The organism is Streptomyces sp. NPDC002623 (genome assembly GCF_053592635.1).
This window is the reverse complement of sequence record NZ_JBSFWB010000048.1, coordinates 1-57,671: the sequence shown is the minus strand read 5'-3', so window position 1 is coordinate 57,671 and position 57,671 is coordinate 1. Positions and strand designations below refer to the sequence as shown.

Genomic DNA, 57,671 nt, shown 5'->3' with positions numbered 1-57,671 from the left:
GGTCGCTACGACGTCGTCGCCCGGATCTCCGGCGGCGGTGTCTCGGGTCAGGCCGGTGCGCTCCGTCTCGGTGTCGCCCGTGCGCTGAACGAGGCCGACGTGGACAACAACCGCGGCGCGCTCAAGAAGGCCGGCTTCCTCACGCGTGACGACCGTGCGGTCGAGCGCAAGAAGGCCGGTCTCAAGAAGGCCCGCAAGGCCCCGCAGTACAGCAAGCGTTAAGCTTCGCTGCCTGCTTGTACGTATACCGGGTCGGGCCGGTTCGGCCCGACCCCACGTACTCCGAACGCCCCGGCGGCACGCCACAGTGTCGCCGGGGCGTTCGTTTTCTCGCAGTTCTGGGCGTATAACGGCACAAGGTGCTCAAAGGCTTGTGTGATCGGATGTTCAGGGCATGCAATGCCTGAATGCGGGAGGTCGGACTGTGGAGCCGCTGCAGACCGGTCGGCCATCCGGCGCGCCCCGCACGGCTTTTGAAACTGACGCTTCCTCAGGAGGACAAGTGGGACGACTCTTCGGCACGGACGGCGTGCGCGGTGTCGCCAACGCGGATCTGACGGCGGAGATGGCTCTTGGCCTGTCCGTCGCCGCGGCGCACGTGCTGGCCGAGGCGGGCACGTTCGAGGGGCACCGGCCGGTGGCCGTCGTCGGACGGGACCCGCGTGCGTCCGGGGAGTTCCTGGAGGCCGCCGTCGTGGCCGGCCTGGCGAGTGCGGGCGTCGACGTGCTGAAGGTCGGCGTGCTGCCGACACCCGCCGTCGCCTACCTCACCGGTGTGCTCGGCGCGGACCTCGGCGTGATGCTCTCCGCCAGCCACAACGCCATGCCCGACAACGGCGTCAAGTTCTTCGCCCGCGGCGGTCACAAGCTCGCCGACGATCTCGAGGACCGCATCGAGTCCGTCTACGAGGAGCACCGCACCGGAGCGCCCTGGGAGCGGCCGACCGGCAGCGGCGTCGGGCGGGTCCGCTCGTACGACGAAGGGTTCGACCGTTACGTCGCCCACCTCATCGCCGTCCTGCCGAACCGGCTGGACGGGCTGAAGGTCGTCCTCGACGAGGCGCACGGCGCCGCCGCGTGGGTGTCGCCCGAGGCGTTCACCCGGGCCGGCGCGGAGATCGTCACCATCGGGGCCGAGCCGGACGGGCTCAACATCAACGACGGCTGCGGGTCCACGCACCTCGGCAAGCTGAAGGACGCGGTCATCGAGCACGGGGCCGCCTTCGGCATCGCGCACGACGGCGACGCGGACCGGTGCCTCGCGGTGGACCACACCGGCGAGGAGATCGACGGCGACCAGATCCTCTCCGTGCTGGCCCTGGCCATGCGGGAGCGGGGCGTGCTGCGCTCGGACACCGTTGTCGCGACCGTCATGTCCAACCTCGGCTTCAAGCTGGCCATGGAGCGCGAGGGGATCCAGCTCGTGCAGGCCGCCGTCGGCGACCGGTATGTGCTGGAGGAGATGAAGGAGCACGGGTACGCACTGGGCGGCGAGCAGTCCGGGCACGTGATCATCCTCGATCACGCGACGACCGGTGACGGCACGCTGACGGGCCTGATGCTGGCGGCGCGCGTCGCCGAGACCGGGAAGTCGCTGCGGGAGCTGGCCTCGGTCATGGAGCGGCTGCCTCAGGTGCTGGTCAATGTGCCTGACGTCGACAGGTCCCGGGTCGGGGACTCCGCCGAGCTCGCCGTTGCCGTCGCCGAGGCGGAGCGGGAGCTGGGCGCAACCGGGCGGGTTCTGCTGAGGCCTTCCGGGACCGAGCCGTTGGTGCGGGTGATGGTCGAGGCTGCGGACATCGAGCAGGCGCGGTCTGTGGCGGGGCGGTTGGCGGATGTGGTGAAGTCCGCGTTGGGCTAGCCGCCCGGTGCGGGTGTGGGTGTGGGTGCGGGTGCGGGGGCCGGGTTCGGGGTGGGGGTTCTGTGGTTTGCGGGCTGCGGCTGCGTCGTGGCTTGTCGCGCAGTTCCCCGCGCCCCTAAGAGCGAAAAGCAAAAGGCCTTCGCTCACCGGGTGTTCATGTGCTGGCCCTTACAGCTTGCGTAGGCTCAGGCGTTGGACCTTGTGGTCCTGGCCCTTGCGGACCACCAGGGTGGCGCGGCCTCGGGTGGGGGCGATGTTCTCCACCAGGTTGGGCTTGTTGATGGTGCGCCACATCGTGCGGGCGTAGTCGAGGGCCTCCTCCTCCGAGACCTGGGTGTACTTGCGGAAGTACGAGGAGGGGTCCTGGAACGCCGTGTCGCGCAGTTTGCGGAAGCGGTTGAGGTACCAGCGCTCGATGTCCTCGACACGGGCGTCGACGTACACGCTGAAGTCGAAGTAGTCGGCGAGGCCGACGCGGGTGCGGCCGTCGTTGCCGGGCAGGGCGGGCTGCAGGACGTTGAGGCCCTCGACGATGAGGATGTCGGGGCGGCGGACGGTGAGCTTGCGGTCCGGCACGATGTCGTAGATCAGGTGGGAGTAGACGGGGGCGGTGACCTCGTCCTTCCCTGCCTTGATGTCGGCCACGAAGCGGGTCAGGGCGCGGCGGTCGTAGGACTCGGGGAAGCCCTTGCGGGACATCAGACCGCGGGCTTCCAGTTCTCTGGTGGGGAGCAGGAAGCCGTCCGTGGTGACCAGTTCCACGCGGGGGTGTTCCGGCCAGCGGGAGAGCAGGGCCTGCAGCAGGCGGGCGACCGTCGACTTGCCGACGGCCACGGAGCCGGCGACCCCTATGACGAACGGGGTGCCCGACTGGGAGCCCTGTTCGCCGAGGAAGGTGTTCAGGGCGCCGCGCAGGCCGTCCGTGGCGCCGATGTAGAGGTTGAGCAGCCGGGACAGCGGGAGATAGATGTCGCGCACCTCGTCGAGGTCGATGACGTCGCCCAGGCCGCGCAGCTTCTCGACCTCCTCGGCGGTCAGCGGCAGCGGCGTCTTCTCACGCAGCGCGCTCCACTCGGGGCGGGTGAGGTCGACGTAGGGAGTCGCCTCCGGCCTGTGCCGGTGGGCGCTCCGGGGCATCGAGGAGACCGGAGAGATCACAGTCCATTGTTAACGGAGTTTGAACGGGATGGCGGGTGGGGTCCGTCACGTCCGGGTAACTCCCGCAGAATTTCCGAAATCGGGCACGCGGAGGCTCTTTCGGGGTGGGGTTCGGTCGTAGGCTGCCGCGCATGTGCGGAATCGTGGGATACGTGGGGTCTCAGTCGGCGCTAGAGGTCGTCATGGCCGGGCTGAAACGGCTGGAGTACCGGGGGTACGACTCGGCGGGAGTCGCCGTTCTGGCGGACGGTGGGCTCGCCGCCGCCAGGAAGGCGGGCAAGCTCGTCAATCTGGAGAAGGAGCTCGGGGCGCGGCCGCTGCCGACCGGGCCGACGGGGATCGGGCACACCCGGTGGGCCACGCACGGCGGGCCGACCGATGCGAACGCCCATCCGCATCTCGACAACGCGGGGCGGGTCGCCGTCGTGCACAACGGGATCATCGAGAACTTCGCCGTGCTGCGGGCCGAACTGGCCGAGCGGGGGCACGAGCTGGGCTCCGAGACCGACACCGAGGTCGTCGCGCATCTGCTCGCCGAGGAGTTCTCCGCGACCTCCGATCTGGCGGAGTCGATGCGCCTGGTGTGCCGGCGGCTGGAGGGGGCGTTCACGCTGGTCGCGGTGCATGCCGACGAACCCGGTGTGGTGGTCGGCGCGCGGCGGAACTCGCCGCTCGTGGTGGGCGTTGGAGAGGGCGAGGCCTTTCTCGCCTCGGACGTCGCCGCGTTCATCGCCCACACGCGGTCGGCGATCGAGCTGGGCCAGGACCAGGTCGTCGAGCTGCGGCGGGACGGAGTGAGCGTCACCGGGTTCGACGGACTGCCGGCGGAGGTCCGGGAGTACCACGTCGACTGGGACGCGTCGGCTGCGGAAAAGGGGGGTTATGACTACTTCATGCTCAAGGAGATCGCCGAGCAGCCCAAGGCGGTCGCCGATACCCTGCTGGGCCGGATCGACGGCTCCGGTGCGCTGACCCTCGACGAGGTGCGGATCCCGGCCTCCGAGCTGCGGGAGGTCGACAAGGTCGTCATCGTCGCCTGCGGCACGGCCTTCCACGCCGGTCTGATCGCCAAGTACGCCATCGAGCACTGGACGCGGATCCCGTGCGAGGTGGAGCTGGCCAGTGAGTTCCGGTACCGGGATCCGATCCTGGGCCCACGCTCGCTCGTCATCGCCATCTCGCAGTCCGGCGAGACCATGGACACCCTGATGGCGCTGCGGCACGCCCGCGAGCAGGGCTCCAAGGTGCTGGCGATCTGCAACACCAACGGCTCGACCATCCCCCGTGAGTCGGACGCGGTGCTCTACACGCATGCCGGGCCGGAGGTGGCCGTCGCGTCCACCAAGGCGTTCCTGACGCAGCTGGTCGCCTGCTATCTGGTCGCGCTCTACCTCGGCCAGGTGCGCGGCACCAAGTGGGCGGACGAGATCCGGGCCGTGGTGCGGGACCTCGCGCGGATCTCCCATGAGGTCGAGCGGGTGCTGGAGACCATGGAGCCGGTGCGGGAGCTGGCACGTTCGCTCGCCGGGAAGGACACCGTGCTGTTCCTGGGGCGGCACGTGGGATACCCGGTCGCGCTGGAGGGTGCGCTCAAGCTGAAGGAGCTCGCCTATATGCATGCGGAGGGGTTCGCCGCCGGTGAGCTGAAGCACGGGCCGATCGCCCTCATCGAGGAGGATCTGCCGGTCGTGGTGGTGGTGCCCTCGCCCCGGGGGCGGTCCGTCCTCCACGACAAGATCGTGTCCAACATCCAGGAGATCCGGGCGCGGGGCGCGCGCACGATCGTCATCGCGGAGGAGGGGGACGAGGAGGTGGTGCCGTACGCCGACCATCTGATCCGGATTCCGGCGACTCCGACTCTGCTCCAGCCGCTGGTGGCGACGGTGCCCTTGCAGGTGTTCGCGTGCGAGCTCGCGACCGCGCGCGGCAACGAGGTGGATCAGCCGCGGAACCTGGCGAAGTCGGTGACCGTCGAGTAGCCGGTGACGGTCGAGTAGCCGGTGACGGGGGAGTAGCCGGTGACGGGGGAGTAGGCGGTGACGGTCGAGCGGGCGGGGTGCCGGTGGGCGTGGGTGCCCCGCCCGCTCGGTCAGGACCGGCGGCGTTGTCTGCGGGCCGTGTACAGCTTCCAGGTGGCGAAGGCCAGCGGGAGTTCCATGATCCAGACGCCCACCACCGCGTCCCACTCCGGGTTCGCGGCCGAGGCCTCCTCGGAGGTGATCACCGCGCAGAGCAGGCCCCAGGCCGCCGCGAGCAGGCCGACCAGCCAGAGGGCGGTGGTCCAGGCCCAGGCCGAGTGGGCGTTGCCGCCGCTCTTGCCGCCGGAGGCCGACCGCTTGCGGGGCTGGGGGATCTGCTCCGGGGCCCGGGCCGGCATCCGCACCACCGATGCCGCCGGGACGGCCGCGTCGAGAGCCGCGATGCGCTCCGGGGTCACCCCCCGGTACAGGGTCGGCTCCACGTTGACCGAGAAGCCGTCGTGGCCGGTGAGGCCGCGGGCGCCGTCGGGGCGGGCGGTCATCGCCGAGCAGGCGGTGTGGCGGACGGTGATCGGGCCCCTCGGGGTCAGCAGGCTCACGCCCTCCGTGCCGATGACCAGGGTGACGTCCTCGTCCTCCAGGGACTGGTGGCGGGTGCCGGTGACGGAGTCCGTCGAGAACTGCGGGGCGAGGGTGCAGCCCGCCCAGTCGACGCCCCGGCCCGGCACCTGGAGCAGCGCCCCGGCCCAGGTCTCCCGGGCGACCTCGCGCAGGTCGTCCACCGTCACCGCGTCCAGCTCGGCCCGGTGCTGCTCGGGGGCGAGGACGCGGTGCCCGAGCAGCAGGCTCAGCGCGTACGAGGGGAGCGCGGCCGCGGCGAGGTCGGGGGCGTCGTACATCTTGAGGATCTTGCCGCGGGCGGAGTCCAGCTCGGCCTGCTCGATGCGGCCCGCGCGCAGCCGGGCGAGGGTGTCGACGAAGCCGCCGACGACCGCGTCCTGCTTCTGCGGGAGGGCGTCGGCGTATGCGGTGAGGGTGGCGAAGTCGGCGTCGCGCGGGGAGTAGTCGGCCTCCGCGGAGTAGGAGTAGCCGCCCTCCTGGCGCAGGTCCTGGAAGAGGGCCCGGCCGAGGACGTCCGCGAAGACGCTGGCCGCGGTGGAGCGGCGGAGCACCGAGGTGAGGACCACGTGGCCGTCGTCGCCGCCGATGAAGGCGGGGGTGACCGGCAGGGCGCTGGTCGCGGCCGGCGCGGGGAGCCGGGAGCCCCGCGGGAGGGTGAGGTCCAGGCCTTCGGGGACGTGGTCGCTGGTGATCCACAGGACCGCGTTGTCCCTGGTGAAGCGGGTCCGGGCCCAGTCGCGGACCTGGTCCGGGGTCAGGCCCCAGGTGCCGAGCTCGTTGTAGCTGGTCAGGCCGTAGCCCTGGGCGCCGTACCGCCACAGCGGCAGCTGCTGCTGGGGGCCGCCGCCACGGCCGGCCGCCTCGGTGCGCAGGATCTCCTTCTCGGTCTCCAGCCGCTCCATCGGCAGGTCCCGCAGCCCCGCGCACACGCTGTTGAGGTACTCGACCACCTCCGCCTCGCTGCCGTGGACGTGGAAGAGGGTGTAGGCGTTCGCCGTCGCGCCGTTGTAGTGCAGGTCGGACAGGCCGAGGCGGTGCAGGGCGAGGTGCTCGACGAGGTGGGTGAGGCCGGCGGTGGCCAGGGTCTCGTCGGCGCGGCCCACCCGGAAGAAGAGACCGGCGGTGATCTCGTTGCCGCCGGACGCGGTGGCCGGGGCGTAGAGGGTGGGGATGCCGTCGGTGCTGGTGTGCGAGACCAGGCCGGTGAGGGCGGCGAGGGCGTCGGCGGTGCCGAGGGCGTCCGCGGCGCTGTCGTCGTCGTGCAGGTCGGTGGTCACAGCTGTCTGCCTCCCCGGCTCGCCAGCGCGGACTTGCGGAACTTGAGGAACGCCGACTTCTGGTCGGGCAGGTACTGCCAGGGGAACTCGGACGCCCGGTCGCCGAGGAAGGCGAAGTGCGGGGCCGCGTCCGCGAAGTGGCCGCCGACCGAGAAGGCGAACGCGAACGCGCTGTGCGCGCCGATCGAGTTCCAGTCGGGCCGGTGGGCCGGGTGCAGCACGGACACCTGGGCGGCGTGGCGCAGGTCGTCGCGGACCGGCACGCCCCGCAGATAGGCCGCGTCCTCGCCGCTGTCCAGGTCCAGCCAGTGCTCGATGTGGGCGAGGGCGACCATCGCGCCGGAGTTGGAGCCGTCGGGGGCGGCGGTCGCGCATTCGCGGGCGAAGCCGTGCGCCGCCTCCCAGGAACCGCTCCACTTCGGGCACAGCTGCTGGAGCAACTGCATCTGGGCGCGGTAGTGGTGCGGGTGGTGGGCGGCGAGCCGGTCGTAGCGGCGGCGCGCCTCGGCCTGGCCCAGCTGCAGACCGCGCGCGGTGAGCAGTCGGGCCGTCCAGGCGGGGGCGTACGCGGGCTGCTCGGCGCACACCTCGATCAGGATCTGCTCGGCCCGCCGCAGCCAGTCGTGGAACTGGCCGAACTGGTCCTGCGAGACGTACTTGGCGCGGGCGCCGCTGCGGATGTCCCAGCCGATGAAGACATACCGCTCGGCGAGCAGGGTGCGCGGCAGCGGGTCGCCGGGCAGTTCGGCGGCGGCCCGCTCCAGGAAGTTCTCGACGCCGGGAATGTCGGCGAGGAGGCCGGAGGCCGAGGCGAGCTGGTCGACCGAGCCGAGGCCCGCGAAGAAGGCCCGGACGGCGGGCCAGTCACCGGCCTGCGCGGCGGTGCGCAGCGGGATCAGCTCGGGTGTGTTGTCGTACGGGTCGAATGTCGGCCCCGAAGAGCCCGAGCCCCCGCCCGAGCTCATGGGTGTGCCGTTGGTCGTGCTGGTCATGCCTCCGCCCCCTGGCGTCACTGTCCGCGGCGCGCGGGCTGGCCCCCCAGGGCGCGCGGCGGTGAAAGCCTGCTTGATCAAGTCGCCGCAGGCTAGCAGCAGGCGGTGACAGGGCGGCCTTAGGGTGCTCGGCATGAGCATCATCGGGGTCGGTATCGACGTGGCTGAGATCGAGCGGTTCGCGGCGTCGCTGGAGCGGACGCCCGCAATGGCCGAGCGGCTGTTCCTGGAGAGCGAGCTGCTGCTGCCGAGCGGGGAGCGGCGGGGCGTCGCCTCGCTGGCGGCGCGGTTCGCGGCGAAGGAGGCCCTGGCCAAGGCACTGGGGGCGCCGCCCGGGCTGCTGTGGACGGATGCCGAGGTCTATGTCGAGGACAGCGGTCGGCCTCGGCTGCGGGTGCGCGGGAGTGTCGCCGCGCGGGCGGCCGAACTGGGCGTGCGGAGCTGGCATGTGTCGTTGAGTCATGACGCGGGGGTCGCTTCGGCGGTGGTGGTCGCCGAAGGCTGAGTGGGGGTGGCGGCAGGTTGAGTGGGGGTGGCGGCAGGTTGAGTGACGGCGGGCGAAGGCTGAGCGATGGCGGGCGCAGGCCGAGCGATGTTGGCCGAGGGTTTAGCGATGGTGGCCCGAGGCCGAGCGGTGGTGGCGGAAGGCCGAGCGGTGGTGGCGGAAGTTCGAGCGGTGGTGGCCCGAGGCCGAGCGGTGGTGGCGGAAGGCCGAGCGGTGGTGGCGGGAGTCTGAGCGGTGGTGGCCCGAGGCCGAGCGGTGGTGGCGGGAGTCTGAGCGGTGGTGGCGCAAGGCCGAGCGGTGGTGGCGGAAGTTCGAGCGGTGGTGGCGGAAGTTCGAGCGGTGGTGGCGCAAGGCCGAGCGGTGGTGGCGGGAGTCTGAGCGATGGTGGCCCGAGGCCGAGCGGCCGAGCGGTGGTGGTGGAAGGTTGAGTCGAGCGTGTGCGGTGGTGGGGGGAGCCGGGGGAGACTCGCCCCATGCGTACTGCCTACTGCGTAGAGACCGTCCGCCGTGCCGAGCGGGAGTTGATGGCCGGGCTTCCCGAAGGGGCCCTCATGCAGCGGGCCGCCGCCGGGCTCGCCGCCGCCTGCGCGGATCTGCTGGGGCGGGTGTACGGGCGGCGGATCGTGCTGCTGATCGGCAGCGGGGACAACGGGGGCGACGCCCTGTACGCCGGGGCCCGGCTCGCCCGGCGCGGGGCCGGCGTCACGGCGGTGCTGCTCGCGCCCGAACGGACGCATGCCGGCGGGCTGGCGGCCCTGCGACGGGCGGGCGGGCGCACGGTCGCCCCGGGCGCCGCCGCCGACGTCGTGCGGAGCGCCGACCTCGTGCTCGACGGGATCGTCGGGATCGGGGGCCGGGGCGGGCTGCGGCCGGACGCGGCCGCGCTGGCCGAGCTGGTCGCCGGGTCCCGGGCCGCCGTCGTCGCCGTCGATCTGCCCAGCGGCGTCGACGCCGATACGGGTGAAGTGCACGGGAGTGCGATCCGTGCCGACCTCACCGTCGCCTTCGGCACGCACAAGCCGGGGCTGCTGATCGATCCCGCGCGGGAGTACGCCGGGTCCGTGCGGCTCGTCGACATCGGGCTGGCGGACGTCCTGCCCGTCCGGCCCGAGTTGGAGGCCCTGCAGCACGCGGAGGTGGCCGGCCTGCTGCCGCTGCCGGGCGGGGAGAGCGACAAGTACCGGCGGGGCGTCGTCGGGATCGCCGCCGGGTCTGCCCGCTATCCGGGGGCCGCCGTGCTGGCCGTCGCCGGCGCGCTGCGCGGCGGCGCGGGGGCCGTGCGGTACGTCGGGCCGGCCGGGGACGCGGTCGTCGCGCGGTTCCCCGAGACGCTCGTCTCCGACCAGGGGCCCAAGCAGGCGGGGCGGGTGCAGGCGTGGGTCGTCGGGCCGGGCGCCGGGGACGACGCGGGGGCGGTGGCGGAGGTGTTGGCGGCTGCCGCCGAGGTACCGGTGCTGATCGACGCGGACGGGCTGCGGCTGGCGGACGTGGACGCGGTGCGGGGGCGTAGCGCGCCCACGCTGATGACGCCGCACGCGGGGGAGGCGGCCGCACTGCTGGGGGTGGCCCGGGAGGAGGTGGAGGGGGCCCGGCTGAGCAGTGTGCGGGAGTTGGCGGCGCGCTATCGGGCCGTCGTCCTGCTGAAGGGCTCCACGACGTTGGTCGCGGAGGCGGGGGGCGCCGGTGCGGTGCGGGTGAACGCGACGGGGACGCCCTGGCTGGCCACGGCCGGGAGCGGGGACGTGCTGTCCGGGCTTGCGGGGTCCTTGCTCGCGGCGGGGTTGAGCGCGTTGGACGCGGGCAGCGTGGGGGCGTATCTGCACGGGTTGGCGGGGCGGTTCGCGGCGGACGGGGCGCCGGCGGGGGCGCACGACGTCGCGGAGGCGTTGCCGGCGGCCTGGCGGGATGTGCGGGGGTAGCGGGCCTGGTCCGCGAACTCCCCTGGAGGGGGCCCGGAGGGGCTGAAGGTACAACACCTGCACGGGCTGAATACGGGGGCTGTCCGAGGCCTCTGAGACACTGGGCACGATGAGTGAGAACGCCAAGCCGCCCGCTGCCCCGATGCGTGCCCGCGCCGAGATCGACCTGGCCGCGCTGCGGGCCAACGTGCGCACGCTGCGCGCGAAGGCGCCGGGTGCGGCGTTCATGGCCGTGGTGAAGGCGGACGGCTACGGGCACGGGGCCGCCGCCTGCGCCCGCGCGGCCGTCGAGGCCGGCGCGACATGGGTGGGCACCGCCACGCCCGAGGAGGCGCTGGCCTTGCGGGCCGACGGCGGGCTGCCGGCGGACGTCAGGATCATGTGCTGGCTGTGGACTCCGGGCGGGCCCTGGCAGGAGGCGGTCGAGGCGGATCTCGACGTCTCCGTCAGCGGGCTCTGGGCCCTGCGGGAGGCCGTTGAAGGGGCGCGGGCCGCCGGGCGGGCGGCCAGGGTTCAGCTCAAGGCCGACACCGGGCTCGGACGGGGCGGGTGCCAGCCCGCCGACTGGGCCGAGCTGGTCGCGCAGGCGCTGTCGGCCGAGGGCGAGGGGACCGTTCGGATCACCGGGCTCTGGTCGCACTTCGCCTGTGCCGACGAGCCCGGGCATCCTTCCGTCGCGGCCCAACTCGGCCGCTTCCGGGAGATGGTGGCGCAGGCCGAGCGGCAGGGCGTCCGGCCCGAGGTGCGGCACATCGCCAACTCCCCGGCCACGCTCACGCTCCCGGAGAGCCACTTCGACCTCGTCCGGCCGGGCGTCGCCATGTACGGCGTCTCGCCCAGCCCCGAGCTGGGCTCCTCCGCCGACTTCGGGCTGCGTCCGGTGATGACCCTCGCGGCCTCGCTGGCCCTGGTGAAGCACGTCCCGGGCGGGCACGGCGTCAGCTACGGCCATCACTACGTCACCCCGGGCGAGACCACCCTGGGCCTGATCCCCCTGGGCTATGCGGACGGCGTTCCCCGGCACGCCTCCGGCACCGGCCCGGTGCTGGTCGGCGGCAAATGGCGGACGGCCGCCGGGCGCATCGCGATGGACCAGTTCGTCGTCGACCTCGGCGGCGACGAACCCGAGCCGGGCGCGGAGGCGATCCTCTTCGGACCCGGCGACCACGGCGAGCCGACGGCGGAGGACTGGGCGCAGGCGGCCGGAACCATCGGATACGAGATCGTCACGCGCATCGGAGTGCGGGTCCCCCGCGTCTATAGGAATGCGTCCCTGTGAAAGCGTCCTGTGAAAGCGTCCATGTGAATGTGTGACGTGCATGCGTGACGTGAATGTCTGACAGGACGCGGCATCGGCCGGAGAGGAGCGGTTCGTGAGCGAGAGCGGTGCGGAGGCAGTGGCGAGCGCCGCTTCGGCGGTCGCCGCCGTCTCCGCCACGGGGGCGGGCGGAGGCTGGCGCCGGGCGACCGGCATCGCCGGCGCCGCGATAGGCGTGATCGCCGCGGGCGCGGCGGCCGGCGTCGCCATCGAGCGGATGACCGTGGGGCGCGGCATGCGGGCCAAGGCCCGGCTCGCCCTCGACTCGGCCGGCCCGTACGGCGGGCTGCGCGGCACCCCGGGCAAGGCGTACGCCGACGACGGCACCGAGCTGTACTACGAGGTCGACGACGTCGAGCCGCAGGGCGGGTCGCCGGGTCGGCGCCGTCGGCTGTTCGGGCGCAAGGCCCCGCTGCCCGTCACCGTGGTCTTCAGCCACGGCTACTGCCTCAACCAGGACTCCTGGCACTTCCAGCGGGCGGCCCTGCGGGGCGTCGTGCGGGCCGTGTACTGGGACCAGCGCAGCCACGGCCGCTCCGGGCGCGGCATCGCCCAGGTGCAGGACGGCGTGCCGGTCAGCATCGACCAGCTGGGCCGCGACCTGAAGGCCGTCGTCGACGCGGCCGTGCCCGAGGGCCCGATCGTGCTGGTCGGGCACTCCATGGGCGGGATGACGGTGATGGCGCTGGCCGCGCTGTACCCGGAGCTGATCAGCGAGCGGGTCGTCGCCACCGCCTTCGTCGGCACCTCGTCCGGGCGGCTGGGCGAGGTCAACTTCGGGCTGCCGGTCGCGGGCGTGAACGCGGTGCGGCGGGTGCTGCCCGGGGTGCTGAAGGCGCTCGGACAGCAGGCGGCCCTGGTGGAGAAGGGGCGACGGGCCACCGCCGATCTCTTCGCCGGGATCATCAAGCGGTACTCGTTCGCGTCCCGGGACGTGGATCCGGCCGTGGCGCGGTTCGCCGAGCGGATGATCGAGGGCACGCCGATCGACGTGGTCGCCGAGTTCTACCCGGCCTTCACCGACCACGACAAGACCGAGGCGCTCGCCGGCTTCACGGACCTGCCGGTACTGGTGCTGGCCGGGATCGGGGACCTGGTCACGCCGAGCGAGCACAGCGAGGCGATCGCCGACCTGCTGCCGGACGCGGAACTGGTCCTCGTCCCCGACGCCGGGCACCTCGTGATGCTGGAGCACCCGGAAGTGGTCACCGACCGCCTCGCCGACCTGCTCACCCGCGCGGGCGCCGTGCCCGCAGGGGCTACCGTGAAGGGCTATGGAAGCACCAGCAGCAGCGCGCAACCCGGCTGACGTCGAGATCACCGTCACCTCCCCCGATCAGATGCGGGAGCTGGGCCGTCGCCTGGCCAAGCTGCTCCGCGCCGGCGATCTCGTGATGCTCAGCGGGGAGCTCGGCGCGGGCAAGACGACGCTCACCCGGGGGCTCGGCGAGGGCCTCGGGGTCCGGGGCGCGGTCACCTCGCCCACGTTCGTGATCGCCCGGGTGCACCCCTCCCTCGGGGACGGCCCGCCGCTCGTCCACGTCGACGCGTACCGCCTGGGCGGCGGGCTCGACGAGATGGAGGACCTCGACCTCGATGTGTCGCTGACCGACTCGGTGATCGTCGTGGAGTGGGGCGAGGGCAAGGTCGAGGAGCTGACCGAGGAGCGGCTCCAGGTCCGTATCCACCGGGCCGTCGGCGACACGACGGACGAGGTGCGGCATGTGACGGTGACGGGGCTCGGGGAGCGGTGGGCCGCGGCGGACCTCAGCGTGCTGTCGGCCTGAGCTTTCGCTGTGCCGTCGGCCTGAGGTCGTCGCTGTTCCGGCGTGATCCGACTTCGTGAATGTTCCGACATCCTGTCGGCAAAATGTTGCGCTTGGCGTCGGGTGCGTGGTCACATGGTATCAAGTTCGTACTTAGGTCTACCTAAGTTCGCCCGCCCCCGAACTTCAGGAGGCGTCCATGCCGGCCACAGAGCCCCAGCCCCCGTCTCAGGCCCAGCCGTCGCGGCCGTTCACGCTCGCCGGTCTGTCCATGCGCGACCTGCTGGCCTCGTGTGCGGCCGCGGAAGCCGTCTCGACACCGCCGCGGCTGCCCGATCCCGGGCTGACGAACGAACGGGTCGAACGGGTCGAACGGGTCGACCACCCCAGAGCGGCCTGATCCACCTACGGGATCACCGGATCGCGGGCTCACGGGATCACGATGATCCGCTGTCCGATCGTCGCGAAGTCCCACATCGCGTTGCCGTCCGCGACGGTCTCCCGGATGCCGCCCGTCTTCACCGTCGGGTCGGCCTCCGGCAGTGAGCCGTCCAGCGCCGCGCTGAAGCCGATCGTCACGCCGTCCACGGTGGTGAAGCGCACGACGTGCTCGATGGGGGTGCCGTCGGTGCCGGTGACCGCGCCCGAGCGCGAGGACACGTCGTAACTACCCGGCAGCGGGTCCACACTGCCGGGGGCGACCTTGAACGTGCGCTTGACCTCGTCGTTCGAGCCGACCAGCCACACCCGGTCGCCGCCCAGCGCGTACACGACCCGCTCGCCCACGCCGGAGTGGTCCGGCAGCGCCGCGGAGCGCTCCTTGTCCCGGTGCGCGCTCGCCGCCTTCGCGGGGGCGCCGCTGCGCAGCGGCTCGGCGGGGCCGGCGGGCGCGTTCGCCGACGCGTGGAAGGCGAGGAACCCGACCGTCGTCAGGGCTGCCGCGGTCAGCCCGGCCACGAAAGTGGCGCTGTTGCTCGGCATCGGCGAACCATCCCATCCGTCCTGTTGATCACGTTTCGCGGCGACGTTAGCAGTGTTCGCGCCTCCGACCGGGACGGCCGTGTCCGAGGCACGGGAGCCGTAGGCTGTTTGCGTGCTCTTGCTCGCTCTGGATACCGCCACCCCCGCCATCACCGTCGCGCTGCACGACGGCGACGGCGTCATCGCCTCCTCGAGTCAGGTGGACGCGCGCCGGCACGGCGAGCTGCTGCTGCCCGCCGTCGACCGGCTGCTCGCCGGGGCCGGGCTCCGGCTCGACGCCGTCACCGGGATCGTCGTCGGCGTCGGACCCGGCCCGTACACGGGGCTGAGAGTGGGGCTGATGACCGCCGACACCTTCGGGCTCGCACTGGGCGTCCCCGTGCACGGGCTGTGCACGCTCGACGGCCTCGCGTACGCGTCCGACCTCGAAGGACCCTTCGTCGTGGCGACCGACGCCCGCCGCAAGGAGGTCTACTGGGCGCGCTACGCCGACTCCCGGACCCGCCTCTCGGGCCCGGCCGTCGACCGGCCCGCCGACATCGCCGACGAGGTGGCCGGGCTGCCGGCCGTCGGCGCGGGCGCGCTGCTCTACCCGGAGACGTTCCCGAACGCGCACGAGCCCGAGCACGTCTCCGCGGCGGCGCTCGCGAGTCTGGCCGCGGAGCGGCTGGCCGCGGGCGAGGAGCTGCCGGCCCCCAGGCCGCTGTATCTGCGCCGGCCGGACGCCCAGGTGCCCAAGAACTACAAGGTGGTCACCCCCAAGTGACCGAAGTGACCGAACCCGTCAACCCCGTGCTGCGCGAGATGCGCTGGTGGCACATCGAGCCCGTGCTGGAGCTGGAGAAGGACCTCTTCCCCGAGGACGCCTGGTCGCGGGGCATGTTCTGGTCCGACCTGGCCCACGCCCGCGGCCCCGCGGCGACCCGGCGGTATCTGATCGCCGTCGACACGGCCGAGGACGACCGGATCGTCGGGTACGCGGGTCTGGCCGCCGCCGGTGACCTCGCCGACGTCCAGACCATCGCCGTCGCCCGCGACCACTGGGGCACCGGACTCGGCGGCCGTCTGCTGACGGAGCTGCTGCGCGCGGCGACCGCCTTCGAGTGCGCCGAGGTCATGCTGGAGTGCCGGATCGACAACGTCCGCGCCCAGAAGCTCTACGAGCGCTTCGGCTTCGAGGCCATCGGCTTCCGGCGCGGCTACTACCAGCCGGGGAACGTGGACGCCCTGGTCATGCGCCTCACCGACCCATCGAGACAGGTACCGACCCCGGTACAAGGGACACAGGAAACCGAGAACAATGGCTGACGAACCCCTGGTTCTGGGGATCGAGACCTCCTGCGACGAGACCGGCGTGGGCGTCGTGCGCGGCACGACCCTGCTGGCGGACGCGATCGCCTCCAGCGTCGACGAGCACGCCCGCTTCGGCGGGGTCGTGCCGGAGGTGGCCTCCCGGGCCCACCTGGAGGCCATGGTCCCGACCATCGACCGGGCGCTGAAGGAAGCGGGGGTGAGCGCGAGGGACCTCGACGGCATCGCGGTCACGGCCGGTCCGGGCCTGGCCGGCGCCCTTCTGGTCGGCGTCTCGGCGGCGAAGGCCTACGCCTACGCCCTGGGCAAGCCCCTCTACGGCGTCAACCACCTCGCCTCCCACATCTGCGTGGACCAGCTGGAGCACGGCGCGCTGCCCGAGCCCACGATGGCGCTGCTGGTGTCCGGCGGCCACTCGTCGCTCCTGCTGTCCAGCGACATCACCTCCGACGTCCGTCCGATGGGCGCGACCATCGACGACGCGGCGGGCGAGGCCTTCGACAAGATCGCCCGGGTGCTGAACCTGGGCTTCCCGGGCGGCCCGGTCATCGACCGCTACGCGCGCGAGGGCGACCCGAAGGCGATCGCGTTCCCGCGCGGCCTCACCGGCCCGCGCGACCCGGCGTACGACTTCTCCTTCTCCGGTCTGAAGACGTCGGTCGCCCGCTGGATCGAGGCGAAGCGGGCGGCGGGCGAGGACGTGCCGGTCCGGGACGTGGCGGCCTCCTTCCAGGAGGCGGTCGTGGACGTCCTGACCCGCAAGGCCGTCCGGGCCTGCAAGGACGAAGGCGTCGACCATCTGATGATCGGCGGCGGCGTGGCCGCCAACTCCCGGCTGCGGGTGCTGGCCCAGGAGCGCTGCGAGGCGGCCGGCATCCGGCTGCGCGTGCCGCGCCCCAAGCTGTGCACGGACAACGGCGCGATGGTGGCCGCCCTGGGCGCGGAGATGGTGGCCCGGGGGCGGGCCGCGTCGAGCTGGGACCTGTCGGCGGACTCGTCGCTCCCGGTGACGGACCCGCATGTCCCGGGCCGCACCCACGACACCCACACCCACGCCCACGATCATGTGCACGAGGTCGCCAAGGACAACCTGTACTCATGACCGTCGCGCTGATGTGGGAGGCCCGCGCGGTCGCCGGGCGGGGCGCGGAGCTGCTGGCATGGGCGCGGGCGCAGGAGCTCGCCGAGCGGCCCCTGCGCCGGGAGACCCTCCGGGCCCCGCAGGACCGGGTGCTGGTCATGACCTGGTGGGACGCCGCCTACGACGCCGTCCTGCCCGAACTTCCGGAGCCGGACGGGGAGCTGGTGATCCGGGCGGTGCACCGGTGGCGGTTCGAGTCGGTGCCGGAGTCCCCTTAGGGCTGGGGCGCCGCCAGGGCCCACGCCGACGTGAGCAGGGTGGCCGCGCACAGGCCGAAGGCCACCGCCGCGACCAGGCTTGCGCCGCTCACGGCGAGGCCCGTGACGACCCCGAGGGCGGTGCCGGTCGCGGCGGTCAGTGCGCCGCGCCACCAGGGGGCGCGGGCGGGGCGTACGACGATGTCGGCGGGGAGGACGAAGGCGTCCCGCAGGTCGGCGCGGACGGCCTCGTCGTCGAAGAGAGCGGTGAACTCGGTCGCGGGTCGTGGCCGGCCCAGCGGGACCAGCCGGGTGCCGTCGGGGAGGACGACGACGCAGGGGCGGCGGGGCGGGCCGTGCACGGTCACCGGGGCGTCGGCGGGGGTGTCGTCCAGGATCGGGTGCCACATGACCCGTTGCCGGCGCCGGGTGCCGTCGGGTGCCGTCAGTTCCAGCCAGGTCGTCCTCGTCGCCCGCTGTCGGCCGTAGCGGACACGCGCCGTCATCGGGCGGCCCGGGCGGCGGGCGGTGAGGCGGAAGCGCAGGCCCCGCCAGGCCCAGACGCCGAGGAGGGGGAGGGCCGCCGCCGTGCCCAGGACGATCGGGACGATCAGATCGTCCTCGGCCGCCGTCTCGTCCGGGTCGGCCGGGAAACCCTCGGGCGTCGGGTCGGCGGAGTCGTAGGCCACCGGGAAGCGGCCGCCCTTGCGGTAGCGGTCGGTGTCGTAGACGCCGAAGCGCTGCACGTGGGTGCGGCCCTCGGCGTCCGTCCAGCGCACCCGGATGTCGTCCTCGTCGCCGATGCCGTCCTCGACGACCACGCCGACGGCCGTCGCGGTGGCCCGGTCGCGGGCGTCGGCGTGGCGCTGGGCGTGCAGGCCGAGCCAGCCGGCGAAGAGGGCGTAGCCGGTGAGGGTGACGGCCACGCCCAGCAGGCCCACGCGCAGGGCGGGTCCGGGGCGTCTCATACGGCCCACTCCTTCGGTTCGGCGGACGTCCACAGGGCGAGCACCGGCGCCGGGTCCCCGCCGATCAGGGCCTCGCCGATCAGTTCGTGCAGGTCGACGACCCGCTCGCCGTCCGGCGCGGTGACGACCGTGCCGAGCCAGCGGCTGGTGTACGTCCAGCCCGTCGTGCACAGCACCTCCGCGAACGGCGCGCTCAGGGCGCCGGCCAGGACGCTGCGGGCGAACACCGGGCGGACGGCGGCGGGGGCCCGGCGCAGGGCGGGTTCCAGACGGCGGGCCAGCCTCGGCCAGCTGCCGTCGGCGAGGGCCTCCAGGGCCTGCGCCACCGCCTCGGTCGAGCTGTCCCGGCCGGTCGCGTGGAGGAGGGCGAGGCGGGTGTCGAAGCCGAGCTCGCGGAGCCGGTCGGCGGGCAGGTCGAGGATGCGCACCCGGTCCAGCTCGTCGCCCGGCTCCGGCTCCGGTTGCAGGTCCAGACCCGCGAGCTGCCGGTCGCACCACGCCGCGACGGCCGCCCCGGTCCGCAGGGCGAGGGGAGCGTCGCCGTACGGGGTCCCGGCGTGGGCCGGCAACGCGGTCAGCCGTCGGTCCAGGGGCGGGTGGTCGGCGGCGCCGTACGGGTCCATGGCGTCCTCCTCGGCCGCGGCGCGGGCGGCCCGGCGGGCGACGTGCGGGTCGCTCACGGCGGTGTCGAAGGCGTCGTAGAGGTCCACGGGCCAGGCGTCCTCCTCGGCGAGCGCCGCCACCCAGCGCTCGCCGAACGCCTCGAACACGGCGTGCAGCAGCCCGGCCCGGCGCAGCGCCTCGGCGGTGGCCTCGGTGCCCGCGATCCGCGCCGCGTCGGCGTCGGCGGCCGTCTCCTGGGCCCAGAGCCGGGGCTGCCCGGCGCGCAGCAGCGGTGCGGCCGGCGGCGCGAGGGGGCGGAAGCGGCCCTCCAGCCGCTCCGCGAGCACGGCGCGGCCGAACCGCAGCAGACGGTGGCGGCGGTCGCCCAGGTGCTTCTCGTGCGCCAGCTCGTGCGCGATGACGGAGGCCAGCTGGGCCTCGGTCAGGTTGCGCAGCAGCGGCAGGCCGAGGAGGAGCACGTGGGTGCGCACTCCGCTCACCCGGGTGCGGCCCAGGGACGCCTGGACGACCGGCACGATCCGCACGAGGAGCGGCTCGCGGAACCCGAGCCGCTCGGCGACGTCCCGCACCAGCTCGGCCAGCTCCGGTTCGTCCTCGGGGCGGACGGCCCGGCCGGGCAGCGGGTCGCGGGTCTCCAGGACGCTCCTGGAGACCCCGACGACGAGCAGGATCAGCGCCCCGGCCGCCTGCCAGTGCAGACCCCAGAGGTACAGCGCGAGGAGCAGGGCCGATCCGGTGACCGCCCTGGGCAGCCAGGCCAGCACCGGCATGGCGATGCCGAGCAGCCACTCACGGCCACGGCCGTCCTCGGCCGCGACTGTGCCCTCGGACGTGGCTGTGCCCTCGGATGCGGATATGGGGGTGTCCATGGCGGTCCCGTCATGTGCCTGGAGTGTCGGCGGATTGTGCCATGCGGGCACCCCCCGGCCGCACCTCAGTTACGCAAAACCTCCGTCTCGCAGCGCAGCCGCCGCCCCGCCCCCACCTCGCGCACCGGCCCCGTCAGCCGTACCCGGGCCACCTCCCGCACCTGGGCGCTGGAGGTGCCCAACCGCAGTTCCAGCACCCCGGGTTCGACGATCCGCCGGCCCTCGCGGTCGGTGAACGCGGACAGGTCGGCATGGAAGCGGAAGGTCACCCGCGCCGACTCGCCCGCCGCCAGCTCCAGCCGCCGGTAGCCGATCAGACGGACGTCGGGGCGGGTCACCGAGGCGACCGGGTCGTGCAGGTACAGCTGCACGACCTCCGCGCCCGCCCGGTCCCCGGTGTTGCGGACGGTGACGGACAGGTCGTGGGCGCCGTCCGTGCCGATCTCCGTCGCGGGGCCGTCCACCGCGGTCGGCCCGTCTTCCGTGGCCGGGCCGCCGGTGAAGTCCTCCCAGGCGAACTCCGTGTACGAGCGCCCGTGGCCGAAGGGGTACAGCGGGGTCGGGTCCAGGTTGCTGACCTCGCCGGCCAGGCCCAGGGGCGGCTGGAGGTAGGTCCAGGGCTGGCCGCCCGGCACGCGCGGCACGCTCACCGGGAGGCGGCCGGACGGGTTGACGCGGCCCGACAGCACTCCCGCGACCGCCGGACCGCCCTCCTCGCCCGGGAAGAACGCCTGGACGACCGCCCCCAGCCGCCCGTGCCAGCGGCCGAGCGCGTACGGACGGCCGGTGAGCAGGACGAGGACGACCGGGACGCCCGTCGCCACCAGCGTGTCCAGCAGCTCGCCCTGGACGCCCGGCAGGCTCAGGTCGGTCACATCGCAGCCCTCGCCCGAGGTGCCCCGGCCGAACAGGCCCGCCCGGTCGCCGAGCACGGCCACGCAGACGTCGGCCTCCGCGGTGCGCGCGACGGCCTCCGGGAAGCCGGACGGATCCGGGTCCGAGACCCCGCAGCCTTCCGTGAACGTCACCTTGGCGTCCGGGAGTTCGGCCCGCAGGGACTCCAGCAGGGTCGGGATGTCGATGCCCGTCTCCACCCCGGGGTGATGGGGCAGGACGTGCGAGGGGAAGGAGTAGCAGCCGAGCATCGCCAGCGCGTCCGCCGCCCGCGGCCCCACCACGGCGACCCGGGTGTCGGGGGCGAGCGGGAGCAGGCCGTCGGGGTTGTCCAGCAGGACCACCGACTCCTCGGCCAGCCGCCGGGCCAGGGCGCGGTTGGCCGCCGGGTCGAGGTCGATCGACTCGACCGACTCGGGGCTCGGCGGCCGCCAGTCCTCGTCCAGCAGGCCCAGCTCGCACTTCTGGAGCAGGACGCGCCGGGCGGCCCGGTCGACCAGCTCCTCGGCGACCTCGCCGGCCCGCACGGCCGCCACGAGCGTCTCGCCGTAGTACTTCACCGTGGGCAGCTCGACATCGATGCCGGCCGCCAGGGCGACGTGGGCCGTCTCCGCGGCGGTGCCCGCGACCCGGTGCAGGGTCTGCAGGAAGCCGATGCCGAAGTAGTCGGCGACGACCGTCCCCGTGAAGCCCCACTCCTCGCGCAGGAGGCGGGTCAGCAGCTCGGGGTCGGCGGAGGCCGGGACGCCGTCGCGTTCGGTGTAGGCGGCCATCACCGAGCGCGCGCCGCCTTCGCGCAGCGCCATCTCGAACGGCGGCAGCGTCACGTCCGCGAACTCCCGGGTGCCCGCGCGCACCGGGGCCAGGTTGCGGGCGCCCGCCGAGGAGGCGTACCCGGCGAAGTGCTTGAGCGTGGCGACGACCCCGGCCGACTCGAGGCCGCGCACGTAGGCCGTGCCGACCGTGCCGACCAGGTACGGGTCCTCGCCGATCGTCTCCTCGACCCGTCCCCAGCGCGGGTCGCGGACGACGTCCAGGACGGGGGCCAGGCCCTGGTGGACGCCGACCGCGCGCAGGTCGCGGCCGATCGCCCGGCCCACCTCCTCCACCAGCGGCGGGTCGAAGGCGGCGCCCCAGGCCAGCGGGACCGGGTAGGCGGTGGCCCGCCAGGCGGTGAAGCCGGCCAGGCACTCCTCGTGGGCGACCGCCGGGATGCCGAAACGGCCCGCCGCGACGATCCGCCGCTGGGCGAGGGCCAGGGCGCGCGCGCCGAGCGCCGGGTCCACGGGGGCGGTGCCGAAGGACCGGGTCAGCTGGCCGAGCCCCCGGGTGATCAGCTCGTTCCAGTCGTAGTCGGCGGTCATGTCGTGCTGGTGCGGGGCGACTCCGTCGCCGTCCGTCGCGGCGCCGACCCACACGCCGTACAGCTGGGCGGTCTTCTCCTCCAGGGTCATCCGGGGGAGGAGGTCGTCGACGCGGGCGGTGGCGGGCAGGGCGGGGTCACGCCAGGGGGCGGTGGTCATGAAACTCCTGTCAGAGGTCGGTGAGCCACCAGAGGGACAGGTCGTTGTGTGCGAATGTTTCGAGCTGTACTTCGAATGTTCCGGGAACCTATGGCGTCGTACTGGGTTCGTCAAGAGGTCGCGTGACGATACGATCGCCGCCATGACACCCTCGGAGCCCACAGAAACGCGGACAGAAGCGCGGCAGACGCAGACCGCGACCCTTGCGGAGATCGCCCGCGAGGCCGGCGTCTCGGCACCGACTGTTTCGAAGGTCCTCAACGGCCGCGCCGACGTCGCCCCCGCGACCCGCACCCGCGTCGAGGAACTGCTGCGCGCCCACGGCTACCGGCGCCGGCGCGCCGAGGCGACCCGCTCCCCGCTGATCGACCTGGTCTTCCACGAGCTGGACAGCGCCTGGGCGATGGAGGTCATCCGGGGTGTGGAGAACGTGGCGCGGGACGCCGGGCTGAGCGTGGTGCTGAGCGAGAGCGCGGGTCGGCTCACGCCCGGCCGGACCTGGGCCGACCAGGTCGCCGCCCGCCGCCCGCACGGTGTCGTCCTGGTGCTGTCCGGGCTCGACGAGTCCCAGCGGGCGCTGCTGACCAGCCGTTCCATCCCGTTCGTGGTGATGGACCCGGCCGGCGACCCGGGCGCCGACGTGCCGTCCATCGGGGCGACCAACTGGCAGGGCGGCCTCGCCGCGACCCGGCATCTGGTCGAGCTGGGGCACCGGCGGATCGGGGCGATCAGCGGGCCGCCGCAGATGATGTGCAGCCGTGCCCGGATGGACGGCTACCGGGCCGCGCTGGAGACGGCCGGGCTGCCGGTCGAACAGGGGCTGATCAAGACCGGCGACTTCCACCACGAAACCGGCTACCGGCTCGGCCGCGAGCTCCTCGACCGGCCCGACCGGCCCACCGCCGTCTTCGCCGGCAACGACCTCCAGGCGCTCGGTTTCTACGAGGCCGCCCGTGAGCTGGGGCTGCGCATCCCGGAGGACGTGAGCGTGGTCGGCTTCGACGACCTGCCGGTGGCCCGCTGGGTGGGCCCGCCGCTGACCTCCGTACGCCAGCCGCTCACCGAGATGGCGGAGGCGGCGGCCCGGCTGGTGCTGGAACTGGGGCGGTCGACGTCGCGGGAGGCGCCGACGGCCACCAGGGTGGAACTGGCGACCAGCCTGGTGGTGCGGGCGAGCACGGGGGCGCCGCCGGTGGCTGGAAGTTGACGTATTGACGGGTGCGGCAGGCGTCTCCACACTCCTCCGAAGTCAATCGGTTGAACGACCGAAACTTTCGGAGGCACCCGCAATGAGATCCTCCAGAACCTTCTCCCTGAAAACCCGGCTGATCACGCTGGTCACCGGCGTCACCGTCGCCGCGGCCCTGCTCGGCTCCGCCCCCGCCGCGCACGCCGCCGACACCCCGCTGCGCGCCCTCGGCGCCGCCAAGGGCAAGGTCGTCGGCACGGCGGTGACCGGCTCCAAGCTCACCGGGACCTACGGCGACATCGCCGGGGCGCAGTTCGGCTCGCTGACCCCCGGCAACGCCATGAAGTGGGGCTCGGTCGAGCCGACCCAGGGCACGTTCAACTGGGCGGAGGCCGACCAGATCGTGGCCTTCGCACAGGCCCACAACCAGCAGGTGCGCGGCCACACCCTGGTCTGGCACAGCCAGAACCCGAGCTGGCTGACCAACGGCAGCTGGACGTCCGCCCAGCTGAGCACCCTGCTGCAGAACCACATCGCCACCGAGGTCGGCCGCTACAAGGGCAGGCTCGCCGCCTGGGACGTCGTCAACGAGCCCTTCAACGAGGACGGCACCTACCGTTCGACCCTCTGGTACAACGGCCTCGGCGTCGACTACATCGCCAATGCGCTGACCTGGGCGCGGGCCGCCGACCCGGCCGCCAAGCTCTACGTCAACGACTACAACGTCGAGGGCGTCAACGCGAAGAGCACCGCCCTGTACAACCTGGTCAAGTCGCTGAAGGAGCGGGGCGTTCCGATCGACGGCGTCGGGCTCCAGGCCCACCTGATCCTCGGGCAGGTGCCGTCCACCTTCCAGCAGAACATCCAGCGCTTCGCCGACCTCGGCCTCGACGTGGCGATCACCGAGCTGGACATCCGGATGACGCTGCCCTCCGACAGCGCCAAGCTCGCCCAGCAGAAGGCCGACTACAAGGCGGTCACCGCCGCCTGCGTGGCGGTCGCGCGCTGTGTGAACCTGACCGTCTGGGGCTTCACCGACTCCGACTCCTGGGTGGAGAGCACCTTCCCGGGACAGGGCGCGGCGACCCCGTACGACGCGAACTACGCGCCGAAACCCGCGTACTACGGCATCGCGGAGGCGCTCGGCGGCACGACCACGCCCCCGCCCACCGGAGCGTGCACGGCCGTCTACAGCGTGGGCAGTCAGTGGAACACCGGGTTCACCGGGAACGTGACGATCTCCTGCTCGGGAGCCTCGCTGTCGTCCTGGAAGGTGACCTGGACGTACGGTGCCGGGCAGCAGATCACCCAGTCCTGGAACGCGACCTGCACGCAGTCGGGGGCGGCCGTGTCGTGCGTGAACGCCTCGTACAACGGGACGGTCCCGGACGGCGGTTCGGTGAGCTTCGGCTTCAACGCGAACTGGAGCGGCAGCAATCCGGTGCCCACCGTGACACTGGGCTGATGCCGGCCGGCCCCGGCTGATGACGGGCTGAGGATCGTGAGATTTTCACAAGAAATCTGCCTTGTCTTCGCCGTCCTAACAGTCCGCTCATAATTCGGATTTACGTTCCTCCCCGTGATGGGACACGAGGAGCGCGGCGAAGACGGCAGAAGAGCGGGCCGGCGGTCGAGAGTGCTGAAGGCCGCCGGCGTCACCCTGGCCGCCGTCCTGGTGCTGGGCATCGGGTCGGCGGGCTGGGTCTACTGGCACCTCAACGACAACATCCGAAGCGTCGACATCGACCAGGCGCTCGGCGACAACCGTCCCGCGAAGGCGGTCACCACCCCGACGCCGTCCGGCTCGGCCTCCGCCGCCGCGCTGCCGACCGAGGCCGTGAACATCCTCGTCCTGGGCTCGGACTCGCGCAGCGGCACGGAGAACCAGGAACTCGGCGGCGGGGACAGCGAGGGCGCCCGCTCCGACACGGCGATGGTCGTGCACATCGACGCCGGCCGCACGACGGCCACGGTCGTCAGCATCCCGCGCGACACCCTCGTCACCCGCCCCTCCTGCCCACTGGCCGACGGCGGCTCGACGGCGGTGGCCTACGGCGTCATGTTCAACACCGCCTACTCGGTGGGCGGTCCGGCGTGCGCCGTCAAGACGGTCGAGTCGATCACGGACGTCCGTATGGACCACTACATCGAGGTCGACTTCTCGGGCTTCGCGAAGCTCGTGGACGCGCTCGGCGGGGTCACCGTCACCACCGACCAGGACATCGACGACGAGGACAGCCATCTGACCCTCGCGGCCGGCACCCATCACCTCGACGGCACCCAGGCCCTCGCCCTGGCCCGCACCCGGCACGGCATAGGCGACGGCAGCGACCTCGGCCGGATAGGCCTCCAGCAGAAGCTGGTGAAGGCCCTGCTGGAGCAGATCGCCTCGACGAACCTGCTGACCAGTCCGACCGAGCTCTACGGGGTCGCCGACGCGATCACCGGCAGCCTGACCACCGACACCGGCCTGAACTCCCTCACCGAACTGATGGAACTCGGCGAGAGCCTCAAGGGCCTGACGGCCGACCGGGTCGAGACGGTCACCCTGCCGGTGGTGACGGCCCCGTCCGACCCCAACCGGGTGGTGGCGCAGGAACCGGAGGCGAGCGAGCTGTGGGAGTCGCTCAAGTAGCGGCCGGCAGCAGCCCACGGAAGAGTTCCTCGGAAACTTCCCCGGAAATCTTCGGCGAGGGTGTCGATCCGGCCGTCTCCCGTTCGACGCAGGGGTGAGAGGCCGGGAAGGACCCGGCCCGCCGGACCCGAGGAGTCACCATGCCCCGCTACCTGTCGCTCGTGAAGATCGACGAGGCCGGCGCCCCCGCGGAGGGCCCCAGCCCCGAGCTGATGCAGCGGATGGGCGAGCTGATCGAGGAGATCACCAAGGCCGGCGTCATGCTCGACACCGCCGGGCTCACCCCGTCCGCGCAGGGTGCCCGTGTGCACTGGGAGGGCGGGAAGATCTCCGTCACCGACGGACCCTTCACCGAGTCCAAGGAGGTCGTCGGCGGCTATGCGCTCATGCAGTGCAAGGACATGGCCGAGGCCGTCGAGTGGACGAAGCGCTTCCTGAAGGTCCACGAGGAGTTCTGGACGGTGACCTGCGAGGTGCGGGAGATCGCCGAGGGCTGAGCCTTCCGGCCGAGCCGTTCTTGGTCTGCACGCGCTCGGGGTGTTCGATGGTGGGCTGTGGAACGACAGCCTGCCTCGGACCCCCGTACCGCCACCGATCCCCGTGCCGTCGTCGAGACCGTCTTCCGTATCGAGTCCCCCCGCGTCATCGCCGCCGTCGCCCGCATGGTCCGCGACGTCGGCATCGCCGAGGAACTCGCGCAGGACGCTCTGGTCGCCGCGCTGGAGCAGTGGCCGAGGGACGGCGTGCCCGACAACCCGGGCGCCTGGCTGACGGCCACCGCCAGGCGTCGCGCCGTCGACCTGATCCGGCGCCGGGAGAACTACGCCCGCAAGCTCCAGGAGATCGGCCGCACCCTGGAGACGACGGTCCTGCCCGAGGAACCCTCCGCCCCCGACGACATCGACGACGACCTCCTCCGGCTCGTCTTCACCACCTGTCACCCGGTCCTGTCCGCCGAGTCCCGCATCGCCCTGACCCTCCGCCTCCTCGGCGGCCTGACCACCGCCGAGATCGCCCGCGCCTTCCTCGCCCCCGAGCCGACGATCGCCCAGCGAATTGTGCGCGCCAAACGCACCCTGGCCACCGGGAACGTGCCCTTCGAGGTGCCCTACGGCCCCGACCGTGAGGTCCGGCTCGGCTCCGTCCTCGACGTCATCTACCTCATCTTCAACGAGGGCTACGCGGCGACGGCGGGCGACGACTGGCTGCGCCCGAGCCTCTGCGAGGACGCCCTGCGCCTGGCGCGCCTCCTGGCCGCGCTGATGCCGAAGGAACCCGAAGTGCACGCCCTGGCCTCCCTGCTGGAGTTCCAGGCGTCCCGCTCGGCCGCCCGTACCGGCCCGGACGGCGACCCCGTCCTCCTCAAGGACCAGAACCGCCGCCGCTGGAACCGTCTGCTCATGGCCCGCGGCATCACCGCCCTCGGCCGCGCGGACGCGGTGGCCACCGGCGCCCCCGGCCCGTACGCCCTCCAGGCGGCCATCGCCGCCTGCCACGCGCACGCGTACACCTATGAGGAGACCGACTGGCCGACGATCGCGACCCTGTACGGGCTCCTCGCCGCCCGATCCCCGTCCCCTGTCGTGGAGTTGAACCGCGCGGTGGCGATCTCGATGTCGGAGGGACCGGCCCCGGCCCTGGCCGTCGTCGACGCCCTCGCCGACGAACCCGCCCTGCGTGACTACCACTTGCTGCCGAGCGTCCGCGGCGACCTGCTGCTGCGCCTCGGCCGGACGACGGAGGCGAAGGCGGAGTTCACCCGAGCGGCCTCACTGGCCCGCAACGAACGGGAACGCCGACTCCTGCTGCGCCGGGCCGAAGAGACGGACTAGGCCTCCCCGGCGGATCAGGCCCTAGACCGGCCGCCCGATCAGCATCGTCGGCGCCCCCGCGACCCGGGTCATGACCACGGTCGCCGCGTTCTTCCCGTGCGCCTTGGGCAGCGCCTTCCTGCGCAGCTCCTCCGGTTCCACCGCCGACCCCCGCTTCTTCACGGTCAGGATCCCCACCTCCCGCTCCCGCAGCAGCGCCTTCAACTTCTTGACGTTGAACGGCAGTTGATCGGTGATCTCGTAGGCGGAGGCGTACGCGGTGGGGTGCAGGGCGTCGGCGGTGACGTAGGCGATGGTCTCGTCGATGAGCCCGCCGTCCAGCTCCCGGGCCACGTCGGCGACCAGATGGGCCCGGATGACGGCGCCGTCGGGCTCGTACAGATACCGCCCGACCGGGCGGACCGCCGGGTCGGGCAGCCCGGCGCCGAGGAGGGTCCGCGGTCCCGGGAGCAGGGTGGCCCGCACGGCCCCCGGCTCGGTCCCGAACCACAGCACCGCCTCCTTCACGTCCCCGCCGTCCGAGATCCACTCGGCCTCGGCCTCGGCGGGGATCGCCTCGTGCGGCACACCGGGCGCGATCTTCAGCGCGGCGCGCGGGGCGGCGAGGGCGGCGCGGATCGCCCACGACAGGGGCGGCGAGTACGCCTCCGGATCGAAGACCCGCCCGCGTCCGCCCCGGCGCGCCGGATCGACGAAGACGGCGTCGTAGCCGGCGGTGTCCACCTCGGTGACGTCCGCCTCCCGCACCTCGATCAGCTCGCTCAGCCCCAGCGCGTCGGCGTTCGCGCGCGCCGCGGCCGCCGTCAACGGGTCCCGGTCCACGGCCAGCACCCGGATCCCGGCCCGGGCGAGCGCGATCGCGTCACCGCCGATCCCGCAGCACAGGTCGGCGACGGAGGTCACCCCGAGCGCCTTCATCCGCTCGGCCCGATAACCGGCGACGCTCGCCCGCGTCGACTGCTCCACCCCGTTGGGCGTGAAGAACATCCGCTCCGCGTCCTCGGCCCCGAACTTCACCGTCGCCCGCTGCCGCAGCCGCGCCTGACCGAGCGCCGCGGACACCAGTTCGGCGGGATGCTCGCGCCGCAACCGGGTGGCGACGCCGAGCTCGTCGGCCGGGGCGGTGCCACGCACCAGGTCGAGGAGGGCGCGGCCCTCGGGGGTGAGGAGGGGAGCGAGGTCGTTCACCAGGCCATTGTCGGCCACCCCGGCCGCCCCTGTGGGCCAGTCGGTGGACGGTGGGCGCTCGGGCGGCGGTGTCGGGCGGGGTTCCGGGGCGACGGCTGCGAGGATCCGGCGCCATGGGATCTGTCGTACAAGATGATGACAAGTGCGGACGTTTTCGGAGGCCCCGCGCTCGGACGGGCATCCGCAGCGCCGGTCTCAGCAAGGCTGGTCTCAGAAGCGCCGGCCCTCGGAGCGTCGACCCTCGGAGTGTCGGCCCTCGGAGCGTCGGCCTCCGGAGCGCCGGTCTGCGGAGTGTCGTCGGCCTGCTCACCCTGGCCTCCATCGCGACGGGCTGTGCGGGAGCCGGGGGAGGGCTCGGCGGCGGAGTGGGCAAGGGGGCCAGCCCCGCGCCGGGTCAGCCGCCCGAGCAGGCGGCGCCCGCCGCACCGCCGGCCCGCGCCCTGCACTCGTACGCAGCCCGGCTCCGCGCCGCCCAGCAGGCCCGGGTCGCCGCCGCGCGGCGCTGGGGCCTGCGGAAGGTCCCGCTGACGCCCCCCGCGCCGCCCGCGCACAAGCCGGAGATCACGACCCGCAAGGGCTTCGAGGTCGCCGACCACGAGGAACTCGGTCTCCCGCCGGTCTTCACCACGATCCCGACCAAGGACAAGGTCGTCTTCCTCACCATCGACGACGGCGCCGAGAAGGACCCCGCGTTCCTGCGCATGATGAGCGAGCTGAAGATCCCGTACACCGCCTTCCTCAGCGACTACCTGGTCAAGGACGACTACGGCTACTTCAAGAAGATGCAGGACCTCGGCGTGGGCCTGAACAACCACACCCTCCGCCACCCCTACCTGCCCGCCCTCTCCTACGCCCGCCAGAAGCGCGAGATCTGCGGCATGCAGGACGTGATCGAGAAGCGCTACGGCAAGCGCCCCGTCCTCTTCCGGCCGCCGTTCGGCAACTACGACCAGGACAGCCTGCGCGCCGCGAAGACCTGCGGCGTGCGCTACGCCCCGCTCTGGGCGGAGGAGGTCTTCGTCGACCACTGGGAGTACCGCGAGTGGGACCAGGACCTCCACCCCGGCGACATCGTCCTGAGCCACTTCCGCGGCCGCGAGGACTGGAAGGGCACGATGCCCGACATGGTCCGCCGCTTCCTGAACAAGGTCACGGACAAGGGGTACGCGGTGGCCCGGCTGGAGGACTACCTGTGAGGACGCGGCGGGGCCTGACGACCGTACTGTTGATCCTGACGACGGCCACCCTGGCGACCCTGTCCGGCTGCGCCCAGTCCGTCGACCCCATCGAACGGCTGGGCAAGAAGGCCGCCGCCCGGGTGCACCCGACCGCCCCGGCCGAGCCCGCCCCCTACCGCCGCTGGGGCCTGACGGGCCCCCTGGCCCCGGCCCCGAAGGACCCGTCCCGTTCGCTGGCGGGCAGCCCGGGCACGGCCCTCCCCCCGGTCGTCGACCGCATCCCGACCGCCGACAAGGTCGTCTTCCTCACCTACGACGACGGCGCGGAACGCGACCCCCGCTTCATCGACATGGTCCGCGAACTGCGCCTCCCCGTGAGCATGTTCCTCACCGACAGCGTGGTGGGCCCGGGCTACGCCCACTTCGCCCGGCTGCAGTCGGTCGGCGCGAACATCCAGAACCACACCCTGGACCACCCGGCCCTGCGCGGTCTGCCCTACGCCGGCCAGCGCGCCGAGATCTGCGGCCAGCAGGACAAACTCCGCTCCCGCTTCGGCCTGCGCCCCCGCCTCTTCCGCCCGCCGTACGGCGCCTACGACACCACCACCCGGCGCGCCGCCGCCGACTGCGGCATCGCGGCGATCGTCCTGTGGCGCGTCTCGATGGGCCCCACCGACCTCACCTACACCCACGGCCCCCACCGCCTCCACCCCGGCGACATCGTCGCCGTGGCCCCGGACGAGTCGCCGGGCCCGCGCCTGACGGAACGCACGACCCGACTCCTGCGCCAGGCACAGGCCCAGGGCCTGACGGTGGCCGGGCTGGAGGACTACCTGTAGCCACTCAGCCCGTCCGGCGTTCGAGGACAAGGCCCCTTCAGGGCCGATTTCCCGCCGACGCGCCGCAGGCATTGGCACTCCGCTTGACCGAGTGCTAACCGCGGTCATAGTCTCGCTTCTGGCACTCCCCCCTGGAGAGTGCCAATAGCGACGGGCAGGTCCGGCACCCGCGACGACGGATCCACCTGGTCGCCACCTCAGACAGTTAGCCCCGTGAGATCTCCGAAGGGGGAGGTCGGATCGTGACGACCACCAGCTCCAAGGTTGCCATCAAGCCGCTCGAGGACCGCATTGTGGTCCAGCCGCTCGACGCCGAGCAGACCACCGCCTCTGGCCTGGTCATCCCGGACACCGCGAAGGAGAAGCCCCAGGAGGGCGCCGTCCTCGCCGTTGGTCCGGGTCGCTTCGAGAACGGCGAGCGCCTGCCGCTCGACGTCAAGGTCGGCGACGTCGTTCTGTACAGCAAGTACGGCGGCACCGAGGTGAAGTACAACGGCGAGGAGTACCTCGTCCTCTCGGCTCGCGACGTGCTCGCGATCATCGAGAAGTAATTCACCCAGTTCTGCAGTGAACTGCGCCCCTGGCCCCCGCGACTTGTGATGCCGGGTGCTGGGGGCGCAGTTCGTTTCACCCACGTTTTCCGAGAGGGCTGAACCGCTCCCATGGCGAAGATCCTGAAGTTCGACGAGGACGCCCGTCGCGCCCTCGAGCGCGGCGTCAACAAGCTTGCCGACACGGTCAAGGTGACGATCGGCCCCAAGGGCCGCAACGTCGTCATCGACAAGAAGTTCGGCGCTCCCACCATCACCAACGACGGTGTCACGATCGCCCGCGAGGTCGAGCTCGACGACCCGTACGAGAACCTCGGCGCCCAGCTGGTGAAGGAGGTGGCGACCAAGACCAACGACATCGCGGGCGACGGCACCACCACCGCCACCGTGCTCGCCCAGGCGCTGGTCCGCGAGGGCCTGAAGAACGTCGCCGCCGGCGCCTCCCCGGCCTCCCTGAAGAAGGGCATCGACGCGGCGGTCAAGGCCGTCTCCGACGAGCTGCTCGCCTCGGCCCGCCCGATCGAGGAGAAGTCCGACATCGCCGCGGTCGCCGCGCTGTCCGCCCAGGACCAGCAGGTCGGCGAGCTCATCGCCGAGGCGATGGACAAGGTCGGCAAGGACGGCGTCATCACCGTCGAGGAGTCCAACACCTTCGGTCTGGAGCTGGACTTCACCGAGGGCATGGCCTTCGACAAGGGCTACCTGTCGCCGTACTTCGTGACGGACCAGGAGCGCATGGAGGCCGTCCTCGAGGACCCCTACATCCTCATCAACCAGGGCAAGATCTCCTCGATCTCCGACCTGCTGCCGCTGCTGGAGAAGGTCATCCAGACCAACTCCTCGCGTCCGCTGCTGATCATCGCCGAGGACCTCGAGGGCGAGGCCCTGTCGACCCTGGTCGTGAACAAGATCCGCGGCACCTTCAACGCGGTCGCCGTCAAGGCCCCCGGCTTCGGCGACCGTCGCAAGGCGATGCTGCAGGACCTGGCGGTCCTCACCGGCGCCACTGTCATCTCCGAAGAGGTCGGCCTCAAGCTCGACCAGGTCGGCGTCGACGTGCTCGGCTCCGCCCGCCGCGTCACCGTCACCAAGGACGACACCACGGTCGTCGACGGCGCCGGCGACTCCTCCGAGGTCCAGGGCCGCGTCGGCCAGATCAAGGCCGAGATCGAGAACACCGACTCCGACTGGGACCGCGAGAAGCTCCAGGAGCGCCTCGCGAAGCTGGCCGGCGGCGTGTGCGTGATCAAGGTCGGCGCCGCCACCGAGGTGGAGCTGAAGGAGAAGAAGCACCGTCTCGAGGACGCCATCTCCGCGACCCGCGCCGCGGTCGAGGAGGGCATCGTCTCCGGTGGCGGCTCCGCGCTCGTCCACGCCGTGAAGGTCCTCGAGGGCAACCTCGGCAAGACCGGCGACGAGGCCACCGGTGTCGCCGTGGTCCGCAAGGCCGCCGTCGAGCCGCTGCGCTGGATCGCCGAGAACGCCGGCCTGGAGGGTTACGTCATCACCTCCAAGGTCGCCGAGCTCGACAAGGGCCAGGGCTTCAACGCCGCCACCGGTGAGTACGGCGACCTGGTCAAGGCCGGCGTCATCGACCCGGTCAAGGTCACCCGCTCCGCCCTGGAGAACGCCGCCTCCATCGCCTCCCTCCTGCTGACGACCGAGACCCTGGTCGTCGAGAAGAAGGAAGAGGAAGAGCCGGCCGCCGGCGGTCACAGCCACGGTCACTCGCACTGACGCAGTTCGCTGGACGCACCAGCACTGAGGCCCGGCACCCTGCAGACAAGGGGCGCCGGGCCTCAGCGTTTTCTATGCTCGCGCTATTGCTCCAGCGCGTCCAGCACACCCAGCTGCCCCATCAGCCCGAGCCGGTCGTACTGCCACCAGCCCTCGACGATCTTTCCGTCCTCCTGGCACCGGAAGACGGTCGTCCCGGTCATGGTGACCTTCCGCCCGGTCGCCGGGATCCCGACGAAATCGCCCGTGTGGGTCGCGTTCCAGGTCCACCGGTTGCACACGCGGTCGCCCTGGCCGAACTGGTCGTCGAGGGAGAAGGCGAAGTCGAAGCCGCCCCGCCACCGCTCGACCTCCCGCCGCATCGCGTCCATCCCCATCGTGTCCTGCTCGTTGGCTGGATCATGATCGTGATAGTCCTCGGCGACCAGCCCGTCGAGCGGCGCCAGCGCACCCCGGGCGCCGATCGTCTCGAAGAACCGCCGTGCCGTGTCCGCGTACAACTGCTCGTCCCGCACGACGTCGAGATCCGTGAACGTCGGCATCTCGTCGCACAGCGCCACCAGATCCCGGAAGACCTTGTCCGTCTCCGGAAGGTTCGAGTTCCGCATCGCTTCCTCGTACGACGGGAACTCCACGATCTCGATGAAGTGCGACGCGTCGGAGCGGTCCTTGCCGACCACCGCGTGCGTCGCCGTCCGCTTCCCCTTGGTCTGTTCGACCCATGTGTCCATCAGCCGGTCCATCTCGTCGAACCGGCTGGTCCTGCAGTCGATGAGCTGTACGAATGTCATGACGCCGCCTCCGGCCCCCCTGGGTCCGGTTCCCTCAGACCCATTTTCCCACCGGAGCGCCGACGTCACCCGACCACCGCCCGCGGACTGTCACTGAGGCCCGTACTTCCGCCCCGTCCTCGAGCTGATCCCGCCCAGCAGCGAGCGGGGCGTGACCTTCACCAGCCCCATCAGCGCCTTGTAGCGCGGGTCGGGGATCGACAGCGACTTCCCGCGCGCGAGGTCGTGCAGGGCCGCCGCGACCAGCTTGTCCGCGTCCAGCCACATCCAGCCCGGGATGTTGTCCGTGCCCATCCCGGCCCGCTCGTGGAACTCCGTGCGCACGAACCCCGGGCACAACGCCATCAGCCGGACGCCCGTACCGGCCAGGTCCTTCGCGGCGCCCTGCGTGAACTGCACGACCCACGCCTTGGACGCCCCGTACGTCCCGCGCGGCACGAAGGCCGCCACCGAGGCCACGTTGACGACGCCCCCGCGCCCGCGCTCCCGCATCACCGTCGTCGCCGCGGACGTCAGCCGCAGCACCGCCTCGCAGTGCACCTTGAGCATCTTCAGCTCATCGGCCATGGAGACGTCGAGATAGCGGCCCTTGTTGCCGAAGCCGGCGTTGTTGACCAGCAGGTCGACGGGGTTCTTGCGGTCGCCGAGCCGGGCCGCGACCTTCTCGATGCCGTCGTCCGTCGCCAGATCGGCCGTCAGCACCTCCGCCTCGATGCCGTGCCGGTCGTGCAACTCGGTCGCCTGCTCGCGCAGCCGCTTGGTGTCCCGTGCCACGAGGACGAGATCATGCCCGTCCGCCGCCAGTCTGCGCGCGAACGCGGCGCCGATCCCCGCGGTCGAACCCGTAATGAGAGCCGTTGTCATGCCGCAAGGTTAGTGACCCGGAGTGTCCGCGTCCGTTCTCTGCACGCGGCCTCCTGAACGTGAAGGCCGCGTGTGCACCGCTCCCGTGCGGCCCCTGCGGTGAGGTCGTTTCAACCCCCGTACTTCTCCACGTACTTCCGGGCGCTCGCCAGCGCCTCCGGATGCAGCGCCTCGCCCGCCGCGAGCAGCCGGGGCAGCAGTTCCCGGTTCGTGGTGGTGGCCCGGAACGCCATCCGCGCCGTCACGTCGTGATCCGGCACATGGACGATCTCCACCGCGTCCCCCGCGCGGATCTCACCCGGCACGACCACCCGCAGATACGCGCCCGTCGCCGCCTTCTCCGTGAACCGCCTGACCCACCGCTTCTCACCCATGTGGCCTTGGAAGGTGAGACACGGAATCCGCCCGGTGCTCACCTCCAGCACCACCTCGGCGCCGATCCGCCAGCGCTCGCCGATCCGGGCGTCGGAGACGTCGAGCCCTTCGGTGGTGAGGTTCTCGCCGAACGCGCCATTGGCCAGCGTGCGCCCCAGCTCGCGCCCCCAGTCGTCGAGGTCCTCGCGCGCGACGGCGTACACCGCCTGGTCGTCGCCGCCGTGATGGCGCAGGTCGCACACCGTGTCCCCGGCCAGACCGCTCGCGCCGACCCCCTTCGGGCCGGGCGCGAAGACCCGCACGGGCCCGTCGACCGGCTGCTTGTCGATCCCGGTCAGCCCCTGCGGCTGGTCGGTGTACGGCACGGCCTTCGGGTGGCCCAGATTGACTGACAGAAGCCTCATACGGTCACGGTAGGCGACCGTAGATCAAAGTGTCGACGCAATATTCGCTCCGCGACCCAAGGTTCACTTATGATCGATGGATGATCGAGGCCCGTCATCTCCGCGTCCTGCGTGCCGTGGCCGCCACCGGCTCCTTCTCGGCGGCCGGGCGCGAACTGGGCTGCACGCAGCCGGCCGTCAGCCAGCAGATGAAGGCCCTGGAGGCCTCCGTGGGCACGCCCCTGCTGGTCCGCAGCGGCCGCGAGATGCGGCTGACCCAGGCGGGCGAGGCCCTCGTCCGGCATGCGGCCGGGATCCTCTCCGGGCTGACCGCCGCCGAGGAGGAGGTCGCCGCGATCGCGGGACTGCGGGCCGGCCGGGTCCGCCTGGTCTCCTTCCCCAGCGGCAGCTCCACGCTCGTCCCCACCGCCCTCGCCGCCCTGCGCGCCGCCCACCCCGGCACCCGCGTCTCCCTGGAGGAGGCCGAGCCGCCGCAGTCGGTCGAGCTGCTGCGCGAGGGCGACTGCGACATCGCCCTCGCCTTCCGCTACGAACGCGCGCCGGGCGGCGGCAGCGACGCCGGCGACACCGGGTCCGCCGCCGACGGCGAGTGGGACGACCTGGTCGTACGGCCGCTGCTGAAGGACCGGCTGGTCGCCCTCGTGCCCGAACGGCACCCCCTCGCGCGCGGGGAGTCCGTCGCCATCGGCGATCTCGCCGCCGAGCCGTGGATCGCCGGCTGTCCGCGCTGCCGCGGCCAACTGGTCCAGGTGTGCGAGCGCGCGGGCTTCACCCCGCGCATCGACTTCGCGACCGACGACTATCCCGCGGTGGTCGGCCTGGTGGGCGCCGGTCTCGGGGTCGCCGTCCTGCCTCAGCTCGCGATCGAGTCCGTACGCCCGCGTGGCGCTCGTGTGCTCACGCTGGAACCGGCGGTGCGGCGGGAGATCGTCGCGCTCACCCTCCCGGACCTGGCCCAGGTTCCGGCGGTGACGGCCACGCTGGAGCAGCTGGGGCGGGCGGCGGCGCGGAGTGGAGACGTCAGGCAGTGAGACGCCAGCAGTGAGACGCCAGCGGTGAGGCGGCAGTGAAAGACGGAGGGCACGCGCGCGTGCCCTCCGTCTGTGTGCTCTCCGTCGGTGTGCTCCCCGTTCAGGAGAAACGTTCCTTCATGTGTTCGAAGCGGTGTCTCTCGCGCCCGACGACGCCGACACCAGGCGGTTGCGCGCCCGCCCCATGAGCTCTTCGCGCTCGTCCTCGGTCAACCCGCCCCACACGCCGTACGGCTCGCGCACCGCCAGCGCGTGCGCCGCGCACTGTGCGCGGACCGGGCACCTCATGCAGACCTCCTTGGCCGAGTTCTCTCGAGCGCTCCGAGCCGCCCCGCGCTCACCCTCCGGATGGAAGAAGAGCGAACTGTCCACCCCGCGGCAGGCAGCCAGGAGCTGCCAGTCCCACAGGTCCGCGTTCGGTCCGGGAAGGCGGGAGAAATCTGCCATTGTGTGACCCCTTGTAGCCGTTCTGAGCGGATACGGTGCCCACGACCGTACAACTACGATCTAAGGAGATGAAAATATGACTCATTGCGAATCTAGCCTCAGACACCAGTAAAAGGGAAGAAATAGGGCTGAACGGGGCATGGGTTGTGATGAAAGCTTGAGGGTCCGTGTGGCTGTCTCCACTGTGTCCGCGCCCTCACGTAGAGTGCCGAAGAATGCACGCAGCCCCGTAACTCTTTCGAGTGACCGTCGTTGGTAGTGCGGTGGCGGTTGAAAACACAAACGCTCGGGCAGGCGTCCGAGACGGTCGACCGCACAGGTGACGATTCGTACCAGCCTGGAGGCACAAGGTGACGCGCATCAGCTGCGGAGGGCGGCCATGACATCCGTCCTCGTCTGCGACGACTCCCCGCTTGCCCGAGAGGCGCTCCGCCGCGCGGTCGCGACCGTGCCCGGCGTCGAGCGCGTGACGACGGCGGCCAACGGCGAGGAAGTCCTCCGCCGCTGGGGTGCCGACCGCTCGGACCTGATTCTGATGGACGTACGCATGCCCGGACTGGGCGGCGTCGAGACCGTACGGCGGCTGCTGTCCGCCGACCCCGGGGCGCGCATCATCATGCTGACCGTCGCCGAGGACCTCGACGGCGTCGCCCTCGCGGTCGCCGCCGGCGCCCGCGGCTACCTGCACAAGGACGCCTCGCGCGCGGAACTGCGCGCGACCGTCACCCAGGCTCTCGCCGACCCGACCTGGCGGCTCGCCCCGCGCCGGCTGCGCTCGGCCGAGATGGGCGCGGCGCCCACGCTCACCGCGCGTGAGATCCAGGTGCTCGAAGGCATGAGCCACGGCCGCTCCAACGCGGAGATCGGCCGCGAGCTGTTCCTCTCCGAGGACACCGTCAAGACGCACGCCCGCAGGCTGTTCAAGAAGCTCGGCGCCTCGGACCGCGCACACGCCGTGGCGCTCGGCTTCCGGTGGGGGCTGGTCCGTTAGGGATCGTCCCACCGGGGATCGTCCCATCAGGGATCGTCCCTTCGGGGATCGATCTCGCCCGCCCGGCCCCGTGGTCCCGGACCGGTCCGAAGCAGGACCGTCCTGGGCCGTCCGGCGGATCGGGCCGGCTTCGGGGTGACATCGGTCATTCAGTGAGGGAGCGGGCTCATGCGCGAACTTCCCTGCTCAGACGTGGTGCGGCGGTCCGGCGAGGCCCCCTTCCACCGCGCCGCGAGCGGGTGCGGGGCACGGTCTCGGCGGGTGCCCGCTGCTCGTTTCGCCGCCGATGCCGCATCCTTGAGGTGTGGAGTTCCTCGGGGACGAGTCGGTCGAGCGGAAGGGGAGGGCGCAGGGGATGAGTTCCGGCGCACCTGCTCATAACGCTTCGGTGCACAACGACGGGCACGGTGCCGCGGCCGGTCCGGCCGCAGTGCACCATGGACCGATGCGCGATGACGAGGCGGTCACTGCCGGGGGGACGATCGGGGCACTCGTCCATCGCGCAGTGGACGGCGACGAACAGGCCACCCATGACCTGCTGGCCCATGTCCACCCGCTGGCGCTGCGCTACTGCCGCACCCGGCTCTCCCGGCTGCCCGGCGACGCACGCCACTTCGTCGAGGACCTCGCCCAGGAGGTCTGCGTAGCGGTCCTGCTCGCGCTGCCCCGCTACCGGGACACCGGCAGGCCCTTCGAGGCCTTCGTCTTCGCCATCGCCGCCCACAAGGTCGCGGACCTCCAGCGCGCCGCGATGCGCCACCCGGGCTCGACGGCGGTCCCCTCCGACGAGATGCCCGAACGCCCGGACGACTCCCTCGGCCCCGAGGAGCGCGCCCTCCTCAGCAGCGATGCCGAATGGGCGAAGAAACTCATGGCCAACCTGCCCGAGAACCAGCGGGAACTGCTGCTGCTGCGCATCGCGGTGGGCCTCACCGCCGAGGAGACCGGCCAGATGTTGGGAATGTCACCCGGAGCGGTCCGGGTGGCCCAGCACCGGGCGCTGAGCAGACTGCGAGCGCTCGCCGAGCAGTAGGCGACCCCTTCGCTGAACAGGGTTCGCCCCGTTTCCGTACGAACATACGAAGCCCGGAGTCACGCTCGACCGTGGAATTCGGGAGGTGCGCTTCCCGTTAGCATGGACATCCGCACCGATCAAGGCCATTTGGGGAAGGTGTCATGACTGCCAACGTCGACGGAGTGCCCGGAAAATTCGCGACCCTCGGGCTGACCTACGACGACGTGCTGCTGCTGCCGGGGGCATCCGAGGTGCTCCCCAACGCGGTCGACACCTCGTCCCGCATCTCGCGCAACGTCCGGGTCAACATCCCGCTGCTGTCCGCGGCGATGGACAAGGTGACCGAGTCCCGCATGGCGATCGCGATGGCCCGCCAGGGCGGCGTCGGCGTGCTGCACCGCAACCTCTCCATCGAGGACCAGGTCAACCAGGTCGACCTCGTGAAGCGCTCCGAGTCCGGCATGGTCACCGACCCGATCACCGTGCACCCGGACGCCACGCTGGCCGAGGCCGACGCCCTGTGCGCCAAGTTCCGCATCAGCGGTGTGCCGGTCACCGACCCGGCCGGCAAGCTGCTCGGCATCGTCACCAACCGTGACATGGCCTTCGAGTCCGACCGCGGCCGTCAGGTGCGCGAGGTCATGACCCCGATGCCGCTGGTCACGGGCAAGGTCGGCATCTCCGGCACGGACGCCATGGAACTGCTGCGCCGCCACAAGATCGAGAAGCTTCCGCTGGTCGACGCGGCGGGCGTCCTCCAGGGCCTCATCACCGTCAAGGACTTCGTCAAGGCCGAGAAGTACCCCCACGCCGCCAAGGACGCCGAGGGCCGGCTGCTCGTCGGCGCCGCGGTCGGCGCGAGCCCGGAGGCGCTGGAGCGCGCCCAGGCCCTCGCCGAGGCCGGTGTGGACTTCCTGGTCGTCGACACCTCGCACGGTCACAACAGCAACGCCCTCAGCTGGATGTCGAAGATCAAGTCGAGCGTGCGCGTCGACGTGATCGGCGGCAACGTCGCCACCCGCGACGGTGCCCAGGCCCTGATCGACGCCGGTGTCGACGGCATCAAGGTCGGCGTCGGACCCGGCTCGATCTGCACCACCCGCGTGGTCGCCGGCATCGGCGTCCCGCAGGTCACGGCCATCTACGAGGCGTCCCTCGCGGCCCGTCCGGCGGGCATCCCGCTGATCGGCGACGGCGGCCTGCAGTACTCCGGCGACATCGGCAAGGCGCTCGCCGCCGGCGCCGACACGGTGATGCTGGGCAGCCTCCTCGCGGGCTGTGAGGAGTCCCCGGGCGAGCTGCAGTTCATCAACGGCAAGCAGTTCAAGTCCTACCGGGGCATGGGCTCGCTCGGTGCCATGCAGTCCCGCGGCCAGGGCAAGTCGTACTCCAAGGACCGCTACTTCCAGGCGGAGGTCGCGGCCGACGACAAGCTCGTCCCCGAGGGCATCGAGGGCCAGGTGCCCTACCGCGGCCCGCTGGGCAACGTGCTGCACCAGCTCGTCGGCGGTCTGCGCCAGACGATGGGCTATGTGGGCGCGGCCACCATCGAGGAGATGGAGACCAAGGGCCGCTTCGTGCGGATCACCTCCGCGGGCCTCAAGGAGAGCCACCCGCACGACATCCAGATGACGGTCGAGGCGCCGAACTACAGCAACAAGTGACGGCAGCGGTCGCGGCGGGCGCAGCGGTCTCGCGGTAGAAAGCGACCCGCACACGCGCGTGAGGCATTCCAAGGGCGGCCCCGGAGACTCCGGGGCCGCCCTTGTCGTACCCGTCGGCGATACTGGAAGACGCTGCAACGCATCAGGGAAAGGCCACACACGTGACTGAGATCGAGATCGGGCGCGGCAAGCGCGGCCGCCGGGCGTACGCATTCGACGACATCGCCGTCGTCCCCAGCCGCCGTACGCGGGACCCGAAGGAGGTCTCGATCGCCTGGCAGATCGACGCCTACCGGTTCGAGCTGCCGTTCCTGGCCGCCCCCATGGACTCGGTCGTCTCCCCGGCCACCGCGATCCGCATCGGCGAGCTCGGCGGCCTCGGCGTCCTCAACCTCGAGGGCCTGTGGACCCGGCACGAGGACCCGCAGCCGCTGCTCGACGAGATCGTCGAACTGGACGCGGACACCGCGACCCGCCGCCTCCAGGAGATCTACGCGGCCCCCATCAAGGAGGAGCTGATCGGGCAGCGCATCAAGGAGGTGCGCGACTCGGGCGTGGTCACCGCGGCCGCGCTCTCCCCGCAGCGCACCGCCCAGTTCTCCAAGGCCGTCGTCGACGCGGGCGTGGACATCTTCGTCATCCGCGGCACCACGGTCTCGGCGGAGCACGTCTCCGGCTCGCACGAGCCGCTGAACCTGAAGCAGTTCATCTACGAGCTCGACGTCCCGGTGATCGTCGGCGGCTGTGCCACGTACACCGCGGCCCTGCACCTGATGCGCACCGGCGCGGCGGGCGTCCTGGTCGGCTTCGGCGGCGGCGCGGCGCACACCACGCGCAACGTGCTGGGCATCCAGGTCCCGATGGCCACGGCGGTCGCGGACGTGGCGGCGGCCCGCCGCGACTACATGGACGAGTCCGGCGGCCGGTATGTGCACGTCATCGCGGACGGCGGCGTCGGCTGGTCCGGCGACCTGGCCAAGGCGATCGCCTGCGGTGCCGACTCGGTGATGATGGGTTCCCCGCTCGCGCGCGCGACCGACGCGCCGGGCCGCGGCCACCACTGGGGCATGGAGGCCGTCAACGAGGAGCTGCCGCGCGGCAAGAAGGTCGACCTCGGCACGGTCGGCACCATCGAGGAGGTCCTCACGGGCCCCTCGCACACGCCCGACGGCTCGATGAACCTCTTCGGCGCCCTGCGCCGCGCGATGGCCACCACCGGCTACAGCGAGCTCAAGGAGTTCCAGCGCGTCGAGGTGACGGTCGCGGACTCGGTCCACCGGCGCTAGCGGCCGCGTAGAACGACGGCAGGGGCCGGTCGACTCACTCGCGTGAGACGACCGGCCCCTTTCGCATGCCCGGACGCGCCCGGGGACACGGGGACACGGGGGCGCGTGGTGCGGGACGGGGGCGCACGGTTGCCTTCGAGGCGAATCCGGGCTGGTCAGGGGGGTCGCGGGCGGTAGCGTCCGGGTTCGGCGCCCCAGTTGTGTGGGGTGCCCCCTTCCAAGGACATCGTTCCGGACCCCGGCCGTCGGGGCCCGGCCCGAGTTCCTGAACGAGCCGTCTACCGGGCCTATGGGCGGCGTCGTGGAAGGGGGCGCCCATGGGTCGCCACCGCAAGCCCACCCGCTGGGACCGACTCCGTCTTCGGATGGTGAAGTGCCGGAGGAGGTGGATCTTGCGTCTTTTCGGATGGTGAGCGGCCGCCCCCAAACACAGTAGGGGCGGACACTCCGTGAACCATCAGGAGCCTGCCGCAGTGACCGCTGCGGTGGGCTCCACCCTTTTCGGATGGTGAGCGGCCGCCCCCAAACACACTAGGGGCGGACACTCCGTGAACCATCAGGAGCCTGCCGCAGTGCCTGCTGCGGTAGGCCCCACCTGTTTCGTACGTTACCGGCGCGCCGGGTCGTGCGCCACCAGCCTTCGGAGCCCGTGGCGGGCCTGTGCGCCCCGGTTCACAACCGGTGCGCCGCCCCTGTAGGGGTCGCTCCCCGAGTGTCCAGCAGTAGCTGGGCCTTCACCGACAGGCCCTGGAGGTCGTAGGTGCGGTGCTGCTGGAGCAGGATCGTGAGGTCGGCGTCGGCGGCGGCCTCGTAGAGGGAGTCGGCGCGGGGGACCGGGCGGTCCAGGACGCTCCAGGACGGCACGTGCGGGTCGTGGTAGCTGACGGCGGCGCCCAGCTCCATCAGGCGGATCGCGATCTCGCGCGCGGGCGTGCCGGTCTGGTCGGCGAGGTCGGGCTTGTAGGTGACGCCGAGGAGGAGCACGCGCGCGCCCCGCGCCGACTTGCCGTGCTCGTTGAGGAGGGCGGCGGCGCGCTGGACGACGTAGCGGGGCATGCGGTTGTTGACCTGCTGGGCCAGTTCGACCATGCGCAGCGGGCTGCCGGGCCGGCCGGTGCGGTCGAGGGGGACGGAGTGGCCGCCGACGCCGGGGCCGGGGCGGAAGGCCTCGAAGCCGAACGGCTTGGTCTCCGCGCAGCGGACGACGTCCCAGAGGTCGACGCCCAGGTCGTGGCAGAAGACGGCCATCTCGTTGACGAGCGCGATGTTCACGTGCCGGAAGTTGGTCTCCAGGAGCTGCACGGTCTCGGCTTCCCGCAGGCCACGCGCGCGTACCACCTTGTCGGTGAGCCGGCTGTAGAACGCCGCGGCGGACTCGGTGCAGGCGGGGGTGAGCCCCCCGATGACCTTCGGTGTGTTGGCCGGGGTGAAGGCGCGGCTGCCGGGGTCGACGCGGCTGGGGGAGTAGGCGAGGTGGAAGTCGCGGCCCGCGCGGAGGCCGGACGTCTCCTCCAGAAGCGGTAGCAGGAACTCCTCGGTCGCCCCGGGGCACACCGGCGACTCCAGGATGACGGTGGTGTGCGGGCGCAGATGCCCCGCGAGGGTGCGGGCGGCCGCCTCCAGCTGGCTCAGGTCGAGTCCGCCGTCCGCGTCGCGCGGGGTCGGGGCGCAGATGACGGCGGTGCGCACCCGGCCCAGCTCGGCGGGGTTGGTGGCGGGCCGGAAGCCCCCCGAGAGCATCCGGCGCAGTTCGGCGGGGCTGAGGGAGCCGGCCTCGGGGCCGGTGCGGTAGCCGACGGTGGCGATGCCGGCGGCCACGGCGGCCTGGGCCAGGGGCAGGCCGAGCGGGCCGAGTCCGATGACGGCGAGATCTGCGGGCATGGCGTGAGCCGTCCTTCCCAGTAACCGAGGTGGGACAGGTGCGCAAGTCCGGTGGACAGGATGGACGAGCGCAATGTCAGACTAGGAGTAAATATGACCGTTATGCGGGATTGATCGACTGTGTTGGGCGGCTGTGTTGAGCGGCCGGTTTCCCGGCAGGTCGGTTCCGGTTCCGTGAGAGTTGTCCACAGGCTGGGGGCGAGTGGTGGCTGAAGTCGGGCAACGCGGTCAGAATCTGGGCAGGGGCGACCGACAGCGGGAGGCACCGTGAGGACAGCGACACTGGGACCGGCGCAGCGGGCCGAGTCACTGGCGGCCATGGCCGAGCGCGAGCTGGACGTGCTGGTGGTGGGAAGCGGCGTGGTCGGCGCGGGCATCGCCCTGGACGCCGTGACACGCGGCCTGTCCACCGGTCTGGTCGAGGCGCGTGACTGGGCCTCGGGCACGTCCAGCAGGTCCAGCAAGCTGATCCACGGCGGCCTGCGCTACCTGGAGATGCTCGACTTCGCCCTGGTGCGCGAAGCGCTGAAGGAGCGCGGACTGCTGCTCGAACGGCTCGCTCCGCATCTCGTGAAGCCGGTGCCCATCCTCTATCCGTTCGAGCACAAGGTCTGGGAGCGGCTGTACGCCGGGATGGGCGTCGCGCTCTACGACGCGATGTCCATGGCCCGCGGGCACGGCCGCGGCCTGCCGACACACCGCCACCTGAGCCGCCGTCACGCCCTGCGCATCGCCCCCGCCTTGAAGAAGGACGCGCTGGTCGGTGCGTTGCAGTACTACGACGCGCAGATGGACGACGCGCGCTTCGTCGCCACGTTGGTGCGCACCGCCGTGTCCTACGGGGCGAAGGCGGCCAACCGCGCGCGGGTGACGGGGTTCCTGCGCGAGGGCGAACGCGTCGTGGGCGCGCGCGTGCAGGACGTCGAAGGGGGCGGGGAGTACGAGATCCGCGCCCGGCAGATCGTCAACGCGACCGGCGTGTGGACCGACGACACCCAGGCGATGGTGGGGGAGCGGGGGCAGTTCCACGTCCGCGCCTCCAAGGGCATCCACCTCGTCGTGCCGAGGGACCGGATCAGCTCCTCCAGCGGGCTCATCCTGCGCACCGAGAAGTCCGTGCTGTTCGTCATCCCCTGGGGCCGGCACTGGATCATCGGCACGACCGACACCGACTGGGACCTCGACAAGGCCCACCCGGCCGCGTCCAGCGCCGACATCGACTACCTCCTGGAGCGGGTGAACTCGGTGCTCGCGGTGCCGCTGAGCAGGGACGACGTCGAGGGTGTGTACGCGGGGCTGCGGCCGCTGCTGGCCGGTGAGTCCGAGGCCACCAGCAAGCTCTCGCGCGAGCACACCGTCGCGCATCCGGCGCCGGGACTGGTCGTCGTGGCGGGCGGCAAGTACACGACGTACCGGGTGATGGCCAAGGACGCGGTCGACGAGGCGGTGCGCGGGCTCGACCAGCGGGTCGCCGAATGCGTCACGGAGGACGTGCCGTTGTTGGGTGCGGAGGGCTATCGGGCACTGTGGAACGCGCGGGCGCGGATCGCCGCGCGGACCGGCCTGCACGTGGTGCGGGTGGAGCATCTGCTGAACCGCTTCGGGGCGATGGCGGAGGAGGTGCTGGACCTGATCGCCGCGGACCCGTCACTGGGCGAGCCGCTGCACGCCGCCGACGACTATCTGCGCGCCGAGATCGTCTACGCCGCCTCGCACGAGGGGGCCCGGCATCTGGACGACGTGCTGACGCGCCGCACGCGCATCTCCATCGAGACCTTCGACCGCGGCACGCGCAGCGCCCGTGAGGCCGCCGAGCTGATGGCGCCGGTCCTCGGCTGGGACAAGGACCACATCGAGCGCGAGGTCGAGCACTACGAGAAGCGGGTGGAGGCCGAGCGCGAGTCGCAGCGCCAGCCCGACGACCTGACGGCGGACGCGGCCCGGCTGGGCGCGCCGGACATCGTGCCGCTGTAGGCAGCAGGCAGCAGGCAGAAGGCAGCAGACGGCAGGCGCCTGGGCGAATGGCCGGGGGGGCTTCACTCGAACGAGTGTCGTTAATCGGGATCTCTGTTCGGGACCGGCGCGTTGTACGGATTGCGAGGGCAGAACTCGGCGGCGGGCAGGCCGTGGAGCGCTCCCGCGCGCACTCTGGCCGGAGCGTGCTGCACCTTCTGGCCGGAATGCTCCACTCCTGGGATGCGGTCCGAATGCGATGAGAGGCACCCTGGGCGTCGGGCACTTGTCGGGTGAGGGACAATGGAGGCTCTGTCAGGGCGGGTTGCATGAGGGGACGCATGTCGGAGGCGGAGCGGGCGGGAGCATCCCGTCAGGACAAGAGCGCACGTCTCCTCGCCGGGCGGTACCGGCTGGGAGACGTACTCGGCCGCGGCGGCATGGGGACGGTGTGGCGCGCGGAGGACGAGACCCTCGGGCGCACGGTCGCCGTCAAGGAGCTGCGGTTCCCGGGGAACATCGACGAGGACGAGAAGCGTCGGCTGATCACACGGACGCTGCGCGAGGCCAAGGCCATCGCGCGGATCCGCAACAACAGCGCGGTGACGGTCTTCGACGTGGTCGAGGAGGACGACCGGCCGTGGATCGTCATGGAACTCGTCGAGGGCAAGTCGCTCGCCGAAGTCATCCGTGAGGACGGCGTGCTGGAGCCGAAGCGTGCGGCGGAGGTCGGGCTGGCGATCCTCGACGTGCTGCGGTCGGCGCACCGAGAGGGCATCCTGCACCGTGACGTGAAGCCGTCGAACGTGCTGATCGCCGAGGACGGCCGGGTCGTGCTCACCGACTTCGGCATCGCCCAGGTCGAGGGCGACCCGTCCATCACCTCCACCGGCATGCTCGTCGGCGCGCCCTCCTACATCTCCCCGGAGCGGGCCCGCGGTCACAAGCCCGGGCCGGCGGCCGACCTCTGGTCGCTCGGCGGTCTGCTCTACGCGTCGGTCGAGGGCTCGCCGCCCTACGACAAGGGCTCGGCGATCGCCACGCTCACGGCGGTGATGACCGAGCAGTTGGAGGAGCCGAAGAACGCGGGTCCGCTGAAGGACGTCATCTACGGCCTGCTCACCAAGGACCCCGCGCGGCGGCTCGACGACGCCGGTGCGCGGGCGATGCTCGACGCGGTGCTGCACGCGCCCGAACCACGGCACGCCGAGCCGGCGGACGCGACGAAGCTGGTGCCGCTGCCGCCGCAGCCGGACGGTCCCGAGGGCAGGGGGAGTTCGGCGGGCGCGGAGGCGGGCGAGAAGCTGCGCGGCGCGTTCCGGTCGGTGCGCAAGGCCGCTGTCGCGGCCGGGGCAGCCACCTCGGCGGCCGCGTCCCGCGCCAAGTCGGCGAACGGGACGGGTGCTTCCGGTTCGGTGAGCGCGGGTGCCGCGCGGAAGGACGAGGCGCGTAAGGACGAGGCGCAGAAGGGCGGTGCGGCTCGGGGCGCCGGGGCCACCGCTTCCGCTTCCGCCGCCGCGCCGTCCGTCGCCCCGTCAGCGGCTGCCGCGCCTGCTGTGTCGGCTACTTCCTCCACGGCCAAGGCCAAGGCCACGGCGACTTCGACTTCGGCGTCGGCTTCGGCTTCGGTGAGCGGTTCGGCGTCGTCGTCCGCGTCCGTCCCGGCGGCCCGTTCCGGGTCCGGCTCCGGTTCGGGTGCCGATGCTGCCGGTGCCGGTGGCCGGAGTTCGGGCTGGCCGGTGATGACACCGCCGGACCTGCCGCCGCGGCACGTGCCCAGGGCGCCGCTGACCGACGTGGTGCCCAAGCGGACGCTGGTGATCATCGCGGTCGTGGTGGTGCTCGCGGTGCTCGGTACCGTGCTGGCCCTCACGCTCGGCGGTGGCGACGACAGCGCGAGCGGCTCGCCGAGCGGCGGCGCCTCCCGACCGGTGGCCGGCGGAGGTGCGAGCGCGAGCGCGAGTGCCTCCACCAAGGAGGACGAGGCTGGCGGGACCCGTACGGACGGGTCGCAGTCGCAGTCCACCGGGTCCGGTTCCTCGCCGAGCAACACCGCCGCGGCCGGGGGCGCCGGGTCCGGTGCCACCGCCACCGCGGCGACCAAAGCGGCGACGACGTATCGGGGCGGGCAGGGCTACTCGATCGGGCTGCCCATGGGCTGGAAGTACCAGTCCTCGGACTCCGCGGGAGACCGTTTCACCGGCCCCGACGGGCAGAAGCTGCTCGTCGCCTGGACGACCACGCCCAAGGACGACCCGGTCGCCGACTGGAAGAACCAGGAGCGCTCCATGGAGCGCTCGCAGTACGCGAAGATCCGAATAGCGAAGGTGAACTACCGGGGCTGGAACACGGCCGACTGGGAGTTCACCTACACGGACGGCGGGACGGCGTACCGCACCATCGACCGCGGGTTCGTCGTGAACGACAGTCTCGGGTACGCGCTGATGTACACGGCGAAGTCCGCCGCGTGGGACACCGAGCTGCGTACGACCACCTGGACGACGCTGACGGAAACCTTCACACCGAAGAAGTAGCAGTCGAAGAAGTAGCAGCAGCAGCAGAAGAAGAAGAAGCAGCAGAAGAGCAGCAGTCGGGGAACCAGCAGCCGGCGAGGGGGCAGTCGGCGTGGCAGCGGCCAACTCGGCCGTCGCCCGGCCGTGTTCGGGGCGTGAGATCTGGGGGTGAGATCTGGCATCCCCTCTTTGCGGGTTGCCTCCGGCACGTATCGTGAGTGGCTGCGGACCGTACGCATCCAGCTATCCGGCCGGATACGGCTGTAACGGCACGCAAGACGAACGGAATTGACCGACCGAGCGGCCGGGGGAGGCAACGTGGACGACTATGCGGGTCGGGTACTCGTCGACCGCTACCGCCTGCCGCTGCCGCCCTCCGACGAGTACGAACTCACCGAGAGCCGGGCCTTCGACACCTACAGCGGGCAGGAAGTCCTGGTCCGCCAGGTGCCGTTGCCGGAGGTCGTCGAGGCCGAGGTGCTCGACGCGGAGGGGCTCCCTGCGGGGTTCACGGCGCGTGAGCGCGGGGCGCGGCCGCCGGGGCCACGAGACATGGGCGCGGGCGCGGGGACGCGCCGGCCCGCCGATCCCGTCGTACGGCGTGCGATGGAGGCGGCGCAGGCCACGGCGAGCATTCCCGACCATCCGCGGCTCGACCAGGTCTTCGACGTGTTCGCCGAGGGCGGTTCGCTGTGGATAGTGAGTGAACTGGTCGCCGCGCGGCCGCTCGCGGCCCTGCTCGCCGAGAAGCCGCTGACGCCGTACCGGGCCGCCGAGGTCGCCGCCGACGTGCTGATGGCGCTGCGGGTGCTGCACGCGCATGGCTGGGTGCACCGGAACATCACCGCCCGCACGGTCCTCGTCTGCGACGACGGGCGGGTCATGCTGACCGGCCTCGCGGTCGGCGCGGCGGAAGAGGCGCTGTGCGGGTACGACCCGGTGCCGCCCGCGGACGCGGCACAGGGCGCGGCGGAGAGTGAGCGGAGCCGGGGGAACGGCGGGCCCGGGCCGGCCGCGGCCCCGGTTCGGCAGGGTGGCCAGGGTGGCCAGGGAAGCCCGGTCGGCCCGACCGGCCCGGGTGTTCAGGGCGGCTCGCGTGGTCCGGTCGGGCCGGCTGCCGGTCCGGCCGCCGTGGCGGGAGATCCCGAGGCCGCGCGGCGGGCCGCCATAGAGGCGCGGGGGTCGGGTGCGTTTCCGGTGGCGGCGGGTGAGCCGTCCGGCGGAGGCGCGGGCGGAGCGTCGGGAGCGGTGGCCCGTAGAACGGCGCCCATGGAGACCGGCGGAGACATTCGCGCCGCGCGGGCCGGGGCGATCGCCGCCTACCGCGCCGGAGCGCGGGCCGCGGCCCGGGTGCAGGAGGCCCAGGAGGCCCAGCAGAACGGGCGCGCGGCCCTGCCCGGAGCCCGTACCCCGGCCGAAGGCGGCCCCGGCACCATGGGCGGCAACCCTCCTGGCCAGATCGCCGACCCTTACGGCGTCGCCCCTTACCGCGTCCAGGGCCCGCCCGCGCCCGTCCCCGGGGGCGAACCGGCGGCCGGGCCGACCGAGGCACCCGAGGCGGTCGTCCGGCGCGGGCCCGCCAGCGCGCTTGCCGCCGAGCGGGCACGACAGGCGCGGATGGCCGTCGTCGGGCCGGTCACCGAGCGGTGGGCGCCCGAGCAGGCCGGGCCGGTGCACGAGAACTGGCAGTTGGCCGCGCCGATCGGTCCCGCGACCGACCTCTGGGCGCTCGGCGCGCTGCTCTTCCGCGCCGTCCAGGGGCATGCGCCGTACCCGGAGGAGTCGACGGCCGAGCTGGTGCAGATGGTGTGCGCCGAGCCGCCCGCCTTCGCCGAGGAGTGCGGACCGCTCAGGCCGGTCGTGGAGTCGCTGCTGCGCCAGGACCCCACCGAGCGTCTCGACTTCGAGGAACTGCGGGGCTGGCTGCGCTCGCTGGTCCGCTCGGCGCCGGAGCCGGAGGCGGGCGCCTACGTCGTCGCCGCGCCGCCGACCGATCCGCGTCGGCTGCCGATCGTCCGCCGCAAGGGCGAACTGGTGCGCAGACGGCGGGCCGGGCTGCCCGCGACGCACGGCCGGCACAAGAGGTCCCGGCAGGAGACGGGCGGTTCGCCCCGCAGCCTGGGCCGCACGCTGCTGGTGCTGATACTGCTGCTGATGGCCGCGGCGGTCGCCTACGCCGTGCTGTTCCTGCCCAAGGCCGGCGAGGACGGGGAGGCCGGCACGGACGGCTCCCAGCGGACCGGCGCCACCGGCACGTCGGCCGGCCAGCCGCCCACGGCGAGCAGCGAGCCGCGGCCCGACCAGACCTCGCCGGGCACGGGCTCCTCCGCCTCGCCCTCCTCGCAGTCGGGAGCGGAGGCCACCCAGACGCAGACGGGCGGCTCGGGCGTGGAGGTCGCCGACGGATTCACCCTCCGCACGGACGACGCCGGCTTCCGGATCGCCGTGGCCAACGGCTGGGACCGCACGCCGAAGAACGGGCGCGGTCAGGTCGTCTACTCGCACGGGGACTTCGAGTTGATCGTCGTGGCGGGGCGGGACAGCGCGTCCGCGAACGGCAGCGACCCGATGGTCTACCAGCGGGAGAAGGAGAGCGAACTCCAGCCGTACCGCGACTCCAGCTGGGCGACGGCCTCCGGGCTGCGCACGACGACGGTGGGCGCCCGGACCATGGCCGAGGGGCAGTTCACCTGGACCGACGCCGACGGACGGGCGCTGTACGTGCGCAACCTCGCGATCCTCATCGCCGGGCGGTACCACATCGTGCAGGTCAGAGGGCCGGAAGCCGAACGGGACGAAGTGACGCGGCTGTACGACCAGGCGTCGGCTACCTACCAGTACACGGGTTGAGCGTCACCCCGGAACTCCCTGTGCGCGCTCCGGTTCCCGTGCGGCCCGGGAAGCGACAACCGTCACAGTGCTGTCTCCTTGGCACCCCCGTGGTTCCCCGGACGCGGTCCGGTCTTTACGCTGAGCTTGTCAAGACCATTGCGGGGCAACGTGAATCAGATGCAGGGCCTGCTCCTCGCGGGCCGCTACCGGCTTGTCGACGCCATCGGCAGCGGCGGCATGGGCCGGGTGTGGCGCGCCCACGACGAGCTGTTGCACCGGGCCGTCGCGATCAAAGAGCTGACCGCCGCGCTCTACGTCGCAGAGGGCGACCAGGCGATCCTGCTCGCGCGCACCCGCGCCGAGGCTCGCGCGGCCGCGCGGATCAACCACTCCGCCGTCGTCACCGTCCATGACGTACTGGAACACGACGGCCGGCCGTGGATCGTGATGGAGCTGGTCGAGGGCCGTTCGCTGGCCGACGCGGTCAAGGAGGACGGGCGGGTCGAGCCCGCCGAGGCCGCCCGGGTCGGTCTGTGGGTGCTGCGTGCGCTGCGCGCCGCGCACTCCGCCGGCGTGCTGCACCGTGACGTCAAGCCGGGCAATGTGCTCCTCTCCGATGACGGCCGTGTCCTCCTCACCGACTTCGGCATCGCCCAGATCGAGGGCGACAGCACGATCACCCGGACCGGCGAGGTCGTCGGCTCCGTCGACTATCTGGCCCCCGAGCGGGTGCGCGGCCAGGACCCCGGTCCGTCCTCCGACCTGTGGGCGCTGGGCGCGACGCTGTACACGGCGGTGGAGGGACGGTCGCCGTTCCGGCGCACCTCGCCGCTGACCACGCTGCAGGCCGTCGTCGAGGAGGAGGCCGCCGACCCGCAGTACGCAGGGCCGCTCGGCCCCGTCATCACGGCCCTCCTGCGCAAGGACCCGGCCACCCGGCCCGGCACCGCGGAGGCCGAGCAGCTCCTCGCCGAGGCGGCCGAGGGACGGCGCCCCAGCGGGGCCCAGGCGTATGTGCCGACGCAGTTCGGGGGGCCGGACCGGGCCACCGGCGGTCACCACGCCATGGGGCACTCCATGGGCCATTCCATGTCCCACGCCACAGGCCATCCCACAGGCCATTCCACGGCCGGTACCGCGTACGTGCCGTCGGCGCCGGAGGCGTCCACGCCCGTGCCGGGGCACCCCGGGCACCCCATGACCCACGCGACGGCCGTGGGACCGACGCACATCGGCCCGGAGGCGGGCCCGGTCGGCCGGCCGCCCCGGGGGCGTCGTCGCAGGCGCACGCTCGCGCTCGTGGTCGTCCTCGCCGCGCTGGTCGGCGGGGTCGCGGCGGTGTCGCTGCAGAAGTGGGACCAGGACCGGCGGCAGGAGTCCGGCGGGTCCGCGTCGGCGTCCGCCTCGCCTAGCCCGTCGTCGACCGGCACCCCCGTCCAGCAGGGCTCCGACGCCGACTCCTGGCAGAAGGTCGACGACCCGCTGGGCTTCGGGCTCTCCCTGCCCAAGGGCTGGGAGCGGGAGGTGTTCCAGGACGACGGCGACCTCCAGCAGATCGACTACACACCCGACGGCGGCGAGCACTTCATCCGCATCGCGCTCGACAAGTCCCCCGACTTCAGCGACCCGTACGCCCATCAGATCGACCTCGAACAGCAGGTCCAGCGGCTGGTCGACTACGACCGGGTCACCCTGGAGAAGAACGTCTACCGCGACCGCGACGGCTCCGAGTGGGAGTACACGTGGACCGCGCTGGCGAAGGACACGAAGTTCCCCGGGCCGCGCCGCGCCATCGAGGAGACGTACGTCGCCCGGGACGGCGCCGAGTACGCGATCTACATGTCCTCGCCCGCCGACGACTGGGCCACGACGGCCGAGCAGTTCAAGTCGGTACTGCAGAGCTGGCGGGAACCGACCTCGTAGCTTCGGACCGGCTTCGGACCGGCTTCGGACCGGCTTCGGACCCGGCTTCGGACCCGGCTTCCGGCGACCGCGCGGCGGCGTCCCGCAGTTGGCCGGACGGAGCCCCGGAGGCGCGCCGTCCGGTGGGGCATGATGGCCCCATGGGGACCCAGGGGGGCGGGAACGACGTACGGGTCATCGCGGGCCGTTACCGGCTGGAGGCGAGGCTCGGGCGCGGGGGCATGGGGGTCGTGTGGCGGGCCACGGACCAGCTGTTGGGACGGCGTGTCGCCGTCAAGGAGCTGACCCAGGACGACACGCTCTCCGCCGAGGAGGCGCGGGGCCGCCGCGACCGGACACTGCGCGAGGCCCGTGCGGTCGCGCAGCTGAGCCACCCGCACATCATCGTCGTGCACGACGTCGTCGAGGACGGCGAACGCCCGTACATCGTCATGGAGTTGATCGACGGCGGCTCGCTCGCCGACCGGATCGCCGCGCAGGGCCCGATCGATCCGGCGGAGGCGGCCCGGATCGGCATCGCGCTGCTCGGCGCGCTGCGCGCCGCGCACACGGCCGGGGTCCTGCACCGGGACATCAAGCCCGCGAACGTCCTGCTGGAGCGGGACAGCGACCGGGTCGTCCTCACCGACTTCGGGATCGCGCAGGTCGCGGGCGCCACCACGCTCACCGAGACCGGTTCGTTCGTCGGCTCGCCCGAGTACACCGCGCCGGAGCGGATGTCCGGGGCGCGGACCGGCGCGGAGTCCGACCTGTGGTCGCTCGGCGCGCTGCTGTGCACGGCGCTGAGCGGCGAATCCCCTTTCCGGCGCGACTCGTTGGGCGGCATCCTGCACGCCGTCGTCTTCGCCGAGATCCGTACGCCCCCGCAGGCCGCGCCGCTGCTGCCCGTCGTACGGGGGCTGTTGGAGCGCGACCCGGACCGGCGGCTGGGCGTGGCGGAGGCGGAGCGGCTGCTGCGCGCCTTCCTGGACACCGGGCGTACGCCGGCGCCGGTGTCGTCCGGCTACACCCCGACCCAGGCCGATCTGCCCCGGCCCCGCCCGGAGCCACCGGCCCGGGAACGCTCCACGCGGGGCGTGCTGGTGGCCGCGCTGCTGGTCGCCGCGATGGCGGGGGCGGGCGTGTCGGCGGCGGCGCTGCTGCTGAACGGGGACGGTGACGGCGACGGCGGGCGTACGCCCGCGAGCTCGGCGCCGCCGACGGCCGGTTCGGCGTCGGGGTCCTCGACGGGCGGGACGACGAGCCCGAGCCCTACGGGGAGCTCCGCCCTGTCCCCTACGGCGACGCCCACCTCGTCCCCCAGCCCGTCCCCCAGCCCGTCCCTGACGGCGACCCGTACGCCGTCCGTCCCCTCCGGCTACCGGGTGGCCGACGACCCGGCCGGGTTCGCGCTCGCCGTGCCGGACGGCTTCACGCGCGTGCCGCAGGGCGAGCGGGTCTTCTACATGTCCCCGGGGCAGGTCTTCCGGCTCGGCATCAAGGTGTCCGACCCGCCGTCGGACGGCCCGCTGGGCGTGATGCGGCGGGCGGCGGCCAAGGGCCCGGACACCAACCCGGGATACCACGACGGCCGGGTCACCGAGACCACCCACGGCGGTCGCCCCGCGGCCCTCTGGCAGTTCACCTGGAACGGCTTCAGCGCGGCGGAGGGCCCCCGGCACACCTACGACCTGTGCTGGGAGGAGGGCGGGCGGCTGTACGACGTGTGGGTGTCGGCGCCGGTCGGTCAGGCGGCGGAGGCGCGGGAGTACTTCGACGTCGCCGTCGACACGTTCGTAACCGGGTAGTCGCAACTCTCCACAGCCAGTGGATACCGGCCTGCCTGGCGCGATATGGATGGACCCATGAATCATGACGGGGGAGTCGGCCAGGGGGCCGACGAGACGACGAGTTTTGTTCTGCAACCGCCGAACCCACGCCCGGCCGGTCCGTCCGTGGCGGTGCCCCCGCAGTCCCGGGAGCAGCCGCAGGAACCGCAGGAACCCGGCATCGGCCGGCTGATCGCGGGCCGCTACCAGCTGCTGGCCAAGCTCGGGCACGGCGGCATGGGCACGGTGTGGCGCGCCAAGGACGAGACGGTGGACCGCGAGGTAGCCGTCAAGGAACCCCGTGTGCCGGACCATCTTCCCGAGCGCGAACGAGCCAACGCGTTCGAGCGGATGCGTCGCGAGGCGCGGGCCGCGGCCCGGCTCGACCACCCGGCCGTGGTCAATGTGCACGACGTCGCGGTGGTCGACGGCCGGCCGTGGATCGTGATGGAGCTGGTCCACGGACGCTCGCTCGGCGATGTCCTCCAGGAGGGCACGCTCAGCGCGCGCGAGGCCGCCCGGATCGGCCTGGAGCTGCTGGGCGCGCTGGAGGCCGCGCACGCGGCGGGCATCCTGCACCGGGACGTCAAGCCGGACAACGTGCTGCTCGGCCGGCACGAGCGGGTCGTCCTCACCGACTTCGGCATCGCCCAGATAGAGGGTGAGACGAACCTGACCGACACCGGCGGCTTCGTCGGCTCGCCCGAGTACATCGCCCCCGAGCGGGTGCTGGGCCAGCGTCCGGGCCCGGCCTCCGACCTGTGGTCGCTGGGCGTGGTGCTGTACGCGGCGACCGAGGGCGTGTCGCCGTTCCGGCGCAGCAACACGCCGGCCACCCTGCAGTCCGTCCTCAACGCGGTGCCCGCGCCGCCCGCCGCCGCGCAGGGCCCGCTCGCCGAGGCCGTCAACGGGCTGCTGGAGAAGGACCCGGCGCGCCGTCCGGCCGCCGGACAGGTGCGGGCTCTGCTGGAGGCCGCCGCGAACCCGCCCACGCCCCGGCCCACGCAGGCGGTGTCGGCGCCGGCGCAGGGCGAAGTCCCGCCCGCCCGGCGCCGGTTCGGCCGCACGGCGTGGATCGGGCTCGGCGCCGTCGTCGTCGCTGTGGCGGCAGCGGCGTATCTGGTGGTCGCCGATCCGTTCGCGGGGCCGCTGCCGGACGGCTGGAAGACGAAGCACGAGCAGGACGTCACCGCGACGCTGGCGGTGCCGGACAGCTATGTGCGCCGCGAGCCCGAGAAGGCCGCCGCCGACGAACACTGGGTGAGCTACACCGACCCGAGCGGCGCGATCTCGGTCGTCCTGCTGGTGGACCGCAAGGCGACGGACACCCGCCGCGACATCAAGGACTCCGCGGCCGCCGAGATGTACGCCGACAACGGGGACTTCAAGGAGTCCGGCAGCTACGAGCTCGACATGCCGAAGAATCCGAGGACCCGGACGGACGACAACGCGACCTTCCACGGCAGGAAGGCCGCCGGGAACACGGTCGTCTACACGACCGACGACACCCAGGCGCCGGCCCCGCGCGAGCTGAGGATCCTCTACTACAAGTCCACCGGCGGCGACATGTACAAGCTCGTGATCGGCTACCCGGGCAAGGGCGACTTCACGGCGCGCGGCCGTGAGGTGGCGAGCGCGGCGATCGCCAACCTGAAGATCGACAAGCTCTAGCCGACGGTCCCTGCGGTGGTCACCGTTGGGGCACCTGCGGTGGTGCCTGCCGTGGTCCCTGTGGTGGTGTCGGCGGAGCGGTATCGCCCCGGTGTCGTTCCGAACTCCCTGCTGAAGGCGTGGGAGAGGGCGTACGGGCTGCCGTACCCGGTCTCCCGGGCCACCGTGGCCAGCGGTGCGTCGCTGCCGCGGAGCCGGGCCGCGGCGAGGGTCAGCCGCCACCACCGCAGGTACGCCATCGGCGGGCGGCCGACCAGCGCGGTGAAGCGGCGCGCGAGCGCCGCCCGGGAGACGCCCGCCCGGGCCGCCAGGCTGTCGTTGGTCCAGGCGGCGGCCGGGTCGGCGTGCAGCGCGCGCAGTGCCGCCGCGGCCACCGGGTCGCCCAGGACGGCGGGCCAGACGCCCGTCGCGGCGTGTGCCAGCCACGCCCGGACCATGTAGACGAGCAGCAGGTCGAGCAGGCTCGGCAGGGCGAGCGAGGAACCGGGTCGGCGACCGTCGAGCTCGCGGGCCAACAGGTCCACCGCGGCCCGGAGTTCGGGCGGCCGGTCGGCGTGGTTCGCCAGCTGCACCACCTCGGGAAGCTCCGCCAGCAGGGGGTGCGTGCGGCTGCGGTCCAGGCGGTACTTGCCGCAGAGCAGCTCGACGTCCCGTGTGTCCTGTACGTCGCCCACGAGATGCCGCCGGCCGGCCCGTTCGACCTCATCGACCCCTTCGACCTCTTCGAACGGTGTCGCTCGCGCCGCCGTCCTCGCGTCCACCGGCCCGTCGGCCAGCACATGCCCCGCGCCGTGCGGCAGCAGGACGACGTCCCCCGCGGCCAGCGGCACCCCCGCGCCGCCGCCGTCCGGCAGCAGCCAGCAGCTCCCCGCCAGCACGACATGGAACCCGGCGCCCTCGTAGGAGGCGATCCGGGTGCACCAACCGCCGCTCACGCTCAGCCGGCTGGAGTGGGGCCGCCCGGTGCGCACCGAGGAGATCGCGTCGCTCACCACGTCCATGAAGGAAGGGTACGTGAGACGCACACGTATCGAGATGAGCGGTTCGGGCATCGAAACGCTCAGTGGCGTCTCCCTAGTAGTGCCTGGTCAGGTTGATATGGGGTCTGGCGTGGTGCGGTGGCAGGTCGGGCAGGCGCCGGTCCAGACCGCGAGGAGTGTCTGCAGCTC

At 72.4% G+C, this 57,671-nt stretch carries 47 protein-coding genes (1 of these 47 running past the window's edge); 33 read left to right on the top strand and 14 right to left on the bottom strand.

Annotated features, from left to right (window positions below; genetic code table 11):
• Together rpsI and glmM are read left to right on the top strand one after the other, a co-directional pair.
• Positions 1–222 carry the 3' end of a 30S ribosomal protein S9 gene (gene rpsI, locus ACWD4O_RS43600; protein WP_351903752.1) on the top strand. Its footprint begins 300 nt before the window's first position, so only the last 222 of its 522 coding nucleotides appear in the window; the start codon falls outside the window, past its left edge; its stop codon occupies positions 220–222.
• A gap of 280 nt (positions 223–502) precedes the next feature.
• Positions 503–1,861 (top strand): phosphoglucosamine mutase, encoded by a 1,359-nt coding sequence (glmM, locus tag ACWD4O_RS43595; RefSeq protein ID WP_358800795.1) that lies wholly within the window; start codon positions 503–505, stop codon positions 1,859–1,861.
• A gap of 168 nt (positions 1,862–2,029) precedes the next feature.
• Here glmM and coaA read toward each other — a convergent pair whose 3' ends face one another.
• Positions 2,030–2,998: a type I pantothenate kinase gene (gene coaA / locus ACWD4O_RS43590; RefSeq protein WP_450946270.1), complete on the bottom strand. Its 969-nt coding sequence runs from the start codon at positions 2,996–2,998 to the stop codon at positions 2,030–2,032.
• A 152-nt stretch (positions 2,999–3,150) separates the two neighbouring features.
• Here coaA and glmS point away from each other — a divergent pair, with 152 nt between their 5' ends.
• Positions 3,151–4,998, top strand: coding sequence for a glutamine--fructose-6-phosphate transaminase (isomerizing) (glmS, locus tag ACWD4O_RS43585; RefSeq protein WP_450946148.1), 1,848 nt, complete (start codon positions 3,151–3,153; stop codon positions 4,996–4,998).
• 110 nt (positions 4,999–5,108) lie between these two features.
• On the opposite strand, the gene ACWD4O_RS43580 is transcribed toward glmS, so the two are convergent.
• Together ACWD4O_RS43580 and ACWD4O_RS43575 are read right to left on the bottom strand one after the other, a co-directional pair.
• Entirely contained in the window at positions 5,109–6,896 is a 1,788-nt protein-coding gene (locus ACWD4O_RS43580) for a M16 family metallopeptidase (protein ID WP_451288586.1), read from the bottom strand.
• Positions 6,893–7,888 (bottom strand): hypothetical protein, encoded by a 996-nt coding sequence (locus ACWD4O_RS43575; protein WP_451288585.1) that lies wholly within the window; start codon positions 7,886–7,888, stop codon positions 6,893–6,895. Before ACWD4O_RS43575 ends, ACWD4O_RS43580 begins: the two co-directional genes overlap by 4 nt.
• A gap of 133 nt (positions 7,889–8,021) precedes the next feature.
• On the opposite strand from ACWD4O_RS43575, the gene ACWD4O_RS43570 reads away from it, so the two are divergent.
• From ACWD4O_RS43570 to ACWD4O_RS43545, 6 genes are all read left to right on the top strand, one after another.
• Positions 8,022–8,393, top strand: a complete 372-nt coding sequence (locus ACWD4O_RS43570) for a holo-ACP synthase (protein WP_450946151.1) — start codon at positions 8,022–8,024, stop codon at positions 8,391–8,393.
• Positions 8,394–8,866: 473 nt separating this feature from the next.
• A complete protein-coding gene (locus ACWD4O_RS43565; protein ID WP_451288584.1) occupies positions 8,867–10,312 on the top strand; it encodes an NAD(P)H-hydrate dehydratase in 1,446 nt (481 codons plus the stop codon).
• A gap of 109 nt (positions 10,313–10,421) precedes the next feature.
• The gene (gene alr, locus ACWD4O_RS43560) at positions 10,422–11,591 is read left to right on the top strand and encodes an alanine racemase (protein ID WP_451288583.1); all 1,170 of its coding nucleotides are present in this window, start codon (positions 10,422–10,424) and stop codon (positions 11,589–11,591) included.
• Between the two features lie 94 nt (positions 11,592–11,685).
• Complete coding sequence (locus ACWD4O_RS43555) at positions 11,686–12,939, top strand: alpha/beta fold hydrolase (RefSeq protein WP_451288582.1); 1,254 nt, start codon at positions 11,686–11,688, stop codon at positions 12,937–12,939.
• A complete protein-coding gene (gene tsaE, locus ACWD4O_RS43550; RefSeq protein WP_358800805.1) occupies positions 12,905–13,417 on the top strand; it encodes a tRNA (adenosine(37)-N6)-threonylcarbamoyltransferase complex ATPase subunit type 1 TsaE in 513 nt (170 codons plus the stop codon). The genes ACWD4O_RS43555 and tsaE overlap by 35 nt, the downstream gene beginning before the upstream one ends.
• Positions 13,418–13,595: 178 nt before the next feature.
• Entirely contained in the window at positions 13,596–13,796 is a 201-nt protein-coding gene (locus ACWD4O_RS43545; protein ID WP_451288581.1) for a hypothetical protein, read from the top strand.
• Between the two features lie 29 nt (positions 13,797–13,825).
• Here ACWD4O_RS43545 and ACWD4O_RS43540 read toward each other — a convergent pair whose 3' ends face one another.
• Positions 13,826–14,377, bottom strand: coding sequence for a hypothetical protein (locus ACWD4O_RS43540; RefSeq protein WP_450946156.1), 552 nt, complete (start codon positions 14,375–14,377; stop codon positions 13,826–13,828).
• Positions 14,378–14,489: 112 nt separating this feature from the next.
• On the opposite strand from ACWD4O_RS43540, the gene tsaB reads away from it, so the two are divergent.
• From tsaB to ACWD4O_RS43520, 4 genes are read left to right on the top strand one after another with little or no spacing between them, the layout of a single operon-like run.
• Entirely contained in the window at positions 14,490–15,143 is a 654-nt protein-coding gene (gene tsaB, locus ACWD4O_RS43535) for a tRNA (adenosine(37)-N6)-threonylcarbamoyltransferase complex dimerization subunit type 1 TsaB (protein WP_451288580.1), read from the top strand.
• 5 nt (positions 15,144–15,148) lie between these two features.
• Positions 15,149–15,685 carry a ribosomal protein S18-alanine N-acetyltransferase gene (rimI, locus tag ACWD4O_RS43530; protein WP_451288594.1) on the top strand — a complete coding sequence of 179 codons (537 nt, stop codon included), beginning with the start codon at positions 15,149–15,151 and terminating at the stop codon, positions 15,683–15,685.
• Positions 15,678–16,790 carry a tRNA (adenosine(37)-N6)-threonylcarbamoyltransferase complex transferase subunit TsaD gene (gene tsaD / locus ACWD4O_RS43525; protein ID WP_451288579.1) on the top strand — a complete coding sequence of 371 codons (1,113 nt, stop codon included), beginning with the start codon at positions 15,678–15,680 and terminating at the stop codon, positions 16,788–16,790. Before rimI ends, tsaD begins: the two co-directional genes overlap by 8 nt.
• Positions 16,787–17,047, top strand: coding sequence for a hypothetical protein (locus ACWD4O_RS43520; protein ID WP_451288578.1), 261 nt, complete (start codon positions 16,787–16,789; stop codon positions 17,045–17,047). Before tsaD ends, ACWD4O_RS43520 begins: the two co-directional genes overlap by 4 nt.
• Here ACWD4O_RS43520 and ACWD4O_RS43515 read toward each other — a convergent pair.
• The 3 genes from ACWD4O_RS43515 to ACWD4O_RS43505 form a co-directional block, all read right to left on the bottom strand.
• Positions 17,044–17,994 carry a hypothetical protein gene (locus tag ACWD4O_RS43515; RefSeq protein WP_451288577.1) on the bottom strand — a complete coding sequence of 317 codons (951 nt, stop codon included), beginning with the start codon at positions 17,992–17,994 and terminating at the stop codon, positions 17,044–17,046. The two genes, ACWD4O_RS43520 and ACWD4O_RS43515, sit on opposite strands and share 4 nt — an antisense overlap.
• The gene (locus ACWD4O_RS43510; RefSeq protein WP_451288576.1) at positions 17,991–19,487 is read right to left on the bottom strand and encodes a hypothetical protein; all 1,497 of its coding nucleotides are present in this window, start codon (positions 19,485–19,487) and stop codon (positions 17,991–17,993) included. The genes ACWD4O_RS43515 and ACWD4O_RS43510 overlap by 4 nt, the downstream gene beginning before the upstream one ends.
• Before the next feature lie 65 nt (positions 19,488–19,552).
• The gene (locus tag ACWD4O_RS43505; RefSeq protein ID WP_451288575.1) at positions 19,553–21,904 is read right to left on the bottom strand and encodes a beta-xylosidase/alpha-l-arabinosidase; all 2,352 of its coding nucleotides are present in this window, start codon (positions 21,902–21,904) and stop codon (positions 19,553–19,555) included.
• Positions 21,905–22,046: 142 nt separating this feature from the next.
• Here ACWD4O_RS43505 and ACWD4O_RS43500 point away from each other — a divergent pair, with 142 nt between their 5' ends.
• The 5 genes from ACWD4O_RS43500 to ACWD4O_RS43480 all read left to right on the top strand — a co-directional run bounded on the left by ACWD4O_RS43500 (position 22,047) and on the right by ACWD4O_RS43480 (position 27,560).
• Positions 22,047–23,111, top strand: a complete 1,065-nt coding sequence (locus tag ACWD4O_RS43500; protein WP_451288574.1) for a LacI family DNA-binding transcriptional regulator — start codon at positions 22,047–22,049, stop codon at positions 23,109–23,111.
• A gap of 82 nt (positions 23,112–23,193) precedes the next feature.
• Positions 23,194–24,558 (top strand): endo-1,4-beta-xylanase, encoded by a 1,365-nt coding sequence (locus tag ACWD4O_RS43495; RefSeq protein WP_451288573.1) that lies wholly within the window; start codon positions 23,194–23,196, stop codon positions 24,556–24,558.
• Between the two features lie 117 nt (positions 24,559–24,675).
• Positions 24,676–25,728, top strand: coding sequence for an LCP family protein (locus tag ACWD4O_RS43490; RefSeq protein WP_451288593.1), 1,053 nt, complete (start codon positions 24,676–24,678; stop codon positions 25,726–25,728).
• A gap of 140 nt (positions 25,729–25,868) precedes the next feature.
• Positions 25,869–26,225, top strand: coding sequence for a YciI family protein (locus ACWD4O_RS43485; protein WP_451288572.1), 357 nt, complete (start codon positions 25,869–25,871; stop codon positions 26,223–26,225).
• Between the two features lie 57 nt (positions 26,226–26,282).
• Complete coding sequence (locus tag ACWD4O_RS43480; protein WP_451288571.1) at positions 26,283–27,560, top strand: RNA polymerase sigma factor; 1,278 nt, start codon at positions 26,283–26,285, stop codon at positions 27,558–27,560.
• Positions 27,561–27,581: 21 nt separating this feature from the next.
• On the opposite strand, the gene ACWD4O_RS43475 is transcribed toward ACWD4O_RS43480, so the two are convergent.
• A complete protein-coding gene (locus ACWD4O_RS43475) occupies positions 27,582–28,748 on the bottom strand; it encodes a class I SAM-dependent methyltransferase (protein WP_451288570.1) in 1,167 nt (388 codons plus the stop codon).
• Positions 28,749–29,050: 302 nt separating this feature from the next.
• On the opposite strand from ACWD4O_RS43475, the gene ACWD4O_RS43470 reads away from it, so the two are divergent.
• From ACWD4O_RS43470 to groL, 4 genes are all read left to right on the top strand, one after another.
• The gene (locus tag ACWD4O_RS43470) at positions 29,051–29,944 is read left to right on the top strand and encodes a polysaccharide deacetylase family protein (protein WP_451288592.1); all 894 of its coding nucleotides are present in this window, start codon (positions 29,051–29,053) and stop codon (positions 29,942–29,944) included.
• Between the two features lie 122 nt (positions 29,945–30,066).
• Positions 30,067–30,765, top strand: coding sequence for a polysaccharide deacetylase family protein (locus tag ACWD4O_RS43465; RefSeq protein WP_451288591.1), 699 nt, complete (start codon positions 30,067–30,069; stop codon positions 30,763–30,765).
• Between the two features lie 242 nt (positions 30,766–31,007).
• A complete protein-coding gene (gene groES, locus ACWD4O_RS43460) occupies positions 31,008–31,316 on the top strand; it encodes a co-chaperone GroES (protein WP_020132158.1) in 309 nt (102 codons plus the stop codon).
• A 111-nt stretch (positions 31,317–31,427) separates the two neighbouring features.
• Complete coding sequence (gene groL, locus ACWD4O_RS43455) at positions 31,428–33,053, top strand: chaperonin GroEL (RefSeq protein WP_451288569.1); 1,626 nt, start codon at positions 31,428–31,430, stop codon at positions 33,051–33,053.
• A gap of 83 nt (positions 33,054–33,136) precedes the next feature.
• Here the strand turns inward: groL and ACWD4O_RS43450 are convergent, their stop codons facing one another.
• The 3 genes from ACWD4O_RS43450 to ACWD4O_RS43440 form a co-directional block, all read right to left on the bottom strand.
• Entirely contained in the window at positions 33,137–33,844 is a 708-nt protein-coding gene (locus ACWD4O_RS43450) for an ester cyclase (protein WP_451288568.1), read from the bottom strand.
• A 90-nt stretch (positions 33,845–33,934) separates the two neighbouring features.
• Entirely contained in the window at positions 33,935–34,708 is a 774-nt protein-coding gene (locus ACWD4O_RS43445; protein ID WP_450946172.1) for an SDR family NAD(P)-dependent oxidoreductase, read from the bottom strand.
• A gap of 110 nt (positions 34,709–34,818) precedes the next feature.
• Positions 34,819–35,487 (bottom strand): MOSC domain-containing protein, encoded by a 669-nt coding sequence (locus ACWD4O_RS43440; protein ID WP_451288567.1) that lies wholly within the window; start codon positions 35,485–35,487, stop codon positions 34,819–34,821.
• A gap of 80 nt (positions 35,488–35,567) precedes the next feature.
• On the opposite strand from ACWD4O_RS43440, the gene ACWD4O_RS43435 reads away from it, so the two are divergent.
• Complete coding sequence (locus ACWD4O_RS43435; protein WP_451288566.1) at positions 35,568–36,518, top strand: LysR family transcriptional regulator; 951 nt, start codon at positions 35,568–35,570, stop codon at positions 36,516–36,518.
• A 117-nt stretch (positions 36,519–36,635) separates the two neighbouring features.
• On the opposite strand, the gene ACWD4O_RS43430 is transcribed toward ACWD4O_RS43435, so the two are convergent.
• Positions 36,636–36,965, bottom strand: a complete 330-nt coding sequence (locus ACWD4O_RS43430; protein ID WP_057584636.1) for a WhiB family transcriptional regulator — start codon at positions 36,963–36,965, stop codon at positions 36,636–36,638.
• Positions 36,966–37,344: 379 nt separating this feature from the next.
• On the opposite strand from ACWD4O_RS43430, the gene ACWD4O_RS43425 reads away from it, so the two are divergent.
• The 4 genes from ACWD4O_RS43425 to ACWD4O_RS43410 all read left to right on the top strand — a co-directional run bounded on the left by ACWD4O_RS43425 (position 37,345) and on the right by ACWD4O_RS43410 (position 41,921).
• Positions 37,345–37,956, top strand: a complete 612-nt coding sequence (locus tag ACWD4O_RS43425) for a response regulator transcription factor (protein WP_003948568.1) — start codon at positions 37,345–37,347, stop codon at positions 37,954–37,956.
• A gap of 445 nt (positions 37,957–38,401) precedes the next feature.
• Entirely contained in the window at positions 38,402–38,989 is a 588-nt protein-coding gene (locus ACWD4O_RS43420; RefSeq protein ID WP_451042938.1) for a sigma-70 family RNA polymerase sigma factor, read from the top strand.
• Between the two features lie 143 nt (positions 38,990–39,132).
• Entirely contained in the window at positions 39,133–40,635 is a 1,503-nt protein-coding gene (gene guaB / locus ACWD4O_RS43415) for an IMP dehydrogenase (protein ID WP_450946175.1), read from the top strand.
• Positions 40,636–40,796: 161 nt separating this feature from the next.
• A complete protein-coding gene (locus ACWD4O_RS43410) occupies positions 40,797–41,921 on the top strand; it encodes a GuaB3 family IMP dehydrogenase-related protein (protein WP_329220292.1) in 1,125 nt (374 codons plus the stop codon).
• A gap of 672 nt (positions 41,922–42,593) precedes the next feature.
• On the opposite strand, the gene ACWD4O_RS43405 is transcribed toward ACWD4O_RS43410, so the two are convergent.
• The gene (locus ACWD4O_RS43405; protein WP_451288565.1) at positions 42,594–43,802 is read right to left on the bottom strand and encodes a nucleotide sugar dehydrogenase; all 1,209 of its coding nucleotides are present in this window, start codon (positions 43,800–43,802) and stop codon (positions 42,594–42,596) included.
• A gap of 267 nt (positions 43,803–44,069) precedes the next feature.
• Between ACWD4O_RS43405 and ACWD4O_RS43400 the strand changes: the two genes are divergently transcribed.
• The 6 genes from ACWD4O_RS43400 (at position 44,070) to ACWD4O_RS43375 (ending at position 56,502) form a co-directional block, all read left to right on the top strand.
• The gene (locus ACWD4O_RS43400; RefSeq protein ID WP_451288564.1) at positions 44,070–45,776 is read left to right on the top strand and encodes a glycerol-3-phosphate dehydrogenase/oxidase; all 1,707 of its coding nucleotides are present in this window, start codon (positions 44,070–44,072) and stop codon (positions 45,774–45,776) included.
• 320 nt (positions 45,777–46,096) lie between these two features.
• A complete protein-coding gene (locus ACWD4O_RS43395; RefSeq protein ID WP_451288590.1) occupies positions 46,097–48,289 on the top strand; it encodes a serine/threonine-protein kinase in 2,193 nt (730 codons plus the stop codon).
• Between the two features lie 297 nt (positions 48,290–48,586).
• Complete coding sequence (locus ACWD4O_RS43390) at positions 48,587–51,118, top strand: protein kinase (RefSeq protein ID WP_451288563.1); 2,532 nt, start codon at positions 48,587–48,589, stop codon at positions 51,116–51,118.
• A 159-nt stretch (positions 51,119–51,277) separates the two neighbouring features.
• Positions 51,278–53,023, top strand: coding sequence for a serine/threonine-protein kinase (locus tag ACWD4O_RS43385; RefSeq protein ID WP_451288562.1), 1,746 nt, complete (start codon positions 51,278–51,280; stop codon positions 53,021–53,023).
• A 140-nt stretch (positions 53,024–53,163) separates the two neighbouring features.
• Positions 53,164–54,810, top strand: a complete 1,647-nt coding sequence (locus tag ACWD4O_RS43380) for a serine/threonine-protein kinase (RefSeq protein ID WP_451288561.1) — start codon at positions 53,164–53,166, stop codon at positions 54,808–54,810.
• Between the two features lie 57 nt (positions 54,811–54,867).
• On the top strand, positions 54,868–56,502 hold the full coding sequence (locus ACWD4O_RS43375) for a protein kinase domain-containing protein (RefSeq protein ID WP_451288560.1): 1,635 nt from the start codon (positions 54,868–54,870) through the stop codon (positions 56,500–56,502).
• Here the strand turns inward: ACWD4O_RS43375 and ACWD4O_RS43370 are convergent.
• Positions 56,499–57,503, bottom strand: a complete 1,005-nt coding sequence (locus ACWD4O_RS43370) for an AraC family transcriptional regulator (protein WP_451288559.1) — start codon at positions 57,501–57,503, stop codon at positions 56,499–56,501. The genes ACWD4O_RS43375 and ACWD4O_RS43370 overlap by 4 nt on opposite strands.
• Positions 57,504–57,671 lie beyond the last annotated feature (168 nt).

Bases quoted from the DNA above. Each gene is read 5' to 3' on its own strand.
- coaA (WP_450946270.1), bottom strand. From the start codon at position 2,998: ATGCCCCGGAGCGCCCACCGGCACAGGCCGGAGGCGACTCCCTACGTC.
- glmS (WP_450946148.1), top strand. From the start codon at position 3,151: ATGTGCGGAATCGTGGGATACGTGGGGTCTCAGTCGGCGCTAGAGGTC.
- ACWD4O_RS43575 (WP_451288585.1), bottom strand. From the start codon at position 7,888: ATGACCAGCACGACCAACGGCACACCCATGAGCTCGGGCGGGGGCTCG.
- ACWD4O_RS43570 (WP_450946151.1), top strand. From the start codon at position 8,022: ATGAGCATCATCGGGGTCGGTATCGACGTGGCTGAGATCGAGCGGTTC.
- ACWD4O_RS43565 (WP_451288584.1), top strand. From the start codon at position 8,867: ATGCGTACTGCCTACTGCGTAGAGACCGTCCGCCGTGCCGAGCGGGAG.
- alr (WP_451288583.1), top strand. From the start codon at position 10,422: ATGAGTGAGAACGCCAAGCCGCCCGCTGCCCCGATGCGTGCCCGCGCC.
- tsaE (WP_358800805.1), top strand. From the start codon at position 12,905: ATGGAAGCACCAGCAGCAGCGCGCAACCCGGCTGACGTCGAGATCACC.
- ACWD4O_RS43545 (WP_451288581.1), top strand. From the start codon at position 13,596: ATGCCGGCCACAGAGCCCCAGCCCCCGTCTCAGGCCCAGCCGTCGCGG.
- ACWD4O_RS43540 (WP_450946156.1), bottom strand. From the start codon at position 14,377: ATGCCGAGCAACAGCGCCACTTTCGTGGCCGGGCTGACCGCGGCAGCC.
- tsaD (WP_451288579.1), top strand. From the start codon at position 15,678: ATGGCTGACGAACCCCTGGTTCTGGGGATCGAGACCTCCTGCGACGAG.
- ACWD4O_RS43520 (WP_451288578.1), top strand. From the start codon at position 16,787: ATGACCGTCGCGCTGATGTGGGAGGCCCGCGCGGTCGCCGGGCGGGGC.
- ACWD4O_RS43515 (WP_451288577.1), bottom strand. From the start codon at position 17,994: ATGAGACGCCCCGGACCCGCCCTGCGCGTGGGCCTGCTGGGCGTGGCC.
- ACWD4O_RS43510 (WP_451288576.1), bottom strand. From the start codon at position 19,487: ATGGACACCCCCATATCCGCATCCGAGGGCACAGCCACGTCCGAGGGC.
- ACWD4O_RS43505 (WP_451288575.1), bottom strand. From the start codon at position 21,904: ATGACCACCGCCCCCTGGCGTGACCCCGCCCTGCCCGCCACCGCCCGC.
- ACWD4O_RS43500 (WP_451288574.1), top strand. From the start codon at position 22,047: ATGACACCCTCGGAGCCCACAGAAACGCGGACAGAAGCGCGGCAGACG.
- ACWD4O_RS43495 (WP_451288573.1), top strand. From the start codon at position 23,194: ATGAGATCCTCCAGAACCTTCTCCCTGAAAACCCGGCTGATCACGCTG.
- ACWD4O_RS43490 (WP_451288593.1), top strand. From the start codon at position 24,676: ATGGGACACGAGGAGCGCGGCGAAGACGGCAGAAGAGCGGGCCGGCGG.
- ACWD4O_RS43485 (WP_451288572.1), top strand. From the start codon at position 25,869: ATGCCCCGCTACCTGTCGCTCGTGAAGATCGACGAGGCCGGCGCCCCC.
- groL (WP_451288569.1), top strand. From the start codon at position 31,428: ATGGCGAAGATCCTGAAGTTCGACGAGGACGCCCGTCGCGCCCTCGAG.
- ACWD4O_RS43450 (WP_451288568.1), bottom strand. From the start codon at position 33,844: ATGACATTCGTACAGCTCATCGACTGCAGGACCAGCCGGTTCGACGAG.
- ACWD4O_RS43445 (WP_450946172.1), bottom strand. From the start codon at position 34,708: ATGACAACGGCTCTCATTACGGGTTCGACCGCGGGGATCGGCGCCGCG.
- ACWD4O_RS43440 (WP_451288567.1), bottom strand. From the start codon at position 35,487: ATGAGGCTTCTGTCAGTCAATCTGGGCCACCCGAAGGCCGTGCCGTAC.
- ACWD4O_RS43435 (WP_451288566.1), top strand. From the start codon at position 35,568: ATGATCGAGGCCCGTCATCTCCGCGTCCTGCGTGCCGTGGCCGCCACC.
- ACWD4O_RS43430 (WP_057584636.1), bottom strand. From the start codon at position 36,965: ATGGCAGATTTCTCCCGCCTTCCCGGACCGAACGCGGACCTGTGGGAC.
- ACWD4O_RS43425 (WP_003948568.1), top strand. From the start codon at position 37,345: ATGACATCCGTCCTCGTCTGCGACGACTCCCCGCTTGCCCGAGAGGCG.
- ACWD4O_RS43420 (WP_451042938.1), top strand. From the start codon at position 38,402: ATGCGCGATGACGAGGCGGTCACTGCCGGGGGGACGATCGGGGCACTC.
- guaB (WP_450946175.1), top strand. From the start codon at position 39,133: ATGACTGCCAACGTCGACGGAGTGCCCGGAAAATTCGCGACCCTCGGG.
- ACWD4O_RS43405 (WP_451288565.1), bottom strand. From the start codon at position 43,802: ATGCCCGCAGATCTCGCCGTCATCGGACTCGGCCCGCTCGGCCTGCCC.
- ACWD4O_RS43395 (WP_451288590.1), top strand. From the start codon at position 46,097: ATGTCGGAGGCGGAGCGGGCGGGAGCATCCCGTCAGGACAAGAGCGCA.
- ACWD4O_RS43385 (WP_451288562.1), top strand. From the start codon at position 51,278: ATGCAGGGCCTGCTCCTCGCGGGCCGCTACCGGCTTGTCGACGCCATC.
- ACWD4O_RS43380 (WP_451288561.1), top strand. From the start codon at position 53,164: ATGGGGACCCAGGGGGGCGGGAACGACGTACGGGTCATCGCGGGCCGT.
- ACWD4O_RS43375 (WP_451288560.1), top strand. From the start codon at position 54,868: ATGAATCATGACGGGGGAGTCGGCCAGGGGGCCGACGAGACGACGAGT.
- ACWD4O_RS43370 (WP_451288559.1), bottom strand. From the start codon at position 57,503: ATGGACGTGGTGAGCGACGCGATCTCCTCGGTGCGCACCGGGCGGCCC.